This is a genomic window from Pseudomonas sp. S2_F07 (assembly GCF_054668325.1).
Map to the genome: position 1 here is coordinate 6,149,326 of NZ_CP162758.1, position 48,175 is coordinate 6,197,500.

Consider the following 48,175-nt stretch of genomic DNA (forward strand, 5'->3'; position numbering starts at 1 on the left):
TGTTGCCCAACTGCCCCGGCACCCAGTCGCGCTGCATGTCGAAGGCGCCGGCGTCAGTGCCCTTGTCCGGATGGGTAATCATCCAGCAGCCGATTTTCCCGGCACTCAGATCGATCAGCTCTTGGTTCCCTAAGGCCTTGGCCATCTCGTTCGGGAAGGTGCTGACGCCCAGGGAAACCGCCAGGCCGGCATCGCCCCAGCCCATTTCCTCGCCGATCATAGACTCGACGCGTACAGCCGTTTCCGGCGGCAGTTCGGCCAGCAGATCGGAACTCAGGCCCAACTTGGCGGCTTCGCTGAACAGGCTGTAGTACGGCGAGCCGGGGGCGACCACCTGCTCTGCGGTCATCTTGTCGAGTTCCTGGCCGAGGGGACGCATGAAATCCCTGGCAAAGCGATGCACGCTGTCCTGGATGCCGCGCTCGACCTCGTTCAGGGGCGTTTCAAAGCCGGTTATTGAAATGTCAGGCAGGTTGATCCGGTTGCTTAGTTTCATGATGGGCCTCGTCATATCACTCGGTTTTTCTTATGGCCTGCACTCTGGTTTCGAGACGCGTCAGGCGTCGGCCGGCAGTTCGCCGGCGGCGATCAGCGTGGCGCGCGTGGCCTCGACGAAAGGCTCTACGGTGTCGACGAACAGTTCTTGCAACGGCGTCCCCTTGAACTCGGGGAGGAAGGTCTTGTTCCAGTGGCCGCACAGCGACATGCCCGCTGGGGTATCGACCATGGCGACGCCGATCGCCAGCAGGGTCTGGATGGCACCGGGACGGGAAGCCGCGTAGGCTGCGCGCCACTGCTCGGGCGTCAACTCGTTACGCTCGATCGGGCGCCCCATGGCTTGTTCGCGCGCGGCCAGTAGCTCGTTCCACGAACACCAGGCCGTGGCCGCGACTGGACAGATCGCATTGCGCGAGGCCGGGTGGGCCAGCACATGCGGAATGATGCGACCGACATCCGCGCCGGTCGACCAGGACAGCCTGGCGTCGGGATCGCCCATCACCATCACCGGCTCGAGCATGTAGTACTCGATCCAGGCACCAGCCGGAATGATGGTGTAGTCCATGCCGGCCAATTCGATCATGCGCCGGATGAACGCCTTCTGCCGGGCCATCAAGCGGTGCGTGGTGTCGGTCTGCCAGAACTGCTCGAACTCGTAGATCGCGCCGTACTCGGATGGCACGAAGCGTTCGACCCCGGCTTCCTTGGCGGCAAAGATCAGCGGCATCTGCGATTCGGTGGCGTAGAGGGGGACGCAGGACACCAGGTAGTCGGTGCCGCGCAGCGCCGGGACCAGCGCTTCGGCAATGGTGACGTCGACCTCCTTGATGGTCACGCCCTGACGCGCCCATTCGGCGTACTGCAGCTGTTTTTGCGCCTCACTCTTGCTGATGCCCGACGATGAGCGTTCCATCTGGCCGGAGCGGCGCGCCAGTACATTGATATTGACCAGGCCCTGGCGAATGAACTCATTGACGCAGGCGATGCCCGCAGTCCCGGTGGCGCCGAATACAGTGACGGTCTTCTTGCTCACGCTGTTCTCCTGGCTGTGATCAGTTATGCGGGCGAGCGGTTGTGCCCGCCTCGCATTAAGGCGAGTGGCGGAATATTTGGCCGATTATTGTTCTTCCCGACATCGACAACTCACCTGAAAAGCGGTCATATTTGTCAAAATATGCTCATCCCGAGATGCCCATGAATCCGCAGCAACAGGTCCATGAAACACTGGGATTGCCCTTGCTGGGCGGCCTGGTGTGCAGTGAAATCCCCTTGTATGCGGAGCGCTATTTCCTGCATACGACTGATTTATCCGTCCCGCCCGTTGACTTCATGGCCCTGCTGACCCAGTTCGGTGGCTCGCGGGCGGATGAGGGGGCAGGGGGCGAGTTGCGCTCAACATCGATGCCCCGCTTGTCAATGCTGCTGCCTGCAGGTTGTGCCACTCAATGGCACTATTCCGGCAGCATTGATTTCGCGGTTTTTTATCTGCCCGAGCGCACTGATGGCGTGTTTCGACAATTGCGTGAGCTATGCGCTGGCGCGCAGGCGCCATTGCCCGTCAGTGATGGTTTGGTGAGCGCGGCGGCCCGGCAATTGATGGATGAGCTAAGTCTTGGGAAAGGGGCTGATCAGGGGTTCATGGCAAGATTGGCCATGGTCATGCTTGAGCAGGTGTATCGTGCGCTACGAGTTGACGCGAGCAGAGGTATTTATCCGCCGCATATTCATCTGGCGCGCCTGCATACGGTACTGGTCTTCATTCGCGAGCATCTGGGGCAGGAACTGTCGATCAGCACGCTGGCTGGCCAGGCGGGTGTCAGCCCGGCTCATTTCCGACGGCTGTTTCAGCGCGCCATGGGTATGCCGCCCCATCGCTATGTGATGAATGTACGACTGGAACATGCACGTGATTTGCTCATGCAGACCGATCTACCTATTTTGCATGTGGCACTGGAGTGTGGTTTCAGTTCTCAGAGCCACCTGACGGCAGCGTTCAAGGTTGCGCACGCCAGTACACCGGCCGAATACAGAGCCCTGGCTGGAAGGTAGCGGATTCTTTTGCGTGGCGAGCAGGTCACGGCACCGAAAGTACGCAAGCGGCTTGCGTTGGATTGCACCGGGGTTCAAACCCCCGGACCATTCCATGGTAGTGTTCGACCGTTTGGAACTGTATCCAGCGACCTTCAGACGCTCCTTGGGTAGGCGTCTATCAACCACCAGGGTCTGAAAGAAATGGATTGCATAGAACCCCAACTGATCCTCAAAACCACACCGCCGCGTAGTCAGAAATCAGCACGGATGCGAAACCGCCTGGGTATCCAGACCCAGGAACTGACAGACAAAGTGGTGATCGCCGTTCAAGCGCCGGCAGGCTTCGGCAAAACCTTTCTGCTGACCCAATGGCGTCGTGAATGTTTGTCTCACGGCGCCGTGGTGGCCTGGATGACGCTGGATGCACAGGATGATGGTGCGCGTTTTGTCCAGGGGCTGGGAGTTGCCATGGCAATTGGCAGCGGTCGGCCATCGTTTGCCCGCGCATTCGAACCTATTGCGGGACTGGGGCGTGACGAACAGGAAGGGCTGACGCAGTGGTTGGCGGAAGTGGCCGATCTGGGTAGCGAAACCGTATTGATTCTGGATGAAGTGGATACCCTGCCCGAGCTGACGATCCGTTACTCCCTGACGTACCTGCTGCACAACGCGCCGGCCAATTTGCGCATCATCATGGCCTCTCGCACACGGTTGAATCTGCAGGTGGCGGACCTCGCGGCAAGAGGGCTTTTCACGACGATCATGACTGCGGCTTTACGACTGAATGTGGAAGAGGCGATCGCCATCCTCAATGACCGTTTCGGCACAAGGGTTGATGCCGACCTCTGCGTGCGACTGCACGAGATAACCGAAGGCTGGCCGCTTGGTCTGCAATTAGCGATTTCGGCGTTGGAGAAGAGCCCGAATCGGAGTGCGGCAGTCGAAGAGTTGTCGACTTGCCTGGGTGATATCCAGCGTTATTTCGTCGACAGTTTACTCGCACATCTTCGGGAGGAGCAGGTTCGCTTTCTGACCGGCATTGCAGTGTTGGAAATGGTCCAGCCCTTGTTATGCGAGGCGCTGACGGGCAACGCTTGCTCGGGTGAGTTGCTGAAGGAGTTATGTGCCTCGACACCGATTTTTGTTGAAAGCATCGACAGTGACTGGGTGCGCATCCATCCATTGGCGCGGGAATTTCTGCTCGGTCGTTTTGCCGACTTGCCGTTGGAGGAACGTCAGGGTTATCACCGGCGCGGTGCTGTGTGGCTGGAGCACCACGGTTTCCTGGAGCAGGCCGCCCGGCAATATCTGTTGGCCGGCATGCCCCAACCGGCCTATACGTTGATCGGCAATTGCCTGTACGAAGTCATGTTGCAAGGGCAGTTCAGTCGGGTGCTGGAGTGGGTCGAGGAGCTTGGTCCCGCTGACGTGTTGTCGCATCCGCGCATCTGCCTGGCGGCGGCCTGGACTTTAGCCATGGGAGAGCGTCAGGCAGAAGCCGCGCAATTGATTGCTGCCATTAAACAGCATCCGTCCGCCGACGAGGCGACACGTTGTGAAGCGGCCGCCATCGCCGCCGCCGCCGCCTACTTTGCGGACCATCCGGATCAATCGCATGAACTCATCATGCCTTGGGTCGATCGATTGCCTTCATTCTCGATCAAGGTGCAAGCGATTGTCGCGAGCCAGATCGCCCGGCTGACGCTGTTGCAGGGACAACCGGAGAAAGCCCGACGAATCCTTCAGCGAGCACCGCGTTACGCGGCTAGTACTGGCCTTGATGCCATACGCGGGTATGGCGAGTGGGTGGTCGGTCTTGCCTATTTATACGAGGGTCGAATGGTGTCGGCGCGTACTGCGTTGCACGACAGCCTGTTGCATGCCGAACGGGACATCGGTCGGCGCAGTCCGGTGGCGGTCATGTTAGCGAGCGCTCTGGCGACGGTGTTGCTGGAACAGGGGGAAGTCCAGGAGACCGCTACGGTGCTGGCGAACAGGCTGGATATCGTTGAGCGATTGGCCTCTCCCGATGCGATTGTGCAGGGTTTCCTCGCCGCCTCTCGACTGGCCTCACTTCAGGGGCAGGGGCATCGCGGGCAGGATCTGCTCGAGGCGTTATTCGCCCTTGGAGAAGAGCGAAATATTCCACGATTCTGCATTGCCTCCCTGGGAGAGCAAATACGCCTGCATGCCTTGCAGGGACGCAGCGATACCTGTCAGGCATTATGGCGCCGGCTGGACAGTTTCACGCCGGTTATTGCCCGTGAGCGAGCAGGGTTGCTGGGTCCGGAGCTGGACTTGCTGGCCGGGGTAGCCAACGCTTATGCCTTACTGGCTCAACGTGACTGGGAGGCGATGCTGGCGGTGCTGGACAGGGTTGGCGAAACAGCCGAATACCTGCGTCGTGGGCGAGACATCGTGCAGATCAAGCTGCTCAGGGCGCTGGCACTTCGGGCGACCGGACAGGGCGGCACCGACTATTTGCTGGAGGCTGTCAGCCTCGCGCAAGAAAACGGTATGTTACGCGTGGTGCAGGACACCCATCCGGACCTGATCAAATGGAAGCAGACGCTCCAGCGTGATACCGTCAATTTGCTTGCGGCGACCTCTACGCCCGCACCTGTTCCGCGACCGGAATCCACCCCCTTGAGCGTGTCCCCGAGTCGTCTCTTGACGCCCAAGGAGCGCGAGGTGTTGCAGCTATTGGCTCGCAACCTGTCCAACAAGCAAATCGCCCTGGCGCTGAATGTCGGCGAGGAAACCGTGAAGTGGCACCTGAAAAACCTGTTTGGAAAATTCCAGGCCGGCACAAGACAGCATGTAGTCGCGCGCGCATACATGCTGGGAATTCTCGAGACAGCGAGCTGATGCGAACTCACCACCCGAGGTGATCCGTTCGGATCATCCTTTAACTCCCCCCTAATCCGATTTCCAGCCACCCCCCAGTCAATGGGGGGGTACGCTTTTCGACTTCGCAATAGTCTGAATCCACAAAAGCACCAACGTATCGGTGAGTGGGAGCAGGTTTATGTCTGTAAAAGTGCTGATCGCCGGTGCAGCAATGGTGCCGTTTCTACCGCTGGGTGGCTCTGACAGTCATGCGGCATTGGCGGGGCAAGCCATTCGTGCAGCGCTGGCCGATGCGCGGATCGACTATGACCTGGTCGACCAGGTGTTTACTTCCTGCGTACACGCAGAAGCCGGTATCGCCGAGCAAATGTTGTCGCAGATTGGCTACTCGGGGGTGCCGACTTTCAGCCTCGGCGATGGCTGTGCGTCGGCCAGTAGTGCTTTCCATCTGGCCCGCAATAGCCTGCTGTGCGGCCAGGCTGAATGTGTCCTGTTGGTGGGTGTCGAGTGCATGCCGGCACACATCTCCAATCGTGAGTTTTTCGGTTTGAAAGATCTCGCTCGCGATGAGTCGGCAACGCTCAGGCAGGATGAGAACCCCATCGGCTTTATCGAGCGTCGACAACAACCGGCGCTGCTGTTCGCGGCCCAAACCAGTTGGTTATTGACACGCATGGGCATTGCTCAAAGCAGCTTCGATCAAGTGCTTGAGCGGGCACGGGCCCAGGCCGGGCGCAATCCCTACGCCGTGTTGAACCGAGTGCCGGATCGCGACGGCTGGCTCCCGCCTTATCTGTGCCCGCCCGCCTGCGGTGCGGCGGCCATCCTGCTCTGTACCCCGGCCTTCGCCCTGCGTTTCGGCGCTCGGGCGGACGTCACCGTGTTGGCCAGTGTCAGGGGCAGTGACAGCGCTTCAGAGCAGGAAACGGGTTGCGTGCTGGATGTGCTCGGACAGGCGACCACCCGGCGAGTCGCGCAGTTGGCCTATCAGCAGGCGGGCCTCGGTGCGGAAGACATCGACGTGGTTGAACTGCACGACCAAAGCGTCGGCGACTTCATGGTCAATAGCGCCGCGCTGGGCTTTTGCCGGGAGGACGAGATCGATCGATTCGTGCAGCAAGGACACCGCCTGAAAGGACAGATGAATGCGGTGTGCCCATCGGGTGGCTTGCTGGGACGTGGTCACGCCCCGGGTGCCACCGGGTTGGCGCAACTGGTCGAGTTGGTCTGGCAACTGCGCGGCGTGGCCGACGGCAGGCAAATTGCTGGTGCCCGCACGGCTTTACAACATAGCACCGCCCTGGGCCGGGCGGTGTCGGTCACCCTTTTGCAGCGCACCTGAGAGGAGGCTCACTACGCCGTGATTCAACCCATGACTTTTCGTAAACCATAGAGCAGGTGGCAAGCTAGATGAACAAAAATAATAAGATCTGCCATGCAAACCTTCGCAAAGGGTTGTTGGCCTCCGCCATTCTCACCGGCCTGGGCATCGCGCCCGTAGGGGCTGTGGAGATCAACACGGGGAATGAAGACTTTGCGGTTCGCTTCGACAACACGCTGAAGTTCAACTACGCCCAGCGCGTGGAAGCCCCCAACAGCAAGTTGGCCAATTCGTGGAACAACAATGACGGGGATCGCAACTTCTCCTCCGGCAGTCCCGTTTCTCAACGACTGGATGTGCTGACCGAACTGGACGTGGTTTACAAAGAAAAAGTCGGTTTCCGTGTCAGCGCCAACACCTGGTACGACCACGCCTACGACGATATTGGCAGCGATAACGCCTCGACCAATCAGCTCAACAACGGTAAGCCGGACTCTCGTCATCAAAGCGGTTACGCCGATCGGTATTACAACGGTCCTTCTTCGGAAATCCTTGATGCCTTCGTGTTTGGCAGCACGGAAGTCGGCGATGAGTCACTGCTCAGCGGCAAGCTCGGCAAGCACACCGTTTACTGGGGTGAAAGCATCCTCGCCTTTGCCCATAGCAATAGTTATGGCCAGTCCGGTCTGGATATTTCCAAGTCGCTGGCGGTCCCGGGAACAGAAGCCAAAGAACTGTTCATTCCGCGTAATCAGTTGTCCACCAGCCTCACGGTCAACCCGGAACTGACCCTCGCCGCGCAGTACTTCCTGGACTGGGACGCCGCGCGGTTGCCGGAGTCGGGCACTTATCTGGGGTTCAACGACGGCATTCAAAATGGCGGGCACAACCTGTCGTTGATCGGCGGCCGAAACCCGCTGTTCGGCACACCTGGCCCACTGGGTGCCAACCAGTTTTTACGGCTGTCCAACGGGCATACGTTTACCCCGGACAACCAGGGTGACTTTGGCCTGATGGCCAAGTGGAGCCCGGAATGGCTGCAGGGTACGCTGGGTTTCTACTACCGCAAAACCTCCGACATTCTGCCCAACCTGGTGTTGCAGCCAACGGCGGTCGGCCCTGCGCAACTGATCTCCGGCAATGCCGGCAGCTACAACCAGTTCTATGTCGACGACATCGATATCTACGGTATCAGCCTGTCGAAAAGCATCGAAGGTGTCAGCGTCGGTTTCGACCTGAACTATCGCCACAACATGCCGCTGGCCAGCGTGCCGGCAACGGTCAATCCGGTAGCCGGTGCTGCCGGTTTGCCTGGCTTCATCAGCAGCTTTGATGGTGATAACGGCGTGGCCCGGGGCAACACCGTGCACGCGGTGCTCAACGGCTTGACCACTTTCGGTGCGACACCGGTCTGGGACAGTTCGACCTTGCTGGTTGAAGTCGCCTACAGCCGCTGGCTGGACGTCACCGAGAACAAGCAGCTGTTCAAAGGCGAAGACTGGTATCGCGGTGTCGACAAGGTCACCAAGGACAACTACGTCCTGGGCGTCAACTTCAACCCGACCTGGTATCAGGTGTTCCCCGGCATCGATATGTACCTGCCGGCCAACTACAGCGTCGGCCTTGCGGGCAACTCGTCGGTTCAGCTCGGGGGTAACAAGGACTCCGGCAGTTACTCGGTGGGCGTTGGCATGGACGTGCACAACCAGTACCGGTTTGACCTGAAGTACGTGGACAACTTTGGTCCGTTCGACACCTGCGGCTCAGCCGGTGGTGCAGGTGTACAGGGCGAGGGTGCCGCACCTGGGGCCAACGGCCAATACAACTGCGTACCGGGGCAGACCACTGCTTTTGGCGGTACTCAGCCTCAGCTCAAGGATCGGGGCATGGTCACTTTGACCTTCAAAACGACCATTTGATCGAAGTCTTTGCTTGATAGCAGGAGTCACTCCATGAAGTTCGTCAATACGCTTTTGTTCACTGCCTTGACCGTTGCCATCGCGGGTGCGGCACACGCAGCCGTGTCCCCCGATGAAGCAGCCAGACTCGGCAACAGCCTGACAGGCGTCGGCGCTGAAAAGACCGGCAATGCCGACAACACCATTCCGCCCTACACCGGCGGTCTCACTACGGCGCCGGCCAGTTTTCAACCGGGTAGTTCGTTCCGTCCGGACCCTTATGAGGCCGACAAGCCACGCGTTGTCGTCGATGGCAAAAACGTCAGTCAATACACCGACAAACTGACCGCAACCACGCAAGAACTGCTCAAGCGTTACCCGACGTTCCGGGTCGATGTGTTTCCGACTCATCGCAGCGTTGCGCTGCCTCAACGGTTGCTGGATAACACCGCAAAAAACGCCGTCGGCACTAAAACACTCGAAGGCGGGGTAGCACTGGAGAACGCGTTGCCGGGCGTTCCGTTCCCGATCCCGAAAGATGGCTATGAGGCCATGTGGAACCACTTGCTGCGGTATCAGGGGTATGCCACCAATTTGAAATATGACTCCTGGAACGTCGACAGTTCCGGGAGGGCAATTCTGGCCACGTCCGGCAATGCCTATCTGGAATACCCGCTGTACGATCCCAAGCGTATGGACCCGGCGAAAGAAACGGATCTGTTCTTCAAGACCAAACTCTACTACCAGGCCCCGGCCCGTCGCGCAGGCGAAGCCATCCTGGTGCAGGATGCCGTCAACCCTCTGAAAATGGAGCGTCGTGGCTGGCAATACCTGCCAGGTCAGCGCCGCGTGAAACTCGCACCGGATATCGCCTACGACACGCCAAACCCTGGCTCGGCCGGCGCTTCGACCTATGACGATGCCTGGGTATTCAACGGCGCAATGGACCGTTACGACTTCAAACTCGTCGGCAAGAAGGAAATGATCATTCCTTACAACACGTACAAGTTGAACTATCACAAGGTTGCTGCGGATATCACCACGCCGCATCACGTCAATCCGGACCTGATGCGCTGGGAGTTGCACCGCGTGTGGGTGGTCGAAGCCACGCTGAAACCGGGCAAACGCCACATCTACAGCAAGCGCACCTTCTACCTCGACGAAGACAGCTGGATCGCCCTGGCTTCGGATGAATATGACGCCAGCGGCAAGCTGTACCGCGGGTCCTTTGCACACATGGCATACAGCTATGACGTGCAGGCGCCGAACTCCGATAACCACATGATTTATGACCTGGTCTCTGGCAGCTACAACATCACCGGCATCTACGGGCCGTACGGCGGCGTCAAGTACATCGACCCGCTTTCGAAAGCGCAATGGGCACCTGAGTCATTGGCCGGCACGGGTATTCGCTGAGCCATAACGCAGGTGTTTTCTTGTCGCCGACAGTGTGTATCGCACTGTTCGGCGGCTTTTTTGCCGAGTAGACCTCATGAATACATTTAGATGGATTGCGCTCACTGCGCTAATTTTGGCGTTGGCTGCCCCATTCACCAGATCCGTCGTCGCCGCTGACTTTGTCGACGTGCTGTCGAGCCCCGCGATTCAGAGTGACAAGGCGATTGGCGGGGTGTTCACCGGGTTGACCCGTGCAGGTCAGCGCCTGGTCGCCGTGGGCCAACGCGGCCATATTTTTTATTCCGATGACAACGGCGTCCGCTGGCACCAGGCAGAAGTGCCGGTGAGTTCCGATCTGGTGGCCGTGCATTTTCCGAACCCGACGCAGGGGTGGGCGGTCGGGCACGATGGCATTGTGTTGCACAGCGACAACAGGGGTGAAACCTGGAAGCGTCAGCTCGATGGCCGTCAGGTGGGGCAGATCATGCTCGAACATTTTCAGAAGCAAGAAGGGCAACAGCCCAATGATGCGTTATTGGCCGAGGCTCAACGAATGGTCGATGAAGGGGCTGACAAACCTTTTCTGGACGTTTGGTTCGCCAATGATAAAACCGGATATATCGTCGGCGCGTTCAATCTGATTTTCCGCACTGAAGACGGCGGCCGAAACTGGGTTCCGTTGATGGATCGCACCGACAATCCGGGAGCACTGAATTTCTACGGGATACGAGCAATCGGCGATGACCTGTTCATTGTCGGCGAACAAGGCCTGGTATTGAAACTGGACCCGGCAACGCAACGCTTCATCAACCTCCCGACGCCCTACGGCGGCAGCTATTTCGGCATCACCGGCAAGCCGGGCTCGGTGCTCGTTTATGGCCTGCGGGGCAATGTTTATCGCAGCGTCGATCACGGCGTGAACTGGGACAAGGTTGAAGTGGGGCTGTCCTCAAGCATCACCGCGAGCACGATCACCGCCGACGGCCGAATCATCCTGGTCAGCCAGGCCGGGCATGTGCTTGTCAGCACCGACGACGGCGCCAGTTTCACGCTAAAGCCACAAGACCGCCTGGGGCCCGCTGCTGCGGCGCAGGCCATCGCATCAGACGTCGTGGTGGTCGCGGGCGCACGGGGCTTGCGCCAGTTGCCCTTCGAATGAGCCCACATCCCACATAATAAAAAGAGACGAGCCACTTCATGGGTAACTACAACCTCGATACGATGCCGGTGATCCGAGAGCTGAAGGGCTTCGATGCACGCTCCGGCAATGTCCTTGAACGCCTGATTTTCAACAACCGCCTGCTGGTGGTGCTGACCTGCCTGATCGTGACGGTATTGCTGAGCTATTTCGCGGCCACTGGGCTGACGCTCAATGCCAGCTTCGAAAAGATGATTCCGCAGAGTCAGCCGTACATCAAAAACTACCTTGAGAATCGTCAGGCGTTACGCGGGCTGGGCAATACGGTTCGGGTGGTGGTGGAAAACACCGACGGCGACATCTACGACCCGAAATACCTGGAGGTACTCAAGCAGGTTAATGACACCTTGTTCCTGACCCCGGGCGTGGACCGGGCCTGGATAAAGTCATTGTGGACGCCTGCCGTGCGCTGGACCGAGGTCACGGAGGAGGGCTTCCGTGGTGGCCCGGTCATGCCGGACTCCTACGACGGCTCGGCCAGTGGGGTCGAGCAACTGCGCTTGAACATCGCCCGTTCCGGCATCATCGGCAGTCTTGTCGGCAATAATTTCAAATCGAGCATGATTGTGGTGCCGCTGCTGGAGAAGGATCCGGTCACGGGCGCCGCAATCGACTATCACCATTTTTCGCGGATGCTTGAAGAGCAGCTACGCAACAAGTTTGAGTTTGCCGGCAGTAGCGCGGTACACCTCGCCGGTGAAGAGGGCAAAGGCCCGATCAAGATCCGCGTGATCGGTTTCGCCAAACTGGTGGGCGATCTGATCGATGGCCTGATGCTGATCATGATGTACTTCGGCGCCGCAGCGCTGATCGCTACTGCCATCATCTTTGGCTTTACCCGTTGCGTGCGCAGCACCGCGCTGGTGATTCTGTGCTCGGTGGTTGCGGTGGTCTGGCAACTGGGCCTGATCACCTTGTTCGGTTATGCACTCGACCCGTTTTCGATTCTGGTGCCGTTTCTGGTATTCGCCATCGGGGTATCCCACGGTGCGCAGAAAATGAACGGGATCATGCAGGACGTCGGACGCGGTACCCATCAGTTGGTCGCCGCGCGTTACACCTTCCGCCGTCTGTTCCTGGCCGGACTGACCGCATTGCTGGCCGATGCCGTGGGTTTTGCGGTACTGATGCTGATCGACATTCCGGTGATCCAGGACCTGGCCGTCACCGCCAGCATTGGCGTGGCGGTGCTGATCTTCACCAACCTGGTGCTGCTGCCAGTGCTGCTGTCTTATTGGGGTGTCAGTCCCAAGGCGGCGGCGCGCAGCCTGCGTCAGGAACGGCAGGAGGTGAATGGAAAAGGGCTGGGTAATGTGTGGAGCCTGCTTGACCGCTTTACCGAGCGTCGCTGGGCGACGGTGGCGGTGGTGGTGGCCGGGTTGCTGGCGGCAGGTGGCTTCATGGTCAGCACGCAGTTGAAGATTGGTGATCTCGATCCGGGCGCACCCGAACTGCGCGCCGACTCACGTTACAACCGCGACAACGCCTACATCACTGCCAACTATTCGCTGTCCAGCGACCAGTTTGCGGTCATGGTCAAAACAGCCAGCGAAGGTTGCCTGAAGTACGAAACCCTGGTGGAAGCCGATCGTCTCGGCTGGCTGCTGCAACAGCAACCGGGCGTGCAGACTACCGTGTCGCTGGTCAACGCTGTGCGCCAGATCACGGCGGGTTCCTATGAAGGCAACCCGAAAATGCTGACCGTAGCGCGCAACCAGAACGTGCTCAACTACGGCGCGCAGCAGGCCTCGGTGAACAACCCGGAACTGTTCGACAGTGACTGTTCGATGATGCCGGTGATCGCTTATCTCTCCGACCACAAGGCCGAAACCCTCGATCACGTGGTCAAAGTGGCCGATCAGTTCGCCCGTGAACACAGCAACGACGATCGGCAGTTCATGCTCGCCGCCGGTAGCGCCGGGATCGAAGCGGCGACCAATATCGTCGTGCGCGACGCCAATCGCACCATGTTGTTCTACGTGTATGGCGCGGTGATCGTGCTGTGCTTCATCACCTTCCGCAGCTGGCGAGCGGTGGTGGTGGCGGTCGTGCCGTTGATGCTGACGTCGATTCTCTGCGAGGCGTTGATGGTCTGGCTGGGCATGGGCGTGAAGGTCGCGACCTTGCCGGTGATTGCCTTGGGTGTCGGCATCGGTGTCGATTACGCGCTGTACCTGCTCAGTGTTCAGTTGGCTCAGCAGCGTGCCGGTCTGTCGTTGACCGAAGCCTACAAAAACTCCGTTGCGTTCACCGGCAAAGTGGTGGCGCTGGTCGGCATCACCCTGGCGGCGGGCGTCATCACCTGGGCCTGGTCGCCGATCAAGTTCCAGGCCGACATGGGCATCCTGCTGACCTTCATGTTCATCTGGAACATGGTCGGCGCCTTGGTGCTGATCCCGGCGCTGTCGTATTTCCTGCTCCGTCGTGCTCCTTGAAGCGGCTGCTTGCATGCTTTATCCGCTCGGCTACCTGTGAGTCTCTGCCGCTTCTGAAACATCGACATCAAACAAGAATAAAAGGAACACAAACCATGCTGGGCTTGATGCAAGATCAACCGCTGTTGATTTCTTCCGTTCTGGAACATGCGCTGAAGGCGCATCCGTACACCGAAATTGCCTCGCGCATGGCAGATGGAGCGGTGCATCACTGCACTTACGCCGACATCGGCGAACGCGCTAAACAAGTGGCCAATGCGCTGGTTGCGTTGGGTGTACAACCCGGCGACAGAATCGGCACCCTGGCCTGGAACGGTTACCGGCATATGGAATTGTATTTCGGTGTGTCGGGCATGGGCGCGGTACTGCATACGATCAACCCGCGGCTGTTCCCCGAGCAGATCGAATTCATCGCCAACCACGCCGAGGATCAGTACCTGCTTTTCGACCTGTCGTTCGCTGAGTTGGTCGAGCAGATCGCGCCGCGCCTGAAGACAGTCAAAGCGTTCATCGCTCTGTGTGAGCGGGAGCAAATGCCGGCAATCGATGTGCCTGGCTTGATGTGCTACGAAGACCTGATCGCCGGGCAGAGCAATGACTTCATCTGGCCTGAGTTCGATGAGCGCACGGCGTCGTCCATGTGCTACACCTCGGGCACCACTGGCAATCCCAAGGGTGTGCTGTATTCGCACCGTTCTTCGATCCTGCATTCGCTGGCGCTGTGTACCTCGGATGGTTTCGGTCTATCGGCGGCGGATTCAGCGTTGTTGGTCGTGCCGATGTTCCACGTCAATGCCTGGGGTATGCCGTATGCCGCCGCAATGTGTGGCGCAAAATTGGTGTTACCGGGCGCCGCACTTGACGGCGAGAGCCTCTACACGCTGATGCGGGATGAACAGGTGACCCTGGCGCTGGGTGTGCCGACGGTGTGGATGATGTTGCAACAGCATGTCGAGACACAGGCTTTGCAACCGGCGACAGAGCTGTGCCTGAACCGGGTGGTGATCGGCGGAGCCGCCGCGCCGCGCAGCCAGGTCGATACGTTTGAAACCCGTTTCAATGCGCGTGTTTTGCATGCCTGGGGGATGACCGAGATGTCCCCGCTGGGCACCATCTGCAATCCGCTGCCCAAACACCGTGATGCTCCGCTGGAAGCAGTGCTCGACCTGCAGGCCAAACAAGGGCGGGCGTTGTTTGGGGTGTCGATGAAGATTGTCGACGAGCAAGGCGCTGAACTTCCGCGAGACGGCAAGGCAAGCGGTCTTCTACTGGTCAAGGGACCATGGATCGCCAGCCAGTATTACGGCGGCGAAGGAGGGCAGATTCTTGATGGCGAGGGCTGGCTCGATACCGGTGACATCGCAACGATCGACACTGACGGCTACATGCAGATCACCGACCGCGCCAAGGACGTTATCAAGTCGGGTGGCGAGTGGATTTCCTCGATTGATCTGGAAAATGCCGCTGTCAGTCATCCGGCCGTCGCCGAAGCGGCGGTGATTGGCATCCCTCATCCCAAATGGCAGGAGCGGCCGTTGCTGGTGGTGGTGCTCAAACCTGGTAGAACCGCGAGCAAAGACGATCTGCTGACGGTGTTGCAAAGCCGCGTGGCGAAATGGTGGCTGCCGGACGATGTGGCCTTCGTCGAAGCGCTGCCGCATACCGCCACCGGCAAATTGCAAAAGATGAAGCTTCGCGAACAGTTTCGCGACTTCAGATTTCAGAGCTGAAAGGCTATTTATCCAGGGGCACGATCAGCGGGCCGGCGAAGGCCTGCATGATCAACGCCACGGGTTGGTTGTGGCTGACCAGTTGGGCCATGGCGTTCATGTAGGGCGTCAGGTGACGAAAGTATTTCTTGTAGCTCGGACACAGGTAGTTCAGACCCGGCTCGCCATTGGGCGCATTCATGAAGCGGTTTTTCGGGCATTCGCCATGGCAGGCGAAGCGGTAATCGCACTGCTGGCAATACGTCGGCAGTGTCTCTTCCTTGGCGGCGCCAAAGGCTTGTTGCGCAGCAGAGGCGAGTAGCACGGCAGGATCATCGGTCTTCAGGTTGCCCAGCAGATACTCGGGATACATGTAGTGATCGCAGGAGTAGACATTGCCATCGTGTTCCACGATCGCCGCTTTGCCGCAGCGCGGGCTGAACAGGCACACCGAGGCCGGCAGCTGGCACCATGAGGCCAGTGCCCATTCGAAGTTCATGACATGAACCTCCCCGACATCCTGGCGCACCCACTCGTCAAAAATCGTGATGAGAAAATCGCCATAGGCCTCGGGGGCGACCGTTTGCTCCGTCACCATCGCGGGCTCCGGCACCACGTGCAAGCGCAATTCCGGCGGGATAGCGAAATGCAGACCCAGACTGACCTGTGAGGCACTGGGCTTGCGTTCCACCACGGGGTTGAACTGAATATGACGAACGCCCTCAGACTTGAGGAATCGATAGATTTCCAAGGGAAATCTGGCGACATCGCGCGCCACGGTAACCAACACATTGAAGTCGACGCCATGCTGCTTGAGCAGTTCGAGACCGTGCATCACGTCATCGAAACTGGAGCGTCCGCGCTTGTCGGGGCGATAGAGGTCGTGAACGAATCGCGGGCCATCGAGGCTGATCCCCACCATGAAGCGTTCACGGGCGAGGAACGCGCACCAGTCGTCATTGAGTAACGTGCCATTGGTCTGCAGCGTGTTGCGAATGACTTTGTTCCCTGCGAACTGGCGTTGATACAGGACCGCTCGTTGAAAAAATCCAACCCCAGTAACGTCGGTTCGCCGCCTTGCCAGGTAAATTCGACCTCAGGCGTGGGCTGGGCCTCGATGTAGCGCTGCACATACAGACGCAGCACCTCGTCGGTCATGCTGAAGCGTTCCCGAGGGGGGTAAAGCTGTTCTTTTTCGAGGTAGAAACAGTAGCTGCAATCGAGGTTGCAGATCGGCCCGACGGGTTTGGCCATGAGATGCAAGCCCTGGGGCGGGGTTTCGTGGGTAGGCATGGGGCAGGGTCCGGGAGTCATCAGTCTGCCGCCCGGTTATCCGGGCGGCATTGAGGGTCAAGGCAAATACGTCACGTGTACATCCTTGACCTTGCCATTGAATGCGAAGGGCGCACGCTCGAAATAGTCCAGGGTGACGGGGGAACCGAGGTCTTGAGCGACGTCGAAGGTTTCGCTGGCGGTGAACGTCAGTGCCGGAGTGAACGGTGTCACCCCTTTGGCGGCTTCCTGCCCGTCAAGTCGCAAGCTCAGATTGGCCGGCGCTCCGGGCTTGGCTGACGACAGGGTCGTTAGCACTTCGATACTGACTTTGCCTGCGGGTACTCGTTCGGCCGAACGCAGTTTCACTCGAGAGATAGCCAGCGCGTTGTACTCGTAGTTCAGGAAACCGTCATCCATGTACAGGCTGACCCCGCCACCGATTCCGCCCAAGGCATACAACACGCCGGTGGCGTTAGCTGGAACCTCGGCGTCGACGACAACTTTGCTGTTCTGATTGCGCAGGTTCGGAGCCGCAAACTCCGGAAAGCGCTGGACACGATCACTGAAATGCCATTCGCGTTGGCTGCTGGAGATTCGTGCAGTCGGATCGAGGAAGGGGTAGAGACCGGCACCAATCGGATAGACATGGTTAGCCTTGGCCTGCACGTCAAACTCGGCCTTCAGCTCCGCAAGTTTTTCCGGATTGCTCGCGGCTACGTCGTTGGCCTGGGAGTAGTCGTTTTGCAGGTTGTAGAGCGACCATCGGTCATTCGCCGGATTCCAGCCCATGAACTGCGCAAAGCCTTGCACCCAGGGTTTGCGCGGGCCAAAGACCGAGGCCATCCAGCCATCCTTGTAGACGCCGCGACTGCCGAAGACTTCGAAGTATTGCACTGGTTTTTTCGACTTCACCTGAGCGTCGTTGAAGGTGTAGCGCAGGCTGACGCCATCCATTGGGTCCTGAGCGATACCGTTGACCTCTTTGGGTGGCGTGATCGACAGCACGTCGTAGACCGTCGGGGCAATGTCGTTGACATGGTGAAATTGCGCGCGAACTCTGGCGTCGGCCTTGATCTGTTTCGGCCAGGAAACGGCCAGCGGCGTGCGCGTACCACCGAAGTAGCCGGCGACCAGTTTAGTGCCTACGAATGGCCCTGAACCTGCCCAGGCCCACGCGGCGTTGTACATGCTTTCAAGTTTAGGACCGCCGAGCGCGGACAAGCCGCCATACATCTCGTCGAGGACTTTCAACTGCTGCTCTTTGGGAACTGGAATCCCGTTTTGGGCCAGCAACTCATTAATCGTGCCCTCCATCCCCTCGGAAGAAGCGCCGTTGTCGCTGAAGACATAGAAGATCAGCGTGTTGTCGCGCTTACCTTCACGCTCCAGTTCGTCGAGGATCTTGCCGGCCTGCGTGTCGGCATGTTCCAGGAAGCCGGCATACACCTCCATCAACCGTGCCTGATACTGTTTCTGTTCGGAAGACAAGCTGTCCCAGGCTGGGAGCTCCGCCGGGCGTGGGGTGAGGACGGCGTCCTGCGGGATAAAGCCCAGGGCTTTCTGGCGAGCGAACGTCTGCTCCCGATAGGCGTCCCAGCCACCGTCGAACTTGCCTTTGTATTTATCGGCCCATTGCGCATTCACCTGGTGCGGACCATGTACGGCACCCGGTGTCCAATACATGAAAAATGGTTTTGCCGGCGCGTAGGTCTGATGGTCTTGCAGCCAGTTTACGGCCTGATTGGCGAGGTCTTCGCTGAGGTGATATTTCGGATCTCGCGCCGGTTCGATTGGCGTTGTGTCGCGGTACAGACGCGGTTCGTACTGAGAGGTTTCGCCGGCCAGGAAACCGTAGAAATGTTCAAAACCGTAGGCCGTCGGCCACGTATCGAAAGGACCGGCCGCCGTGGTATCCAGGGGTGGTGTGTTATGCCATTTGCCGAACGCGGCGGTGCTGTAGCCATATTGCTTGAGCACCTCGGCCATGGTCGCCGAGCTTTTGGGGATCTTGCCGGTGTAGCCTTCCCAGTCAGTGGCCAGCTCTGCGATGACGCCGTTGCCAACCCGGTGATGGTTGCGTCCGGTAAGCAATGCGGCGCGAGTAGCGGAGCTGATGGCAGCGGTATGAAAAGCGTTGTAGCGCACACCACTGTCGGCGACTCGACTCAGGGTCGGCGTATGGACTGCGCCGCCGACGGTGTCGGACTGCGCGAAGCCGGCGTCATCGAGCATGATCACCAGGATATTGGGGGCCTCGGCAGGAAGCCGGGATTGCTGCTGACGTTTCTGGTGCTTGGATTCTTGCAGCGTCGGTTTGGCGTCACTGGCCGAAGGCGTCGGCGGGAAGGGCAGCGAGTCTTGTGCGGAAGCGACCGAGCTGGCCAACAGTGCGCAGAGTTTCAGGGTGAAACGTCCGGCGGGTTGCAGCTTCTGGGACATGAGTGTCTCCGTTTTTTATTCATTGCAACGACGCAGCCGCCCGGTCGAACACCGGACGGCCGAGAGATTGGAGAGCTGCTCAGACCGCAAAACTGGTGATGTCTTTGGGCTCGATATCATTGGCTTTGCAGAACGCCAGGTAACGATCCACGCTGGATTTCCAGTTCTCGATGGCCACGACGTTGTTGTTATCGTCGTAATACAGCAGGTCGCCCTGGGTGATGTTCAAGGTGATCAGTTCATCGCCATATTCACTCAGCACGATCGGCGTATGGCTGGAACCTGCGGTTTCGAACACCACGCCGCCCGGTTTTGAGATCCAGTCGTGCTCCAGGTATTTCCAGCCACCCTTGATGGTGTAAACGATGACCGTGCCGGAGTGATGGTGCTTGGGCAGAGAAGACCCGGCCGGGGCCTTGAGCAGGGTGATGGTTTCCCCGCGAACCGGGTCGCACTTGATGTATTTGATGAAGATTTCATCGCTGTAAGGTGCGAACGGAACCCACGGCAGGTCCTCGTCGTTGATGGAGGAGGTGTCGATGTTTTCATAAAACATGCTTGTTGTTCTCTGTTGGACGGTGGAAGGATTTACACGGTGCGTTAAGAGCATCGTGAACAGGCCGTGCTCACACCGCCCCCCTCTTGAGGAGGGGGATCCATCCAATGGCGTTGAATTGCGGCATACGGAGTGCCGTGCAAATAACGCCAAAACAACAATATCTACGGTTTGCGGCCACCGTTGGCCTTTGGGTGATCAAAGCGGACGTCAGGGCCTCTGTGAAACCCTGACGCCCCGGTTCAGCGGCGGCACGCCAGCGCCGTCCGCTGTACCGGTCGTTAGGTGCTCAATTGATTTTAACGATCGCCGGCGGACTCCACGTGCCTTTGCCAGGCGGCAGGACGGAAGGGTTTTCCGTCTTCGGCCAATACAGGCGCATCACCATGTAGATCAGATCATTCGGTGCGGGCAGCCAGTTGCTTTCCTTGTCCGCGCCGGGCGAGTCCTTCTGGATGTAGAGCGTCAACGAGCCGTCTGCATTCTTCTTCATGTCGGGTAGCATCGGCGAGTTGATGAGGTAGCGATTGACCGGATTCTTGATCAGCAGTTGCGACTTGCCGTCGTACATGGTCACCGACCAGAAGGCGTTGACCGGCGGGAGCTGTCCAGCGGGAAAAGTGATCGTGTAGTTGTGCTTGCTGCCGTCAAGCGGCGTCCCGTCGGACAGGATCTTGGCCATCGGATACGTGGCCTCTTCGGCGTCGTTGGCATAGATGCCTGCTTGTGCGATGGCGGCGCGCTTTAGCCAATCACCCTTGTAGAACGCGGCATTACCGCCGGAACTCACGATGTTCCAGCCATTGACCTGTGTGCCGAGATGATTGACTGCATCCTGAACCTTCGCATGCCCAGCCTGCATGCCCGAGACCACAGCGGCCTTTTGCTCGGCGGAGAGGTCCTGGAAGTTGAAGTCCTTGCCGGCGCCAATGCCCAGACGGGCCAGCTTCGCGCGGATCGCCACTTCATCCGGGGTGGCCGGGGCAAACTGCAAGGCAAAGCCCAGATACTTGAAGAAGTCGGTCTTGGCCAGGGCCTTGTCGAACTTCGGAAAGTTGATCGCCGGCGCGGCAGGCGGCGCGGGCTGCTTGAGATAAGCCGATAACGGCTGGGCCGCATAACCGGACTGGATCTTTTCGACGTTTGGCATGTCCGCCGGATTGAAGAGCTGGGTGCGAAAGATCGCGAAGAGGAGTTGTGTTTGGGAGTGAAACACCTTCTTGATGCCAGGCGGGGTCACGCCTTTCCAGTCTGGGCCGACCAGCATGTAATCGCCGGCTTCGCTGCCGGTGGTACGGCTGCCGATGTAACCGAAGTTGTTGGTGTTGTTATCGATGAGCTGCACCGAGTAGTACCGCGGTTTCTCCACCGTCGGTACCGAGAGCACGATCGGCTCGCTACGCAGGTCCATGAACATCAAGGAATACGGCGTATCGCTGTTCGGCGAGACGATGGCCGTGTCCTTGTAGGTGAAGACATTGTGCATGCTGTGGATGTGGTTGAACGGTGCCTTGTACTGGCCTGAGTTCTTGTCCACGGCATAGTCGTACATGGTCGCGTAGTTCATCACGATGGGCAGACCGTAGATGTAACCTTCCTCGGCGATGGCTTTTGTTTCGGCGGGAGTGATGTCCGCTGCTTGGGCGTGCGTAAATCCAAAGGACGCGAGCAATACCATTGCACAGCCAAATGTTCTCGGTAGTGTGGTTATCATGAACTTGAAACTCCATTTTTCGCATTAGATGGGATTAACTGCTGATCAGGGGATATTCAGTGTCGCGTTTGCTCACGACTTGATATCTCATAACGCTCCTTTTCTTGCTGTAAGTCTTTGTTTTTTTCTGAAGCTGGTCGGCGCAAGCGCGACGCTGATCGAGGAGAACCACGACGGATGACAAGCTCAGACTGCTCGGTCAGTATAAGCAGCAAATCAAACTACGCTGCTGACATGAGAACAACTTGTCCTCTGATGCTAAAAGTAAGTCTTACGGATAGTTTCACTTAGGAAAAAGTAGCGTGTACGCCACCCGAAAGCCCCAACCGTGTGCACCATCCTCAGGACTGTCCGCCCAGTATCGCGGCCCTACCTGAAGGCTCATGGGCTGCTTGCCGACTTTGAACAATTGCGTCACGAACAGGTTGATCGGCACATTCCACTCCCTGGCTTCCCAGTCGTAAGTGGATTCTGTATTAATGCCAAAACTGGTGTACGACGCTGTGGTATAGACCAGAAAGGGTTGCAGATATGTCTGATTGACCTTCTCCTTGTCATTGGCCGGGTTGTTGTCCAGCGACCAGATGTGGTTCGCCAGAATACCGTTCGTCCAGCCGTTGGCCTGCTTCAACGCCACCGCTGTCGGTCCAATCCCCCATTGTTCGCTACTCAGTAGCTCATCACTACCGGTCGGTAACAACAACGCGGGGCCTGCACCCCAGATCCAGCCGTCCTCGGTGGGCCTTTTGGGAGAGAAAAAGAAGCTTTGCGTGGTGTCGCCCACTCCGCTTTTATCGGCAATGCCCCTCGGTGCCAGTCCATGCTGATCAATGACCGGGAGGATCGTGCGAGAGATCAGATTCCAATCGTCATTAAGTGTGAAGGGTAAAACCGGCTGGATATTGGTGACGCTCTGGATTCCATTGCCAGAGGGCCCCATTTTCTGATTCCAGTTGTATTGGATGGGCAAGCTATACAGTGCCGCGACTGGATTTAATGACTGTTTGGCCAGCTCCGCCTGATCGTCGGCCTGACTGGAAACGGAAATACCGAAAACCAAAGACGATAGCAAAAGTCGTTCAATGTACTTGTTCATGCGAATTCCTTGGATACCAATCGCCCCGGGCCCCTCGACTATCAACGGGAGCCTTCTAACGACAAGCAGAAGTTACTTGAATACCTCAATCTCAGTGGGCCGTACTTAACTGAAGCACAGCGAACAGCCACCCATTCTGTTGTTGATACGTCTTGTATTATGCCGAGGTTACTTACTTTACAAGTTTAACTTCTCCAATCAGTCATGTATTTGTCGGGTCTAGGCAGGAGGGCGTAAAGTTTACCGTTGCCGGTGGGAGGTTTTGCAGGAGCGAGCTTGCTCGCGATGGTCGTTAACGAATCGCGTGTTTACAGAATAAACGCAGCGCTCTTGAGTCCATCACGAGCAAGCTCGCTCCTACAAAATTTGTTAAGAAGGCACGTACGGTGTTTTACGAATCCGAACAGTCAGCCTTAACTGCCTTGCGGCACAACGCGGGCATCATTGCCTGAGCCCTGGATATACACCTTCGAGCCCTTGGTCAGGGACGGATTGATCGGTTGGGTCACCGATACCAGCACGCCACTGTTGACCCGCACGATGATTTGTTGCGCCTCGATCGGTTGGTCATATTTTTTCTTCTCGGCGTAGTTACCGCCAGCAGCACCGGCGAGCGCGCCGGCAACCATGGCGACGTCACGCCCGGTGCCGCCCCCGATCAAGCTGCCAACCGCCAGGCCGCCAAGACCACCGAGTACGGCGCCGACACCACTGTCGTGATTGGTCTGCATCTGCGTCAGCGATATCTGCTCGATCTTCCCTGAGCGAATCTCGATTTCACCGGCGCCGCCATCGGTTGACCCGACGGCGGAACAGGCACTTATCAGCACCGTCATCAACGTGACTGACAGCCAGGACAGGATTACTTTCATTGCGATGCACCTCGTTATTGGTATTTGATTGCAATGCTTGAGCCAACGTCTGTTGGCAGTTCAATCAAGGCTTAACTGCGAATGAACGCCCAGAGATCGACGTTCAACTTGTCGATCGCCGCTTTGAAGTCCTGGGCGGTGATCTTCTGGCTTTCGTTTTCCAGCGTTGTACCAAACACCTTGCGGACTACCCTGGCGACCGTCTGGTTGGTTCTCGCATCGATAATCTCGGCCTCGATGAACAAAGTGCTGTCCTGATCACGGTGGCCGGTGGCGGCCTGTGTTGCTCCGACTACGGCGGCGATCGGCACCACTTCGTACCATTTCATCCCTTCGTTTTCGGCATTCACCCCGGTGATCGCCGCACGCATCAGCAGGGTTTTGGAACTCGCTGACGCGGCGCCGGTATTGGAAACCACACGGTATTTCTGACCCAGGGTGCCTTTGACCTTACTGGTCATGTAGTTCTGGATGTCGGTCAGCGTTTGCTGGTTGACCCGCTCATCGGGCTTGGGCGCGGGATAGAGCTCCAGCTTGTTGAACACCACTGTGTCATAGGCATTCGGGTTCCACGACGGACTGACCCAACGCATTGTTGTGCCGCCGCTTGCCGTTTTGACTTCCTGCAAGTTGTTGTAGTTGGACAGGTAGCCCGAGTATTGCTCGACTTCAGTGACTTTCGATACGCAGCCGGTCAATAACAAGCTGCTCAGTGCAGCACTCGTTATCCATTTGTGCGAGAAGCTCATATAACGGTACTCCTTGAGGGATGTGTTCCTGAATGTCTTTTATTCAAGGTCAGACTCTGTGGACTTAGCCCTTTCGGAATAGGGCCCACTGGATCTCAGCCTGAGCAATCGAGCGACTGCTTGCTAACTGCAAGCAGTCGCAAGCGTCGCGTTACTTCGATGCCACCACTGCCGGCGGCTGCCAGCTGCCGCTGCCTGCGGGAAGAATTGAAGGCGGCGTGGCCTTCGGCCAATAGAGGCGCATCACCAGATAGGCCGTGTCGTCAGGCGCGGGCAACCAGTTGGACTCCTTGGTCTTGCCCGGCGAATCCTTCTGGATATACAGCGTCAGTGAACCGTCCGCGTTCTTTTTCATGGCCGACAGCATCGGCGAATTGATCAGGTAGCGGTTGATCGGATTCTTGATCAGCAGTTGGCTCTTGCCGTCGTACATGGTCACCGACCAGAAGGCATTGACAGGCGGCATTTTGCCGGCAGGGAAGGTCAGCGTGTAGTTGTGCTTGCCGGTATTCAACGTCTGGCCATTGCCATCGGTACGCGTAAAGGGGTACATCGCCTCGGCGGCGTCATTGCCGTACAGACCAGCCTTCGCCGCGCCAGCCCGCATCAGCCAGTCGCCTTTGTAGAACGCCTGGTCGCCGAAGAACGCGCCGACGCTCCAGCCGTTGATATTCTTCATTCCGTTCGAGAGGAACTTGTCGACCTGCTCGTCGCCGGCCTTCATCCCGAGCAGGACCGCGGCCTTGTGCTCGAGCGAGAGGTCCTTGAATTCGAAGCTGCGACCGGGGCCTACGCCGATGCTGGCCAGCTTCGCACGGATCGCCTTGTCCTCAGCCGATGGCGGCACATACTGCAGCGCCGCCGACAGGTACTCGAAGAAGTTGGCCTTGATGCCCTCCGTGGTGGCCGGCACGAAAGCGATCTTCGGCGCATCGGGCGGCGCGGGTTGATGGAGGAAAGCGGACAGCGGCTGGACCTTGTAACCCGCCTGCACCTTCTCGACATTCGGCATGTCGGCCGGATTGAACAGCTGGGTGCGGATCAGCGTCAGTGCGAAAGGGGTCGTGGAGCTGAACACCTTGTCGATGCCTGGAGGTGTCGCACCCTTCCAGTCGGGGCCTGCAATCAAATAGCTCCCGGGTGCGCTGGCCGTGGCCCGACTGCCGATGTAGCCGTAGTTATAGGTGTTGCCGTCGATCAGTTGCACCGAGTAGTAGCGTTTTTTGGAGACGGCCGGCACGGTGATCACCAACGGCTCGGCGCGCAGGTCGGTCCAGAGAAAGGAGTACGGCGTGTCGCTGTTGGGGGTAATGATGGCCGTGTCAGCGGGGGTCGCGACCTTATGATCGTGGTGCAGTTGGTTGAAGGGGGCCTTGAACTGGCTGGACTTGGAGTCCACCGCGAATTCGTTCATTACGGCGTAGTTCATGACCAGCGGCAAGCCGTAGATAAAGCCTTCCTCGGCGATCGCCTTGGTTTGCTCCAGACTCGGCGCGGGAACGCCCTTGGCCACATCGGCCTTGTCGGCCTGTGTGATCGGATCGAGCTTGCTCGTGCACCCGGTGAAAAGCGTTGAACCTACGACGACCGCCGCAGCCAATGTCCAGCCACTGTGAGACTTCCTGTTCATTTTCACCTCGTTAGTTTTGTACAAGCCGGTGTCGTGAGCGTTCATGCCCACGGCTAGATACTAGGCATGACACCTGAAACGCTCTTGGATTTTTCTCAGTAGCGCCAAGTCATGTTGCCAGTCAGGGCTTGAATCCAGGCGTTGTCGAACTCGCCTGAGACACGATTGCCTGACAACGTTTTTTGCTGATCGACGGACATGTCCCCCATCCACACCGTGACCCAACTGAAATTCACGTCTGTCTCTTTATTCAGTGAATAAGTAAAGCCTGTGGCGAAGCGCCAGGCGGCGCCCATGGGCACGGTGAGCGTACGATTACCGTCGGACACGGCGGACGTGTCATAGGCGACACCGAAATCCCAGACCCAGTCCTGGTTCATCTGGTATTGAGCGCCAAGCGCCAATTGATACGTGTCTTTGTAATGCGCATCGATTGAAGCGGCCCGGGAACCGGTTCTGGACGTGTCTACGTCAATGCCGATGTCACCGAATTTCGACCAGTCCTGCCAATTGACCGAGGCCAGAACGGCCCATTGCGTATCCAGTTGCTGGTACAGGCTGAGGGTCGCCGTTTGCGGTACTTTCAGGTCGATTTTGGTGTTGAGGCTGTTGAGGCGACTCACCAACGGAGCACTGCTCTTCACATCCAGGCGATCCTCGAAGTCGAGGTCAACCTGACTGGTGTAAGCCAGGCCAATCCGGGTACCGGGCTTTGGGGCATAAATCACGCCTGCGTTGGCGCCGTAACCCCAGGTGCTGTCCCGGTATTTGTATTGGCCGTCACCCCGTTGTGTCAGTCCGAGCGGCGCCTGATCGATGGCGGCTTCGCTCTTCAGCATCCCGTACATGGCTTTGAGTCCGACGCCGACGGACCATTGATCGTTGAAGCGATAGGCGACACTGGGTACCAGTGACAGTCCCGCAATACTCGCGTTCTGCACGAAATAACGGCCGGACCAGTCATTGTCGTAGTTTACAGCCAGACCGAAATCGCCATAGGAGCCGAAGCCGACGGACCACCGATCATCCAGTTGATGGCTGATGAAGAAACTGCCACCCGGTATGGGATCGAGCGCGTTACCGCTGCCAGTGCCCGGCGTATTGGTTTCACTGTCCCGATCGAACGATAAGTCACCAAAAAGAACCTGAGCGCCAGCGGAGATCTGTGTTCCGCTGAGGTAGCTCAAGCCGGCGGGGTTGCTGGCAATGGTCGAAGGGCCTTGTGCCCGGGCCGCTGCACCGGCATTGGCCAGTCCGACGTTGTCGGTGGCGATTTCGTACAACATCAGGCCACCGGCAACACTTCGGCCACTGGTCAAGAGTGTCAGCGCACCAAGAACAGTAATCGACAACACACTTTTATTTAATTGCATGAAATCCCTCTCTATCAGATCACTCAGTCTATGTCGCTTGCATCGCCCCAAGGCCTGGGCATCGTCTTTTATTCGTGTGGCCTTCTTGAGTGTCTGCGCGGAACTCCACCCGCAGGTGCAACTAATCGCCAACCTCATGAACAACACAAAAAACCGAAGATCAGCTTTGCAATCAGCCTGTTGTTGCGTTCACTTTACGGCAATCATCAGAAAGGCACCTTGCATTTTCGGACAGTGCGCGCGGTATCACGGGGGTATGGATGTGGTTGAATCAACCCCCCATGGAGGCTACCCCAGCCCATTTCTCCAATGCTGTGGTGACGTATTTGTCCACGTTTTGAATGCACGGGAGAAGGCGTTTGGATCCTGGTATTGAAGGGTCTGGGAGATTGTGGATATCGGCAAATCCGTATCTTTCAAGAGCTGCCGCGCGAAGTTGCTTCTGGAGTCGGTGATCAGTTCTTTGAGGTGAGAACCTTCCGCACCCAGCCGGCGTCGCAGCGTTCTTTCATTCAATGAGAATTGACTGGCGATGTGCTTGGAGTTTGCCTGTCCTTGCAATAATAGAGCGTATGCCTGACTCTTTATTTTTTCTGAAATCGTCAAATGTGACGTGGCGCTCGAAATAGTCAGTTTAAGTAGATGGTGTAAGCGTGGATTCGCCGTACATTGAATTTGTCGGAGTTGCTGATTGTTTATTACAAGTCCGGAAATGCTTGCATTGAACTGAATATTGCAGCGAAATTTTCTGATGTACGGGGTGATGTCTGATGGCTTGCGATATGAAAACTGCACACGAACGGGCGTCCAGTTAGCGCCTAATAAGGCCCGCAGCATTTGGAGGCCAACCATGACGGCAGTGTCAACAAGTAATGATTGATTGGGCAGGTCGTGGCGATAAATGACATATCCCAACAAACTGTGTTGGCCCGCCAAGGGAAGAAGCAGTGGGGTCGCGCCACGATCATAGAGATTGGCATGCCCGACCAGGTCGTTCAATGCATCGCCTGGTGTAGTCGCAAGACGCATAAGCTGACCCACCGGACCCAAATTTTCCAGCGAAAAGCGCTCACCGATCAGCAGGCCAATATGGGGGCACTGAGTGTGTTCGAATGCCGTGTTGAACAGACGAGCAACGTCCATGTAGGCGAGATGGTTGTCTTCATATGCAAATTGCTCAAGGCTGATACCAGCGTCTTTGAAAACGCCTCGCGAGGAACCCCCTATCGCGTCAACTACTTCCGGGAACCTACGGAATGGGCTTGTACTAATTTCTCCCGGCCCGCCCATTCTTAATGATGATTTTTTGGAGGGCATATTAGCTCGCTATCATTCCTGAAACTGGCGCATTGGCCACGTTGGCGAACATCTGATACATGACGAGCAATAGAGCGTAGCGCCCATGAGCCGGCGCCTGGCACCTCGCGACCGTTCTGCGCCGCCCCTCAGTCCTTGGGCCGAATCATCGAATACACGAGTCGTGCGCATTAATTGAATCCAGAAATACATAATATTCAATACATTGGTTTTAGCACGGATGCGCTTTTTTTCAAGTGGTCCATAGAGACTATGTTTCCCCCTAATAGCCGCTTCCATACATCGACGAAGCTAGGTTAGAGGGCATTAGTGCACTTCTTCTCTTCGGCATAATCATGATGCAGGTAGTGGCGTCTCACCCGCGAGCCGGCCAGCACATGGTTTTGACAGCGATCGATGACATCCAGGCTGACCCCCAAGCCCTGCATCATGGTCGCGCCGGTACGGCGCAGATCACGCGGCGTCCAGTCACCGTACTGGCCGTCGGAAAGGACCAGCGTGTCGTCGTGAGGCCGTTGTTGCAGGGCGAAGGGGGTCTCTACGTTAGCCGCGGTGTATGCCTGTGCCTTGGACGTTGCTGGACTCTCGTAGAGCAGAGCACCGCTGGAACTCAAGTAAATACTAGCTTTGTTTATTCGACGGCCTTGACCATGTCTTCGATGACCTTCTTCGCGTCGCCGAACACCATCATGGTCTTGTCCAGGTAGAACAGCTCGTTGTCCAGGCCGGCGTAGCCGCTGGCCATCGAGCGTTTGTTGACGATGATGGTCTTGGCCTTGAACGCTTCGAGGATCGGCATGCCGGCAATCGGCGATTTCGGATCGTTCTTGGCGGCCGGGTTGACCACGTCGTTGGCGCCCAGCACCAGCACCACGTCGGCCTGGCCGAACTCGGAGTTGATGTCGTCCATCTCGAACACCTGGTCGTAAGGCACTTCGGCCTCGGCCAGCAACACGTTCATGTGGCCGGGCATACGACCGGCAACCGGGTGGATCGCATACTTCACGGTCACGCCGCGATGGGTCAGCTTCTCGGTCAGTTCCTTCAGTGCATGCTGAGCGCGTGCCACCGCCAGGCCGTAGCCCGGCACGATGATCACGGTGTCGGCGTTGGTCAGCAGGAAGGTCGCGTCGTCAGCCGAACCGGATTTCACCGGACGGGCTTCTTTGGAACCCGCCGGGCCGGCCGCCTCTGCCGTATTGCCGAAGCCACCGAGCAGCACATTAAAGAAGGAGCGGTTCATCGCCTTGCACATGATGTACGAGAGGATCGCACCGGACGAGCCCACCAGCGAGCCGGCGATGATCAGCATCGAGTTGTTCAGCGAGAAGCCGATGCCCGCCGCTGCCCAGCCGGAGTAGCTGTTGAGCATCGACACGACCACTGGCATGTCCGCGCCACCGATCGGGATGATGATCAGCACGCCGAGCACGAAGGCCAGGGCCAGCATCACGGCGAAAGCGGTGTAGTCACCGGTGAGCATGAAGGTCACGCCCAGGCCCAGGGTGGCCAGGCCCAGCAGCAGGTTCAGCTTGTGCTGGCCACTGAACTGTACCGGTGCCCCCTGGAACAGGCGGAACTTGTACTTGCCTGCCAGCTTGCCGAAGGCAATGACCGAGCCGGAGAAGGTGATTGCCCCGATGGCGGCACCGAGGAACAGTTCCAGGCGGTTACCGGCCGGGATCGCGTCACCGAGCTGCTTGACGATGCCCAGCGACTGCGGCTCGACCACGGCAGCCACGGCGATGAACACCGCGGCCAGGCCGATCATGCTGTGCATGAAGGCGACCAGTTCCGGCATCTTGGTCATTTCAACGCGTTTGGCCATGATCGAACCGGCAGTGCCGCCGATCAGCAGGCCGACGATCACGTAGACGATACCGTCTTGCGCCAGCTCGGAGCCCAGCTTGTAGATCAGGCCGACCGTGGTGAGGATCGCCAGGCCCATGCCGAGCATGCCGAACAGGTTGCCACGACGCGACGTGGTGGGGTGCGAGAGGCCCTTGAGCGCCTGGATGAAGCAGACCGAGGCGATCAAATACAGGGACGTAACCAGGTTCATGCTCATGCTTGCTGCACCTCAGCCTTGGCTGCTGTTGCGGTCTTGGCAGCCGGAGCTTTGGCCGCTTTCTTCTTGAACATTTCCAGCATGCGGCGGGTCACCAGGAAGCCACCAAACACGTTGACGGCGGCCAGGGCCACGGCCAGGGTGCCCATGGTCTTGCCCAGCGGCGTCACGGTCAGCGCCGCTGCCAGCATGGCGCCGACGATCACGATGGCCGAGATGGCGTTGGTCACGGCCATCAGTGGCGTGTGCAGTGCGGGGGTGACGTTCCAGACCACGTGGTAGCCGACATAGATCGCCAGCACGAAGATGATCAGGTTGTAGATACCGTGAGAGATCAGCATGTCTTCCATTGTTTTTATCCTCAGCCGTTCTTGCGCACGATCTGGCCGTCGCGGCACATCAGGCACGCGGCGACGATATCGTCTTCAAGGTTGATCACCAGTTGTCCTTCTTTATCGAACAACAGTTTCATGAAGTCCAGCAGGTTGCGGGCGTACAGCGCCGAAGCGTCAGCCGCCACGGCGCTGGCCAGGTTGGTCGGGCCAACGATGGTCACGCCATGTTCGACGACCACCTGATCGGCCACGGTCAGCGGGCAGTTGCCGCCCTGGGCCGCCGCGAGGTCGATGACCACCGACCCCGGCTTCATCTGGGCCACGGTTTGCGCGCTCAACAGTGTCGGTGCCTTGCGGCCGGGAATCAGCGCGGTGGTGATGACGATGTCAGCCTGCTTGGCGCGTTCGTGCACGGCGGCGGCCTGGCGCTGCATCCAGCTGGCCGGCATCGGGCGGGCGTAACCGCCGACACCGACGGCGCATTCACGCTCTTCATCGGTCTCGTAGGGCACGTCGACGAACTTGGCGCCGAGGGATTCGATCTGCTCTTTTACCGCCGGACGCACGTCAGACGCTTCGATCACCGCCCCCAGGCGTTTCGCCGTAGCGATCGCCTGCAAACCGGCCACGCCAGCACCGAGGATCAGCACGCGCGCCGCTTTCACGGTGCCTGCCGCGGTCATCAGCATCGGCATGAAGCGAGGGTAGTGGTGAGCGGCCAGCAACACAGCCTTGTAACCGGCGATGTTGGCTTGCGACGACAGTACGTCCAGGCTCTGAGCGCGGGAGGTACGCGGCGCGGCTTCCAGGGCAAAGGCGGTAATGCCGCACTCGGCCATTTTGGCGATGGTTTCGTTGCTGAACGGGTTGAGCATGCCCACCACAACGGTGCCGCTTTTAATCAGCGCCAGCTCGCTGTCGCTGGGCGCGACCACCTTCAAAATCAGCTCTGCAGCAAACGCGTCATTGGCGCTGCCAATGGTTGCGCCTGCCGCTTCATAGGCACTGTCGACAACGCTGGCATTAATGCCGGCGCCGCTTTGTACAGTGACCTTATGGCCCTGGCCGATCAGCTTCTTGATGGTTTCCGGGGTTGCAGCAACCCGTGTTTCACCGGTCTGGGTTTCGAGAGGAACACCAATGTGCACGTCAAATCTCCTGCGTGATCTTATAGAGTAAACCCATGCACTACGGATAAATGGGGACGGCCGATCAGCGCAATTGCGCCAGATCAGAACGATCAATCATCCGAACACTGGCAAAAGTCGATTCGTTTCGTGCCTGGTCTAGCGCTGTCAGCGGTCTGGTCGATGACTGCTGCGTAGTCGCAAGCGTTGCAGGTTTGCGACTCAATTCAGAGTTGGAACGTTCGTCGCTTGGTGGAACACCAAAGTACTCGCGATAGCATTTGGAAAAGTGTGGTGTGGACACGAAACCGCATACATACGCCAACTCGATGAGCGACAATGATGTTTGCTTAAGCAGTTGTCGCGCCCGAACAAGACGTAATCTCAGGTAGTAGCGTGACGGCGTACAGTGGAGGTATTTCTGAAATAGCCGCTCTAGCTGTCGACGTGACAGATCAACGTATTCTGCTAGGTTATCGAGGTCGAGCGGTTCCTCGATATTGGCTTCCATCAACGCGACGATCTCCTGCAGCTTGGGTTGATGAGTTCCCAGTACATGCCTAAGCGGAACGCGCTGATGGTCTTGTTCATTGCGGATGCGCTCGTAGACAAACATATCCGAAATGGCCGCCGACAATTCACGGCCATGATCGCGGCCGATCAGATGCAACATCATGTCCATTGGCGCTGTTCCGCCGGAGCTTGTGAATCGGTTCCGGTCGAGGGTAAAGAGGCTCGCGCTGATGCTGACTCGCGGGAAAGCTTCCTGCATGGCAGCCAAGCATTCCCAATGCACGCTGCACTCGTAGCCGTCGAGCAGCCCGGCTTTTGCGAGCGCCCAGCTGCCGGTGCACACACCTCCCAACCGTCTGGATTGACGCGCCAAGGCTTGCAGCCAGGTAATGTGCACGCGGGTAATCACGCTCTGGATTCCAACACCACCGCACACGATTACAGTGTCCGCCACTAATGGATTGCTCCATGAAGCATCCGGAGTGATCGGCACGCCGTCACTGGCCCAGACAGGCTCTCCACCGGGGCTGAACGTATGCCAGCGGTATAGCTCTCGCCCCGACAACTGATTGGCCATGCGCAATGGCTCTACCGCGGACGCCAGGGAAATAAGTGTGAATTTATCCAACAGCAGAAAACCAACGGATTGAGTCGTACCGTCGGACACGGTGGAGTTCGATGACATCGTGGTCATGTCCTCACAAGGAGCGATTACGGCCTGAGACACAGGAGCTTGTAATACTCCCCAGCCTCGGCGCAGGGAGTATCGGGTTCGGCGCAAACACCTCCTGGGGTTTTATCCCACTGACGTCACCCTCGCAGCCTGCGCAGGGTGACGCGACGTCACAAGGCCAATAAAGGAAATCGCCAGCGCCAGTCCAATGGTTGTGCTCACTTCGGTACGGTGCTCCGGGGTGATCATCATGACCGCCAGCGCTGCGCAAATGAACACGATCACCAGCCACGTCAGCCACGGGAACAGCCACATGCGAAAGGTCAGCTCGACGTTCTGCCGATGCAGCATCCCACGCATGCGCAACTGCGACACCGCGATGGCCAGGTACACCAGCAAGGCAATCGCGCCGGAGCTGGCCAGCAGGAAGTCAAACAGCCCGGCGGGCATGAAGTAGCTCCACACAGTGATCGCCGCGCCCAGCACGGTGCTGGCGATGACCGCTGCCCGCGGCACGCCTTCGGATGAGGTCGCCTTCAGCGCCTTCGGCGCATCGCCACGACGGCCCAGCGAGTAAAGCATGCGCGAGGCAATGTAGATCGAGGAGTTCATGCAGCTGGCCACGGCAATCAGTACTACGATGTCCACCATGAACTTGGCATGAGGAATGTTCATGATTTCCAGGGCCCGCTGGTAGGAGCCTACCTGGGCGAGCAGCGGATCGTTCCAGGGCACCACGGAGATGACCACGAAAATCGACAACAGGTAAAACACGCCGATGCGCCAAATCACCGAACGCGTGGCCTTGGCAATGTTCTGCGACGGGTTGTCGGATTCGGCGGCGGCGATGGTGACGGCTTCAGTACCAATGAAGCTGAACATGATGGTGATGAAAGCGCCGACTACCGCCGACAGGCCATTGGGGGCAAATCCGCCATGCTCGGCCATCAGCCCGCTCAAACCGCTGACTTCCCGATCGGGCACCCAGCCCATCAACACGGCAAAACCCACGGCGATGAAACCTATGATCGCCACGACCTTGGCCATGGCGAACCAGAACTCGAATTCGCCGTACTTGGAGACACTGAACAGATTGGTGATCACCAACGCAATGATCGACACCAGGGCGAACAGCCAGGCATCGATCTGGGGAAACCACTGGTTCAACACATGGCCGGCGGCCAGTGCTTCGATAGGGATAACCAGCACCCAGAACCACCAGTACAGCCAACCGATGGTGAAGCCTGCCCAACGACCTATTGCCTGGTCGGCATAGGTGGAGAACGAGCCGGTGTCCGGGTTGGCCACCGCCATTTCACCTAGCATGCGCATGACCAGAACGACGAGCAGGCCGGAAAATAGATAGGCCAGCAGGACGGCTGGGCCGGCAGCTGCAATGGCATGTCCTGAGCCAACGAACAAACCGGCGCCGATGATACCGGCGATTGACAGCATGGTGACGTGACGAGGCTTGAAGCCCTGCGCCAATTGGCCATTCGAATCCTTGGAGCTCGGGCTGATCATTTTTTTACTCTTTGGCGATCGACATTCAAGCGTTCTGAGTGAGGGGGAGGCGATCATGGGGGCTTGCTGTTGCCCCTCCTGAAAGCGACAGTCCTCAACGCTACTGTTCTATAAGCTCTGTCACTGCGATGTGACCAGCGCAGTGAAAAGTTGCGCCACCTTACCCGGCTTGTCCGACAATCCAGATACCTGATCGCGCCACCTCCGTGCCTGATATCGACACGGGAAACTTTGCACTCGCAGTAGAGGCCGGAGGTTTGGCAGCCGCGCGCGATCAAGGAAAAACTCACGTTATCGGAGTATTGAATGCCGATGTCGCACCTGAAAGAGATCGTTTCGTTGCCGCAACTGACCTGAATCTGCGCCATCACAGCCATTAAAAAAAGCGGCCCTTTGGCACCGATAACATCGTTTCTCGGCGGCGCTGCTTTTCAATATATTGGCCGCCAGATCCGGTGAGTGACTCAACATTCGCCCCCCTCAGTGCGAGTAGTCTTTATGAATAAAAAACCAGGCAACGCAGGGTTTGTTAATGCGGGTGCGGGAACCCGTGCCGTGTGGGGTGGGGAGCAAGTCAGGCATCCCTACAACGCCACCCAAACCCCCATCGTAGTCAGTGCTGCATATGGTTACGACGACATAGATGTCTGGTACGACGTAGCGTTGGGCAAGGCCCCCGGCTTTATTTACAGCCGTATGAGCAACCCGACAGTCGAGACCCTTGAGGCAAAGATTCGCGAGTTGGAGCAGGCCGAATCCGCCGTGGCTTTCAGCAGCGGGATGGCGGCGATCAGCAGTGTGCTCTACACCTTCCTGGCCCATGGCGATCGGGTGGTGTCGACCAAGGACAGCTATGGCGGCACCAACAAGATTTTCGAAGAGTTCCTGCCGCGCACCGGTGTGAACGTGACGTTGTGCGAGACATTCGATCACGAAGAAATTGAACGCGAAATCGCCAAGGGTTGCCAATTGGTGTATCTGGAAACGCCAACCAACCCGACGCTGAAAGTACTCGATATCGAGCGTCTGGTGGCTGCGGCCAAGCGCGTCGGAGCCATTGTGGTGGCGGATAATACCTTCGCCACGCCGTTGAATCAGAACCCCCTGGCGCTGGGTGTGGACGTGGTCATTCACAGTGCCACCAAATTTCTCAGCGGCCACGGTGACGTGCTTGGCGGTCTGGTGTGCGGTAGTGAATCACTGATGGCCAAGGTGCGTCATTACCGGGAAATCAATGGAGCGACGCTCGACCCGTTCTCCGCCTACCTGATCATTCGCGGCATGAAAACGTTGGTGCTGCGCCTGCGTCAGCAGCAACGCAGTGCCCGCGCACTGGCCGAGTACCTCTGCGTCGAACCCTTGGTGGAGTCGGTCAATTATCCGGGTTTGCCCGGCCATCCGAATCATGCGGTGGCGTGCGCGCAAATGTCCGGCTTCGGTGCAATCGTCAGTTTTGTCGTGGTGGGCGGCATGGACACGGTCAAGGTGCTCTTGCCACGACTGCGATTCGCCCACTGCGCGGGCAATCTCGGTGCGGTGGAAACCATCTACGGTCCGGCGCGAACCACCAGCCATGTCGAGAACACGCTGGAGGAACGACTGGCCCTGGGTATTTCCGAAGGGCTGGTGCGGGTCTCTGTCGGCATCGAGGACACCGATGATCTGCTCGACGACCTGAAACAGGCATTTGCATTTGTCAGGGGGGCGGGCAACGAACCCGCACAAGAAAGTACCCAGATTTCAATCAATGAAAATTGCACCGAAGTTGCAGGCTGAAGCGTTAGCGCTAAACCTCACTACAAGGATGTGAGTGGGGCGTTCATGAAGTGGAATAATAATAAAACTTAGTGGCGACCTGTTTTTACTCTGCCCAATCAGTCATTGCAGACGTTAATTCGTGCCCTAATAACTTTCATGAGAACAACCATGTCCATAAAAGAAGAACAACTTCATTCGCGTTCCGGTTTTAAACAGGAAATGCAAACACGGCATATTGTCATGTTGGCGTTAGGCGGGGTCATCGGTACCGGGCTGTTTCTCACGTCCGGGTATACGGTTAACCAGGCCGGTCCCTTGGGCGCGGTGATCGCTTACATCATCGGCGCGCTCATGGTTTACATGGTGATGATGTGCCTGGGCGAACTGGCGGTGCAGATGCCGGAAACCGGTTCATTCAGCACTTACGCCACCCGATTTCTCGGGCCTGGTACCGGCTATACCGTGGCTTGGTTGTATTGGCTGACCTGGACGGTGGCCATCGGTTCTGAGTTTACCGCCGCCGGCATCTTGATGGTGCGCTGGTTCCCGGATACACCGGTGTGGATCTGGAGTGCGCTGTTTGCGGGCCTGGTGTTTCTGACCAATGTGATTTCGGTGCGCCTGTTCGCTGAAACCGAGTTCTGGTTGTCACTGGTTAAGGTGGTGACCGTAATAGTGTTTCTGATGATCGGCGGTGGCGCGATTCTCGGTCTGCTGCACATCGAACAGGGCCACAGTATCGGGTTGAGCAACTTCACTCGCGAAGGACTTTTTCCTACGGGAGTCATGCCGATAGCCATGACGTTATTGGCGGTGTCTTTCGCGTTCTCCGGCACAGAGCTGATCGGTATTGCCGCGGGGGAAACCAAGGACCCGCAGCGCAATGTGCCGCGTGCCATTCGCACGACGGTGCTGCGCCTGGCGATCTTTTTCGTGGGGACCATTTTCGTCCTGGCGACGCTATTGCCCCGAGAACAGGCCGGCCTGGTAGAGAGTCCATTCGTGACTGTGTTCACCTACATCGGGATTCCCTATTCAGCAGACATCATGAACTTCGTGATCATCAGTGCCTTGCTGTCGGCCGCCAACTCCGGTTTGTATGCCGCGTCACGGATGATCTGGACGCTGAGTGACCAGGGTCACCTGCCCAAGCGATTCTCGGCACTGACGCGTATGGGCACGCCGCTCAACGCGATCATCATCAGCATGGCGGGTGGGGCTGCCTCGTTGCTCAGCAGTGTGTTCGCCGCCGATACCATCTATCTGGCGCTGGTGTCGATCTCCGGATTGGCGGTCGTAGTGGTATGGATGAGCATCGCTGCGAGCCAGATTGCTTTCCGTCGTCACTATGTGGCCAACGGCGGTGACATCCGCGACTTGAAATTCCGTGTCCGGGGTTATCCATGGGTGCCGTTGGGAGCGCTGGTCTGCTGCAGTCTGGCGTGTGTCGGGATTGCGTTCGATCCGGAGCAGCGAGTGGCGTTGTACTTCGGTTTGCCCTTCATCGCCTGGTGCTATTTCGTGTATTACATTACCCGCAAAAGCCGCGAGCGACGCTTGTCGGTTGCCCCCTTGGCACAACCGTCCGACGCGTTCTAGTCAGCGTCGACGGGATGGGCAAGCGTGCTCGGTGGAGGGGGCGTCCCAGAGGTTCAAGCCATGAAGCAAAAGACGCTACCCCCATTGAACTGGCTGCGGGCATTCGAGGTGTCTGCCCGCTGTTTGAACTTCACCCATGCCGCCGAAGAACTGTTTTTGACCCAGGGCGCAGTCAGTCAGCAGATCCGCCAACTGGAAAGCCATCTTGGGGTGGCACTGTTCAAGCGCTTGCCCCGTGGCTTGGGACTGACCGAGGAAGGCCAGGCGTATCTGCCGGTGGTGCAGGATGCGATCACGCGACTGGCAGTGGGGACCAACGAAATTTTTGGCCAGCACAAACGTCGGCCGATCAAGGTACGTGGCAGCCTGGCGTTCTTCGTGCATTGGCTGGCGCCCAAGCTGGCGGGGTTTAGCCAGGCGCATCCGCATGTCGATATCCGCTACATCAGCAATATCTGGGTAAAGGAGCTGGACGGTGAGGATGACATGGAGATTCGCTGGGGCCACGGTCAGTGGCCCGGCCTGGTGTCGCAGCGCCTGACCTGGGACACGTTGTTCCCGGTCTGCTCGCCGGACCTGATGGCGAAGTCGCCGCTGACGGTCCCTTCGGACGTATCGCACCATCCGCTGTTGCATGTTCTGGGTTACGAAGAGGGTTGGGGTTACTGGTTGAACATGGTCGGTGCAGACACCGTCGACTCTTCGACCGGCATGCAGTTCGACACATTGATCTCGACTTTGCGCATGGCCGAGTTAGGTCAGGGGATTGCCCTGGCCCGGTCCTCGATGGTGGAGGAGATGCTTCAGGATGGACGGCTGGTCGAACCCTTTACCCAGCGTATCGAAGCCAGCGAGTCTTTTTACCTTGTGCGCGGTTCCGGGGCCGAGCAGCACCCGGACGCGGTGATGTTTTCCACCTGGCTGGTCGAGCAGGCACATCGTTTCAAATGAATGGCCGGAGCCAACCATGCGTTATGTGAGTACCCGAAATTCGGCCGTGCAGGTCGACTTCGAACAGGTCGTATTGTCTGGCATTGCCGAGGACGGTGGGCTGTTCGTACCGCTCGAACTGCCGCTGTTTGAAGCGCAGGACATCGCCAACTGGTCGACCTTGCCCTATGACGAACTGGCCTACAGGGTGATCAGTCCGTTTGTGGGAGAGGCGATCCCCGAGACAGACCTCAAGCGCATGCTCAAAGAGGCCGGTAGTCAATTCAGCCATCGTTCCCTGGCGCCATTGCATCAGGTCGATCGTAACGAATGGGTGCTGGAGCTGTTCCACGGCCCGACTCGCTCCTCGAAGGATTTTGCCGCTCAATTGCAGGCACGACTGGTGCCGTATTTTCTGCGCAAGCGCGGGCGTCGCGGGGTGGTGATCGGTGCCACCAACGGCGATACCGGGCTGGCGGCCATCGAGGCGTTCAAGCACTGCGAGGACACCTCCGTGGTGGTGTTTTACCCGGAGGCGGGCGTACCCCGGGACCAACTCCAGCATCTGCAAGCAGCGGCGCACCCAGGGGTCTATCAGTTCGCGGTCAACGGCAGCTTCGACGAGTGTCAGAACATCGTCACCCGGCTGTTCCGACAATGGCCGTATGAGCAGCACGAGGTGATCAGTTTCAACTCCAGTAACTGGGTCAGTGTGTTGGCGCAACTGGTGTTTTACTTCCATGCCGTGTTGCAACTGGGAGGCGGCCAGCGTCCGATCGGTTTCAGTGTGCCTGCGGCGAGTTTTGCCGAAGTGTATGCAGGCTACATCGCGCAAAAAATGGGCCTGCCAATCACCCAGATGATTGTTGCGACCAACCAGAATGACGCGTTGCACCAGTTGTTTCAGAAGAACCACTACAGCAGGTCACGAGCCAACAAGACGCTTTCGCCTGCCATGGACCTGTCGATCTTTTCCAATCTGGAACGGTTCCTTTGGGAGCTCTACGGGCATGACGACCAGGCGGTGTGTGCCCTGATGGAGGGGTTCGAATCCAGCGGCGAGATGGTCATCGCCAACGAGTTCTGGTTGCAGGCGCGGATGATCATCGACTCTTACGCAGTCAGTGATGAGCAGACGCTGACGGAAATCACCTCGCTGTATCGCGACACGGGATACGTCATCGACCCGCATACGGCCACTGGCGTGCTGGCCGCCCGGTTGTATCGGCGAAGCCTGGTGGCGCCAATGGTGACCCTGGGGGAAATCTCACCGGTCAAGTCGGCGGCACTGCTTGGCGAGTTGGGCATCAGTGTGGCGGGGCTGCAGCCTGAGGTCACGACACAAGGACAGGCGCAGGTTTACCGGATTCAACCGGACGACCTCGACACCATCCATGAGCGGCTCGGCGCGCTGTGAAGGCGCGACAACAGGAGGCCAAGTGAAGCGAATTCTGGACCCTCTCGATGAACACATCATCGCGCAACTACAGCTCAATGCCAGGGCTGCACACGCCGAACTGGCGGCCAAGGTCAATCTGTCACGCAATGCGGTGCGCCAGCGCATAGAAAGACTTGAACGCGACGGGGTAATACAGGGGTATACGATACGCACGGGGGAGGGGCGACAAGCCACGTCGAACATCAATGCGGTGATTTTCGTTTACCGCTACGACCGGATGCGGGGGGCGGAAGTGTTGCAGGCGCTGCGGGCCATTCCGGAAGTCATCCAGTGCGATGTCATGAGCGGCGAGTTCGACCTGATGCTGCGGGTGGGCGCTGCGAGCCCACAGCGGGTGCACAAGGTCTGGACTGAAATTGCCGCGTTGCCCGGGGTGGAAAATACCGTGACCTCCTTTGTGCTGTCGTCTGTCGTATAGCCCATTTTTCGTATTGCTAAAAGCCAACCTGTGTTGGCTTTTTTTATGGCTGAAGCATTGTCATGACGGTGGTCAAAACGCCCACAAAATAGAGCAAATTGACCTATTTCACTGCCCTGGGCCCAGCCCTAACCTAGTGCCCAACAACCCATCACCCGGATCAAGGGCATAACAAAATGACTGAATACAAATTGGCGCTGGTTGGCTTTGGCGGTGTTAACCGGGCATTGGCTCAGCTGATTGCCGAACGTAACGAACAGTGGAAAACAGAACTGGGTTTCACCCTGAAAATCGTCGGCGTGACTGACTTGTTTCTCGGTTCGGTGATTGGCCGCGAAGGGCTGGACGCCAATGTGCTCGCCCAATTGCCGGCAGTCAAAGGTGCATTGGCGCAACTGCCGGGTGGCGACGTCACAGCCCTCACTGAAGCGGTGATCAAGGATTGCGGCGCGGACATTATTGTTGAAGCCACGTTTACCAATCCGGTGGACGGTGAACCGGCAACTTCGTTCTGCCGTTGGGCGCTGGAGGGCGGCCAGCATGTCGTCACCACCAACAAGGGCCCGATCGCCTTGCACGGCGCCGAGCTCAAGGCACTGGCTCGACGCAAGCATGTCGCCTTTGAATACGAAGGCTCGGTCATGAGCGGCACGCCGGTTATCCGCCTGGCCAGGCAGGCGCTGGCCGGCAGCTCCATTGTCGGTTTTGAAGGAATTCTCAACGGCACGTCCAACTTCGTGCTCACCAGCATGGAAGGCGGCCTGGGGTTTGCCGAGGCCGTCAGCAAGGCTCAGGAACTGGGTTACGCCGAAGCCGACCCGACGGCGGATGTCGAGGGTCATGACGTACGCCTCAAGGTGGTGATCCTGGCGAATGAACTGTTGGACGCGAAGCTGACGGTCAGCGACGTCACGTGCAGCGGCATTTCGTCCCTCAGCCTTGGCGACATCGAAAAAGCCCGGCAGGACGGCGCTCGCTGGAAGCTGATCGGGTCGGCGATGCGCCATGCCGACGGCTCGATCAGTGCCAGTGTCGAACCGCGGCTGTTGAACAACGACCATCCGCTGGCCAGTGTTGGCGGCGCGACCAATGCGGTGTCGTTTACCTCGCAACTGCTCGGTGCGGTAACAGTTTCGGGGCCGGGAGCAGGGCGTACGGAAACAGCGTTTGCGCTGCTCTCGGACATCATCAGCATCCATCAATCCATTGCCCGCAACCAGGAGTAAACCCTGTGAAATTATCGCGCCTGGTTCTGGATATCGTGGAGCCGCCCATTGAAGTCTTTAACGCCTATGACGGTTCCCTCATAGGTAGCGTGACGAATGTCTGTGCGTCGCAAGTTCCGCAGTTGTTGGAGACGGGACGCAGTGGTGCACGAGCGTGCGCCGCGTTAGCGCGTCATCGTCGGGCGCGCATTCTTGAGCAAGCCGCAATCAACATCGAACAGGATGCCGGTGTGTTTGCCAGGCTGATCGTCGACGAGGCCGGGAAGACCCTCAAACAGGCGCAAAAAGAGGTCAAACGTTGCGTCAATACCCTCAAGCTGTCAGCCGAGGAGGCCAGGCGCAATGCCGGGGAGGTGGTTCCCTTCGATGCTTATGAAGGCTCCGAATCGCGTCAGGGCTGGTTTTCTCGCGAGCCCTTGGGCCTGATCGTGGCGATCACGCCGTACAACGATCCGTTGAACCTGGTGGCGCACAAACTCGGTCCGGCCATTGCGGGCGGTAATGCGGTGATTCTCAAACCCTCCGAGCTCGCGCCATTGTCGGCCATTAAACTGGTGTCTTATCTGGTCGCGGCAGGCTTGCCTGAATCAGTGGTTACCGTCGCCACCGGCGGCGCGGAGCTGGGCAAGGCGTTGGTCGCCGCCCGTGAGGTGCGGATGATTTCCTTCACCGGCGGTTTCGTCACCGCAGAACAGATTGCCCGCACGGCCGGGTTGAAGAAACTGGCCATGGACCTGGGCGGCAATGCGCCGGTAATCGTCATGGACGATTGCGACCTTGAGGCCGCTGTCGAGAGTTGCGTGTCCGGAGCCTTTTGGGCAGCGGGGCAGAACTGCGTAGGCACTCAGCGCTTGCTGATTCAGGCGTCGATTTATGAAGCGTTCCGAGAGCGTTTTGTCAGTCAGGCCCGCGCGCTTGTGGTCGGCGATCCATTACTGGCCGTTACCGATATCGGCCCCATGATTACCGCGCAAGCCGCGCAGAATGCCGAGCAAGTGGTAAACGAGGCCCTGCAAGAGGGCGCCACGTTGCTCTGCGGCCATCGGCGTGAAGGATCGTGCTATGCCGCCACCGTGTTGGAAAACGTCGATCATGCCAGTCGACTCTGGCGCAATGAAGTCTTCGCACCGGTGGTGGTACTGCAATGCTTCGAGAGTTTCGATGAAGCCATCGCGTTGGCCAATGAGCCCGAATACAGCCTGCATGCCGGGATCTTCACCAATGATCTGGCAACCGCGATGAGCGCCGCACGGAGGATCGAGGCCGGGGGAGTGATGATCAACGACTCTTCCGACTACCGCTTCGATGCGATGCCGTTTGGCGGTTCCAAGTACGGTAGCCTGGGCCGGGAAGGGGTGCGTTTTGCCTACGAGGAAATGACCCAACCCAAGGTTGTGTGCCTTAACACGTTGGGTTAGTCGATTCGCGATAAATGGATCAGGTCGTATGGCATTGGGTCGGTGTGGTCACCGGCCCAATGCGTTTTGCTGAATGGGGAGAAGTAAAAGGTGGAGTATTGCCACTGAGCTGAAAGTCGCCAAGAAATTCGCCGGCAGGTTGTATATGGAATAGTGGGTTAAGCTGGAAGCAGGCAACGTGAGAACACAAACGGTCTCTCATCATGGATGGATCAAGATGAAACTGATTTTGGTTTTGCTTGTTGTTGGTCTGTTGGCTTGGAAGTTTTTCCCTGAATTACAGTCCTGGTTTGAGGCTCGGCCATCGAGCCCCCAAAGAATCTCTGCGGTCTTGATTGCGCCAAAGCCTGTTTCGGCTCCAGTCAAATGCGATGGGCGCAAATATTGCTCGCAGATGACTTCATGCGCAGAGGCCACAAACTTTCTGCAAAATTGCCCAGGAATGGAAATGGATGGCGACTACGACGGGATACCTTGTGAGAAGCAGTGGTGCCGGTGACTACTCGCCGCTTATCGCCAGGCTGCATGAGTTCCTGGCACAGGTCCGCATCCGCTACATCCTGGCAGCGGTTGCGATGATCTATGCCTGAATTCCAATATCACCCTGTGCAGCCTGTAACGCTCGCTCTTCGGTCAGCGGCATGAAAACTGGCTGCGTATTGCTGGCGTGCAAGTAAAGAAAGTAGTGCCCTGAGTCGTCCAGCAATACCCGGTACAGCTCTGATGGCCGAAAGTTGTTACCGATATAAATACTTTCCTTGAGGATCTCGAAAGACTTGAGCCCATGCTCTCGCATCGTAGTTTCAAAGGCTTCGTAGAGACCTTCTCTGCGGCGCCGATTGTTTCGAGCATTCAGCTTGAAAAAAATCACCATCAGCACGGCATAGCTGAAAAGGAGTATCACAAGGGCGCTAGTTCGCATGGGGGGAGCTCCATGTTCTCTCAATCGCTGTGCATCTCAGTGTAGGTGCGTTTATGGTGGAATCTGCAGCTCATCCCAAGGTGACGGCGCAAGCGCCGGGCCTTTGGATTCCTGGTTTAGCAGGCCCATATGTCACCAACATCTCAAGCGATGGACGTAACGGCTTGAACAGGGATTGCTCACCATGCAGGAACTGCGAGCTGACCTTCCCATTCAATAATGAAAACAGAACCCGGCCACCGGGCCGGGTTCGGAACGCAAGGCCCCCTTAACGCCGATCCAGCCAGACCGTCTGTGCATTACAGAATTCGCGCACCCCGAAGTGCGAGAGCTCCCGGCCAAAGCCGCTCTTCTTCACGCCACCAAAACTGACACGCGGATCGCTGGCGCTATAGCCGTTGATGAATACGCCGCCGGTTTCAAGTTCGCCTGCCATCTGTCGGGCAAGTTCGGCATTGCGCGTGTAGAGGGTGGCGGTGAGGCCGAACTCGCTGTCATTGGCCAGCTCCAGCGCATGGGCGGCGTCTCGGGCCGTGATGATTGAGGCCACAGGACCAAACAACTCCTGTTTGAATGATGTCATTTGATCGGTCACGTCGCCGAGTACGGTGGGCGCATAGTAGTTGCCGGGGCCTTCAGCCTTGTTTCCACCCAACAGCAGCTTCGCGCCTTCTTCCAGTGTGTCGCGCACCTGTTGATCCAGTTCGTCGCGCAGGTCGAAGCGAGCCATCGGGCCGATATAGGTGGTGCTGGCCAGTGGGTCACCGACAACCAGTTGTCGGGTGGCTTCGACGAACTTGCGGGTAAATTCCTCGACCACGCCTTGCTCGACAATCAGGCGTTTGGCGGCGGCGCAGACTTGCCCGGTGTTTTGATAACGCCCGATCACGGCGGCTTTCACCGCCTCATCGAGGTCGGCGTCGTCGAGCACGATAAATGGGTCGGAGCCACCCAGTTCCAATACGCATTTCTTCAGTGCTGCTCCCGCCTGAGCACCGATGGCCATACCCGCACGTACGCTACCGGTGAGGGTGACGGCCGCGATGCGTGGGTCGGCGATCGCCTTGGATACACCTTCCGGGGTGACGTTGATGACCTCGAAAACACCTTCGGGAAAATCCGCTTGCCTGAAGGCCTCCAGCAGCAGGTAGGCGCTACCCATGACGTTTGGCGCGTGCTTGAGCACGTAGGTGTTGCCGGCGAGCAGGGTGGGGACCGCGCCGCGCAGGACTTGCCAGATGGGGAAGTTCCACGGCATCACGGCGAGAATCGGGCCGAGGGGGCGATATTCAATGCGTGCCTTACCGCCTTCAACCAGGGTCGGTTCCGGGCTCAGCATGGCGGGGCCGTGTTCGGCGTACCACTCGCACAGCTGCGCACATTTTTCAATTTCACCGCGGGCCTGGGCAATCGGCTTACCCATTTCCTGGGTGATCATTTTCGCCATGGCCTCTGCATTGTTGCGCAAGGCCTGGCCGAGGTTGATCAACAGCTGCGCGCGCTGTTCAACCGGTTTGCCGCGCCAGGCACGAAACCCGGTAGCGGCCCGCGTCAGCGTGGCCTGCAGTGCCGAATCGGATTCGAAAGGGTAATGGCCGATCTGCTCGCCCGTGGTCGGGTTGATTGAAATGGCATGGGTAAGGCTGGATACGTTGGTCATGGCACCGTCCTGCGAGGTAGGAATGTGCTCAGGGTATGGGGCTATATGTTTTCTGGAAACTGAATAATACTGAGCGTAACGTTCACGTTTGGAGAATGACTTGGATCTGGTTCAGCTCGAAATTTTCAAGGCTGTCGCCGAGCACGGCAGCATCAGCGTGGCCGCCCAGCATATTCACCGGGTGCCATCGAATCTCACGACCCGAATCAAGCAGCTTGAGCTGGACCTGGGTGTGGACCTGTTTATTCGCGAGAAGAGTCGCTTGCGCCTGTCGCCAGCCGGCTGGAGCTTTCTGGATTACGCTCGGCGCATTCTCGACCTGGTTCAGGAGGCGCGCGCCACCGTGGCGGGTGAAGAACCCCAGGGAGCCTTCGCCCTGGGTTCGCTGGAAAGTACTGCCGCGGTACGTATTCCAGAGCTGTTGGCCGCCTATAACCAGAAGCACGCCAAGGTCGAGCTGGACCTGTCCACCGGCCCCTCCGGGACCATGATCGATGGGGTGCTGTCGGGGCGGCTGGCCGCTGCATTTGTCGATGGTCCGGTGTTGCATCCGGCGCTGGAGGGCGTGCCTGCATTCGAGGAAGAAATGGTCCTGATCGCACCGCTCAACCATGAGCCGATTCATCGGGCCAAGGACGTGAATGGCGAAAATATCTATGCCTTCCGCTCCAACTGCTCCTATCGCCATCACTTCGAAAGCTGGTTCGCCGATGGCGCGGCGGTGCCCGGCAAGATTTTCGAAATGGAGTCCTATCACGGCATGCTGGCCTGCGTCAGCGCCGGTGCCGGCCTGGCGCTGATGCCCCGCAGCATGCTCGAAAGCATGCCTGGATGCACGACGGTCAGCGTCTGGCCGCTGTCGGAGTCGTTCCGCTATCTGCGCACCTGGCTGGTGTGGCGCAGGGGAACGGTGTCGCGGAGCCTGACGATGTTTGTGCGTTTGCTTGAGGAGCGCGGTGTGGCGTTGATCGATAAATAGTGGAAAGTTAACGGTCAGTGCCGAAAAACCGGATAATGGCGGCCAAATCGTTTAGCTCGTTATTCTGGTAATCGCACATGGAAATCAAGGTCAACTTTCTCGACAACCTTCGACTTGAAGCCAAGTTCGACGACTTCACGGTGATCGCCGATCAGCCCATTCGCTACAAGGGCGATGGTTCGGCACCGGGGCCGTTCGATTACTTCCTGGCTTCGTCGGCGTTGTGTGCGGCGTACTTCGTGAAGTTGTACTGCGAGACTCGCAATATCCCCACCGAAAATATCCGCCTGTCGCAGAACAACATTGTTGACCCGGAAAACCGCTACAACCAGATTTTCAAGATTCAGGTTGAATTGCCGGCGGACATCTCCGCCAAGGACCGCCAGGGGATCTTGCGCTCCATCGACCGTTGTACGGTAAAGAAGGTGGTGCAAACCGGCCCTGAGTTTGTGATTGAAGAGGTCGAAAACCTCGACGCCGATGCCCAGGCGTTGCTGATGCCGCACTCGACTTCTGAAGCGGGCACCTACATTGTGGGCAAGGACCTGCCGCTGGAGCAAACCATCGCCAACATGTCGGGCCTCCTGGCCGACCTGGGCATGAAGATTGAAATCGCTTCGTGGCGCAATATCGTTCCCAATGTGTGGTCGCTGCACATCCGCGATGCGCACTCGCCGATGTGTTTTACCAACGGCAAGGGTGCAACCAAGGAAGGTGCGCTGGCATCGGCACTGGGCGAGTTTATCGAGCGCCTCAACTGCAACTTCTTCTACAACGATCAGTTCTGGGGCGAGGACATCGCCAACGCGGCGTTTGTGCATTACCCGGACGAGCGCTGGTTCAAGCCGGGCCCGAAGGACGAACTGCCGACTGAAATCCTCGACGAGTACTGCCTGAAGGTCTACGACCGGGATGGCGAGTTGCGTGGCTCGCATCTGTACGACACCAACTCCGGCAACACCCAGCGTGGTATTTGCTCACTGCCGTTTGTGCGCCAGTCGGACAATGAGGTGGTGTACTTCCCGTCCAACCTGATCGAAAACCTGTTCCTGAGCAATGGCATGAGCGCCGGCAACACGCTGGCCGAAGCCCAGGTGCAGTGCCTGTCGGAGATCTTCGAGCGCGCGGTCAAGCGCGAAATCCTCGAAGGTGAAATGGCCCTGCCGGACGTGCCGCAGGAAGTGCTGGCGAAATACCCGGGCATCCT

Annotated in this window: 38 protein-coding genes and 1 pseudogene (2 of these 39 running past the window's edge); 19 read left to right on the forward strand and 20 right to left on the reverse strand. The window is 58.2% G+C overall.

Annotation, left to right across the window (positions count from 1 at the left end):
* Positions 1-496 carry the beginning of an acyl-CoA dehydrogenase family protein gene (locus tag AB4O40_RS28015; RefSeq protein WP_156385736.1) on the reverse strand. It extends 785 nt beyond the left edge of the window, so only the first 496 of its 1,281 coding nucleotides appear in the window; the start codon lies at positions 494-496; its stop codon lies beyond the left edge, outside the window.
* 60 nt (positions 497-556) lie between these two features.
* Positions 557-1,531, reverse strand: coding sequence for an NmrA family NAD(P)-binding protein (locus AB4O40_RS28020; protein WP_056723183.1), 975 nt, complete (start codon positions 1,529-1,531; stop codon positions 557-559).
* 161 nt (positions 1,532-1,692) lie between these two features.
* On the opposite strand from AB4O40_RS28020, the gene AB4O40_RS28025 reads away from it, so the two are divergent.
* The 8 genes from AB4O40_RS28025 to AB4O40_RS28060 all read left to right on the forward strand — a co-directional run bounded on the left by AB4O40_RS28025 (position 1,693) and on the right by AB4O40_RS28060 (position 15,359).
* Positions 1,693-2,547: a helix-turn-helix domain-containing protein gene (locus tag AB4O40_RS28025; RefSeq protein ID WP_056723182.1), complete on the forward strand. Its 855-nt coding sequence runs from the start codon at positions 1,693-1,695 to the stop codon at positions 2,545-2,547.
* A 183-nt stretch (positions 2,548-2,730) separates the two neighbouring features.
* Complete coding sequence (locus AB4O40_RS28030) at positions 2,731-5,397, forward strand: LuxR C-terminal-related transcriptional regulator (protein WP_223541028.1); 2,667 nt, start codon at positions 2,731-2,733, stop codon at positions 5,395-5,397.
* Between the two features lie 160 nt (positions 5,398-5,557).
* On the forward strand, positions 5,558-6,721 hold the full coding sequence (locus tag AB4O40_RS28035) for a thiolase C-terminal domain-containing protein (RefSeq protein ID WP_056723178.1): 1,164 nt from the start codon (positions 5,558-5,560) through the stop codon (positions 6,719-6,721).
* Between the two features lie 68 nt (positions 6,722-6,789).
* Positions 6,790-8,619, forward strand: coding sequence for a DUF1302 domain-containing protein (locus AB4O40_RS28040; protein ID WP_223541029.1), 1,830 nt, complete (start codon positions 6,790-6,792; stop codon positions 8,617-8,619).
* Positions 8,620-8,652: 33 nt separating this feature from the next.
* Positions 8,653-10,014, forward strand: coding sequence for a DUF1329 domain-containing protein (locus AB4O40_RS28045; RefSeq protein WP_056723175.1), 1,362 nt, complete (start codon positions 8,653-8,655; stop codon positions 10,012-10,014).
* Positions 10,015-10,090: 76 nt separating this feature from the next.
* Positions 10,091-11,155 carry a WD40/YVTN/BNR-like repeat-containing protein gene (locus tag AB4O40_RS28050; protein ID WP_460058030.1) on the forward strand — a complete coding sequence of 355 codons (1,065 nt, stop codon included), beginning with the start codon at positions 10,091-10,093 and terminating at the stop codon, positions 11,153-11,155.
* Between the two features lie 38 nt (positions 11,156-11,193).
* Positions 11,194-13,629: an efflux RND transporter permease subunit gene (locus AB4O40_RS28055; protein ID WP_056723171.1), complete on the forward strand. Its 2,436-nt coding sequence runs from the start codon at positions 11,194-11,196 to the stop codon at positions 13,627-13,629.
* A gap of 95 nt (positions 13,630-13,724) precedes the next feature.
* Positions 13,725-15,359: a 3-(methylthio)propionyl-CoA ligase gene (locus AB4O40_RS28060; protein WP_460056980.1), complete on the forward strand. Its 1,635-nt coding sequence runs from the start codon at positions 13,725-13,727 to the stop codon at positions 15,357-15,359.
* Between the two features lie 4 nt (positions 15,360-15,363).
* On the opposite strand, the gene AB4O40_RS28065 is transcribed toward AB4O40_RS28060, so the two are convergent.
* The 16 genes and pseudogenes from AB4O40_RS28065 to gabP form a co-directional block, all read right to left on the reverse strand.
* On the reverse strand, positions 15,364-16,428 hold the full coding sequence (locus AB4O40_RS28065; RefSeq protein WP_460154732.1) for an anaerobic sulfatase maturase: 1,065 nt from the start codon (positions 16,426-16,428) through the stop codon (positions 15,364-15,366).
* Between the two features lie 260 nt (positions 16,429-16,688).
* Positions 16,689-19,052 (reverse strand): arylsulfatase, encoded by a 2,364-nt coding sequence (locus AB4O40_RS28070; protein WP_056723166.1) that lies wholly within the window; start codon positions 19,050-19,052, stop codon positions 16,689-16,691.
* A gap of 79 nt (positions 19,053-19,131) precedes the next feature.
* Complete coding sequence (locus tag AB4O40_RS28075; RefSeq protein ID WP_339544504.1) at positions 19,132-19,608, reverse strand: 2,4'-dihydroxyacetophenone dioxygenase family protein; 477 nt, start codon at positions 19,606-19,608, stop codon at positions 19,132-19,134.
* Between the two features lie 289 nt (positions 19,609-19,897).
* Positions 19,898-21,286, reverse strand: coding sequence for a DUF1254 domain-containing protein (locus AB4O40_RS28080; protein WP_460058027.1), 1,389 nt, complete (start codon positions 21,284-21,286; stop codon positions 19,898-19,900).
* A 319-nt stretch (positions 21,287-21,605) separates the two neighbouring features.
* On the reverse strand, positions 21,606-22,418 hold the full coding sequence (locus tag AB4O40_RS28085; protein WP_056723160.1) for a hypothetical protein: 813 nt from the start codon (positions 22,416-22,418) through the stop codon (positions 21,606-21,608).
* Between the two features lie 413 nt (positions 22,419-22,831).
* Positions 22,832-23,290 (reverse strand): glycine zipper 2TM domain-containing protein, encoded by a 459-nt coding sequence (locus tag AB4O40_RS28090; RefSeq protein WP_056723157.1) that lies wholly within the window; start codon positions 23,288-23,290, stop codon positions 22,832-22,834.
* 71 nt (positions 23,291-23,361) lie between these two features.
* Positions 23,362-24,039 carry a DUF3313 domain-containing protein gene (locus AB4O40_RS28095; protein WP_056723155.1) on the reverse strand — a complete coding sequence of 226 codons (678 nt, stop codon included), beginning with the start codon at positions 24,037-24,039 and terminating at the stop codon, positions 23,362-23,364.
* 151 nt (positions 24,040-24,190) lie between these two features.
* A complete protein-coding gene (locus tag AB4O40_RS28100; protein WP_082562928.1) occupies positions 24,191-25,669 on the reverse strand; it encodes a DUF1254 domain-containing protein in 1,479 nt (492 codons plus the stop codon).
* A gap of 95 nt (positions 25,670-25,764) precedes the next feature.
* Entirely contained in the window at positions 25,765-27,042 is a 1,278-nt protein-coding gene (locus AB4O40_RS28105; protein WP_082562914.1) for an OmpP1/FadL family transporter, read from the reverse strand.
* A 288-nt stretch (positions 27,043-27,330) separates the two neighbouring features.
* Positions 27,331-28,359, reverse strand: coding sequence for an AraC family transcriptional regulator (locus AB4O40_RS28110; RefSeq protein ID WP_082562913.1), 1,029 nt, complete (start codon positions 28,357-28,359; stop codon positions 27,331-27,333).
* A gap of 314 nt (positions 28,360-28,673) precedes the next feature.
* Positions 28,674-28,886: pseudogene (locus AB4O40_RS28115) on the reverse strand (site-specific integrase); the annotation flags it as partial.
* 104 nt (positions 28,887-28,990) lie between these two features.
* A complete protein-coding gene (locus AB4O40_RS28120) occupies positions 28,991-30,427 on the reverse strand; it encodes an NAD(P)(+) transhydrogenase (Re/Si-specific) subunit beta (protein ID WP_223459269.1) in 1,437 nt (478 codons plus the stop codon).
* Positions 30,424-30,777, reverse strand: coding sequence for an NAD(P) transhydrogenase subunit alpha part 2 (locus AB4O40_RS28125; protein WP_056726684.1), 354 nt, complete (start codon positions 30,775-30,777; stop codon positions 30,424-30,426). Before AB4O40_RS28125 ends, AB4O40_RS28120 begins: the two co-directional genes overlap by 4 nt.
* 11 nt (positions 30,778-30,788) lie before the next feature.
* The gene (locus AB4O40_RS28130; RefSeq protein ID WP_056726683.1) at positions 30,789-31,910 is read right to left on the reverse strand and encodes a Re/Si-specific NAD(P)(+) transhydrogenase subunit alpha; all 1,122 of its coding nucleotides are present in this window, start codon (positions 31,908-31,910) and stop codon (positions 30,789-30,791) included.
* 64 nt (positions 31,911-31,974) lie between these two features.
* Positions 31,975-33,087: a choline metabolism transcriptional regulator GbdR gene (gene gbdR / locus AB4O40_RS28135; protein ID WP_409079473.1), complete on the reverse strand. Its 1,113-nt coding sequence runs from the start codon at positions 33,085-33,087 to the stop codon at positions 31,975-31,977.
* 111 nt (positions 33,088-33,198) lie between these two features.
* Positions 33,199-34,599 carry a GABA permease gene (gene gabP / locus AB4O40_RS28140; RefSeq protein ID WP_414914066.1) on the reverse strand — a complete coding sequence of 467 codons (1,401 nt, stop codon included), beginning with the start codon at positions 34,597-34,599 and terminating at the stop codon, positions 33,199-33,201.
* Between the two features lie 206 nt (positions 34,600-34,805).
* Here gabP and AB4O40_RS28145 point away from each other — a divergent pair, with 206 nt between their 5' ends.
* The 9 genes from AB4O40_RS28145 (at position 34,806) to AB4O40_RS28185 (ending at position 43,906) form a co-directional block, all read left to right on the forward strand.
* Positions 34,806-34,979 (forward strand): hypothetical protein, encoded by a 174-nt coding sequence (locus AB4O40_RS28145; RefSeq protein WP_162252414.1) that lies wholly within the window; start codon positions 34,806-34,808, stop codon positions 34,977-34,979.
* Positions 34,980-35,097: 118 nt separating this feature from the next.
* Positions 35,098-36,375, forward strand: a complete 1,278-nt coding sequence (locus AB4O40_RS28150) for a cystathionine gamma-synthase family protein (protein WP_460056970.1) — start codon at positions 35,098-35,100, stop codon at positions 36,373-36,375.
* Between the two features lie 150 nt (positions 36,376-36,525).
* Positions 36,526-37,956: an amino acid permease gene (locus tag AB4O40_RS28155; protein WP_056724218.1), complete on the forward strand. Its 1,431-nt coding sequence runs from the start codon at positions 36,526-36,528 to the stop codon at positions 37,954-37,956.
* Between the two features lie 60 nt (positions 37,957-38,016).
* Positions 38,017-38,907: a LysR substrate-binding domain-containing protein gene (locus tag AB4O40_RS28160; RefSeq protein ID WP_056724220.1), complete on the forward strand. Its 891-nt coding sequence runs from the start codon at positions 38,017-38,019 to the stop codon at positions 38,905-38,907.
* A 16-nt stretch (positions 38,908-38,923) separates the two neighbouring features.
* Positions 38,924-40,303 (forward strand): threonine synthase, encoded by a 1,380-nt coding sequence (gene thrC / locus AB4O40_RS28165; protein ID WP_056724221.1) that lies wholly within the window; start codon positions 38,924-38,926, stop codon positions 40,301-40,303.
* A gap of 22 nt (positions 40,304-40,325) precedes the next feature.
* The gene (locus AB4O40_RS28170) at positions 40,326-40,763 is read left to right on the forward strand and encodes an Lrp/AsnC family transcriptional regulator (protein ID WP_056724223.1); all 438 of its coding nucleotides are present in this window, start codon (positions 40,326-40,328) and stop codon (positions 40,761-40,763) included.
* A 176-nt stretch (positions 40,764-40,939) separates the two neighbouring features.
* On the forward strand, positions 40,940-41,989 hold the full coding sequence (locus AB4O40_RS28175; protein ID WP_056724225.1) for a homoserine dehydrogenase: 1,050 nt from the start codon (positions 40,940-40,942) through the stop codon (positions 41,987-41,989).
* A gap of 5 nt (positions 41,990-41,994) precedes the next feature.
* Complete coding sequence (locus AB4O40_RS28180; RefSeq protein WP_460056964.1) at positions 41,995-43,407, forward strand: aldehyde dehydrogenase family protein; 1,413 nt, start codon at positions 41,995-41,997, stop codon at positions 43,405-43,407.
* Positions 43,408-43,801: 394 nt separating this feature from the next.
* Complete coding sequence (locus AB4O40_RS28185; RefSeq protein ID WP_317850378.1) at positions 43,802-43,906, forward strand: excalibur calcium-binding domain-containing protein; 105 nt, start codon at positions 43,802-43,804, stop codon at positions 43,904-43,906.
* An 81-nt stretch (positions 43,907-43,987) separates the two neighbouring features.
* On the opposite strand, the gene AB4O40_RS28190 is transcribed toward AB4O40_RS28185, so the two are convergent.
* A complete protein-coding gene (locus AB4O40_RS28190; RefSeq protein ID WP_056724230.1) occupies positions 43,988-44,329 on the reverse strand; it encodes a hypothetical protein in 342 nt (113 codons plus the stop codon).
* Between the two features lie 268 nt (positions 44,330-44,597).
* Entirely contained in the window at positions 44,598-45,989 is a 1,392-nt protein-coding gene (locus AB4O40_RS28195) for an aldehyde dehydrogenase family protein (protein ID WP_223542408.1), read from the reverse strand.
* Between the two features lie 100 nt (positions 45,990-46,089).
* Here AB4O40_RS28195 and ptrR point away from each other — a divergent pair, with 100 nt between their 5' ends.
* Together ptrR and AB4O40_RS28205 are read left to right on the forward strand one after the other, a co-directional pair.
* Entirely contained in the window at positions 46,090-46,968 is an 879-nt protein-coding gene (gene ptrR, locus AB4O40_RS28200) for a putrescine utilization regulator PtrR (protein WP_056724235.1), read from the forward strand.
* A 77-nt stretch (positions 46,969-47,045) separates the two neighbouring features.
* Positions 47,046-48,175, forward strand: partial view of an OsmC domain/YcaO domain-containing protein gene (locus AB4O40_RS28205; protein WP_056724237.1) — the 5' portion only. The gene runs 1,075 nt beyond the window's last position; 1,130 of the gene's 2,205 nt are visible here — the first part of the coding sequence; the start codon lies at positions 47,046-47,048; the stop codon falls past the right edge of the window.

Coding starts and splice junctions, on each gene's coding strand:
- AB4O40_RS28025 (WP_056723182.1), top strand. CDS start 1,693: ATGAATCCGCAGCAACAGGTCCATGAAACACTGGGATTGCCCTTGCTG.
- AB4O40_RS28030 (WP_223541028.1), top strand. CDS start 2,731: ATGGATTGCATAGAACCCCAACTGATCCTCAAAACCACACCGCCGCGT.
- AB4O40_RS28035 (WP_056723178.1), top strand. CDS start 5,558: ATGTCTGTAAAAGTGCTGATCGCCGGTGCAGCAATGGTGCCGTTTCTA.
- AB4O40_RS28040 (WP_223541029.1), top strand. CDS start 6,790: ATGAACAAAAATAATAAGATCTGCCATGCAAACCTTCGCAAAGGGTTG.
- AB4O40_RS28045 (WP_056723175.1), top strand. CDS start 8,653: ATGAAGTTCGTCAATACGCTTTTGTTCACTGCCTTGACCGTTGCCATC.
- AB4O40_RS28050 (WP_460058030.1), top strand. CDS start 10,091: ATGAATACATTTAGATGGATTGCGCTCACTGCGCTAATTTTGGCGTTG.
- AB4O40_RS28055 (WP_056723171.1), top strand. CDS start 11,194: ATGGGTAACTACAACCTCGATACGATGCCGGTGATCCGAGAGCTGAAG.
- AB4O40_RS28060 (WP_460056980.1), top strand. CDS start 13,725: ATGCTGGGCTTGATGCAAGATCAACCGCTGTTGATTTCTTCCGTTCTG.
- AB4O40_RS28070 (WP_056723166.1), bottom strand. CDS start 19,052: ATGTCCCAGAAGCTGCAACCCGCCGGACGTTTCACCCTGAAACTCTGC.
- AB4O40_RS28075 (WP_339544504.1), bottom strand. CDS start 19,608: ATGTTTTATGAAAACATCGACACCTCCTCCATCAACGACGAGGACCTG.
- AB4O40_RS28080 (WP_460058027.1), bottom strand. CDS start 21,286: ATGGTATTGCTCGCGTCCTTTGGATTTACGCACGCCCAAGCAGCGGAC.
- AB4O40_RS28085 (WP_056723160.1), bottom strand. CDS start 22,418: ATGAACAAGTACATTGAACGACTTTTGCTATCGTCTTTGGTTTTCGGT.
- AB4O40_RS28090 (WP_056723157.1), bottom strand. CDS start 23,290: ATGAAAGTAATCCTGTCCTGGCTGTCAGTCACGTTGATGACGGTGCTG.
- AB4O40_RS28095 (WP_056723155.1), bottom strand. CDS start 24,039: ATGAGCTTCTCGCACAAATGGATAACGAGTGCTGCACTGAGCAGCTTG.
- AB4O40_RS28100 (WP_082562928.1), bottom strand. CDS start 25,669: ATGAACAGGAAGTCTCACAGTGGCTGGACATTGGCTGCGGCGGTCGTC.
- AB4O40_RS28105 (WP_082562914.1), bottom strand. CDS start 27,042: ATGCAATTAAATAAAAGTGTGTTGTCGATTACTGTTCTTGGTGCGCTG.
- AB4O40_RS28110 (WP_082562913.1), bottom strand. CDS start 28,359: ATGCCCTCCAAAAAATCATCATTAAGAATGGGCGGGCCGGGAGAAATT.
- AB4O40_RS28120 (WP_223459269.1), bottom strand. CDS start 30,427: ATGAGCATGAACCTGGTTACGTCCCTGTATTTGATCGCCTCGGTCTGC.
- AB4O40_RS28125 (WP_056726684.1), bottom strand. CDS start 30,777: ATGGAAGACATGCTGATCTCTCACGGTATCTACAACCTGATCATCTTC.
- gbdR (WP_409079473.1), bottom strand. CDS start 33,087: ATGTCATCGAACTCCACCGTGTCCGACGGTACGACTCAATCCGTTGGT.
- gabP (WP_414914066.1), bottom strand. CDS start 34,599: ATGATCAGCCCGAGCTCCAAGGATTCGAATGGCCAATTGGCGCAGGGC.
- AB4O40_RS28150 (WP_460056970.1), top strand. CDS start 35,098: ATGAATAAAAAACCAGGCAACGCAGGGTTTGTTAATGCGGGTGCGGGA.
- AB4O40_RS28155 (WP_056724218.1), top strand. CDS start 36,526: ATGTCCATAAAAGAAGAACAACTTCATTCGCGTTCCGGTTTTAAACAG.
- AB4O40_RS28160 (WP_056724220.1), top strand. CDS start 38,017: ATGAAGCAAAAGACGCTACCCCCATTGAACTGGCTGCGGGCATTCGAG.
- thrC (WP_056724221.1), top strand. CDS start 38,924: ATGCGTTATGTGAGTACCCGAAATTCGGCCGTGCAGGTCGACTTCGAA.
- AB4O40_RS28175 (WP_056724225.1), top strand. CDS start 40,940: ATGACTGAATACAAATTGGCGCTGGTTGGCTTTGGCGGTGTTAACCGG.
- AB4O40_RS28185 (WP_317850378.1), top strand. CDS start 43,802: ATGACTTCATGCGCAGAGGCCACAAACTTTCTGCAAAATTGCCCAGGA.
- AB4O40_RS28190 (WP_056724230.1), bottom strand. CDS start 44,329: ATGCGAACTAGCGCCCTTGTGATACTCCTTTTCAGCTATGCCGTGCTG.
- AB4O40_RS28195 (WP_223542408.1), bottom strand. CDS start 45,989: ATGACCAACGTATCCAGCCTTACCCATGCCATTTCAATCAACCCGACC.